This window comes from Acinetobacter sp. YH12132, from assembly GCF_013418645.1.
GTDB classification, from domain to species: Bacteria; Pseudomonadota; Gammaproteobacteria; order Pseudomonadales; family Moraxellaceae; genus Acinetobacter; species Acinetobacter indicus.
In genome coordinates this window covers 1-40,539 of the sequence record NZ_VPBR01000018.1, presented here as the reverse complement: position 1 = coordinate 40,539, position 40,539 = coordinate 1, and the positions used below count along the sequence as shown (strand labels likewise).

Sequence of the window (40,539 nt, the reverse complement as noted above, 5' to 3'; positions counted from 1 at the left end):
AATAATTCAAGTGAATTTGTTTGAAAGAAGAACTTTAAAAGCTTTATTTTCACCCGATAAAATACCCATAAAACAAGAGGAAGCTCAAATGAGCTTCCTCTTGTGAAAAATTGTGGGACAGCAATGGCCCGAAGGCGCCCCCAAACAAGCTTTGCATCAAGAGAGTGTTTTAGAAGCGATAACCGATTTTCATACCATATGCTAAAGCATAATTATTTTCGAATTGGCCTACAGGTTTGCCACCGGTTTGCGCAATTGCATCACCTAACCAGAGGTATTTAACACCGCCGGCAATAAAGTAGTTGGCAGCAGGGCTGTATTGAGCCCCTAGACCTAGGCTCCAATAACCTTCTGTTGGACCTAAAGTGGTGACAGGGTTGCCTGCACCAGAGTCATAACCTACAGAAGCAGAACCAGACCAATGACTATTAAACTTGCGACCCACGCCTACGGTTGCAGACCATTGATCATCTGAATAGTCAATAAGGTTATTGCCAGAAGCTGCATTTAAAAACTTTGGTGTGACCGCAAATTGATCCCAATGTGCCCAACGGATATTGGCAAAAGCTAAAGTGTTGGCTGCAACACCTGTTTGAAAATCAATGTTTACTGATTGCGGAGTTACAACTTCAGTGAGTGCATTTGGTCGTTGAATTGCACCAAACCCAAAAGTTTCTGTAGTATCAAGTTCATGTTTGATTTCTGAACGATAGGTAACTGCAGTTTTTAACGCGATTTCTGGAATTTGATAAGCAAAACCAGCAAGCCAACCGTATGCTTCATCTTCTTTTAAATTAATGTCGTAGCTGCCAAGTTTAGAAGCACCCCCGTACGCAAGTCCACGTAAAGATACTGTACCTTGTACGGTTTGATAAACAGGACCCGCGTAGAAATTCCAGTTTTCTGTAGGTTGGTAACCAATTAAAGCTGAAAGATTGTGTGTTTCTACTTCTACTTGGGTTGCTTCACCATTCGCGCCAAAAACTGGATTATTTGAAGGGTAGAGAGATTCGGCGCCAAATGGTTGGTCATATAAAAGACCTATAGAAATGTGTTCAGTTGCTTGTACTTTAATCGCAGCAGAAGGGAAATAATAATCTTCTGCCATATCGTTAACTTTCAATTGATTAGATTGAACTTTGGGATCTAAAACTGAAATACCTGCTTCTGCATAATTACCCGGTTGTAAAAATGCAGCAATAGATTGACCAGAACGGTCTAAGCCAGCAGCAAGCGCAGGTGTAAGTGGGAGAGTGCTAAGTAAAATAGCCGAATAAATTTTATTGAGCTTCATGGTCGTTCCCTGATGCTTTATGTAACAAAAAGTGCAGGAAAAGTAACATATTTGAAAAAAGAGTAAATGCTCAACTTCGCAGAATAAATGAACTGAATAAGTTATAAATAGCAGTTGATTAGAGTGAAAGTACTATTTTCAGGTCTTAAGTAAATGAATTTTATTAAATAATTTTTTAGGGTGGTATTTGGGTAAATATGTGTTTAATTGTTTTAAATTTGAACATTTAGTTAACACTTGTATAAAAAAGAGGAGTTTTAAGTGCAAAAAAAGCCACCTCGAAGGGTGGCTCTTTTGAAAAATATTGGAATTAGAAGCGGTAACCCATTTTTAGACCGTAGCCCCAAGCATCGTTATCTTCAAATTCTGCTACATATGAATCTGAGCCGAAGTCCGAAGCTACTTGCGCTTTAGCATCACCAAGCATGAAGTATTTTACGCCACCAGCAATAAAGTAGTTTGCTGCTGGGCTAAATTGTAAACCTAAACCTACGTTCCAATAACCTTCTGTTGGACCAAGGGTGGAAACAGGGTTACCTGCACCAGAGTCCCAACCTACAGAAACGTTACCTGCCCATTGTTCATTAAATTTACGGCCTACACCAACAGTTGCAGAAATTTGGTCATCGGTATAACCCACAATATCAAAGCCATTTGGATTATTTGGTGCAGCTCCTACTGCTCCTAAGACTTCAGAAACTGCCCCAAATTGTTCAGGACGAATCGTAAACTCTTTCCAGTTTACCCAGCGTACATTGGCAAAAGCTACAGTATTTGCCATTACACCTGTTTGGAAATCCAGGTTTACAGATTGAGGAGTAGTGATTTTTGTTGAAGAAACAACATCATAAACAGGATTTTGAGCTGCCATAGCAAGAATATTACTTTGACCATACTCATTAGTGCTTAAGTCATGGTCAATTTCTGAACGGTAGGTAAGAGAGGCTTTTAAAGCGATTTCAGGGATCTGGTATGCTAAACCAGCAAGCCAACCTACTGCAGAATCTTCTTTCATATCTGCATTATAGGCACCTAAAGCAAGATCACTGCCGTATGCAAGACCACGTAACTGCACATTACCTTTTGCTGTTTGATAAACTGGACCACCGTAAATATTGAAGTTCTCCGTTGGTTGGAAACCAAAGAGCATAGTTAAATTTTGAGTATCTACTTCAACCTGAGTACTTTCGGTTCCATTATGGAAAACCCCACCAGCTGTAGGATGAGAAAAGTCTCCTGTTGAATATGTAGCTGCAGCTCCAAATGGTTGGTCGTAAATTAAACCAAAAGAGAATTTTTCAGTAAGTTGTAGCTTAAGGGTAGCGCTAGGAAAGTAATAGTCATCCGCCATGTCACTTAAGCCTGTACCCTGATAGTCTGGAGCTAATGGAGCAGCGGCGCCAGCTGGTACCCAAGAGTCACTTACTTTACCTGTAACTTTTGGATCTAAAACAGAAAGACCTGCTTCAAAATAGTTGCCTGGTTGTAAAAAACCAGCGATAGATTGACCAGAACGATCTAAAGCTGCGGCAAAAGCACCGGTCATTGGTACTGTCGCCAAAATCATTGCTGCGCTAAGCGTTTTTAATTTCATTCTTCATTTTCCCTTGATGCACAAAGTTTTAACAAAATTTTCTGATGCTTGTTTGTTTGTTGACTCTGGAGAGATCAGTGTTTTATCACTGAAATCCTTTGTTACTCCATGTGACAAAAATAGCACAATTAAAATAAGAGTAAATGCTCTACATGAACTATTGAGTATAAAATCCAATGTCATTAGAGCTTAAACTCTAAATTAATCTTTTTTTGTTGTTGTTAGTTATTGATAAATAATAGAAAAATTATAAAAATAGATGTTTTTTCAATATTTTTAATTGATTGAAATTTGATCGATTTTGGTGGTTAAAAATTTGAGGCTTATTTATGTGAAACTATAATTTTTGAGATTTAATTCAAAATTTTAGAGACTCGCGTGCTCTTAAAAAATCAGGTGATTAGTGGGTTAAAAACAGAAGCAGCTATTTGGCTGCTCCTGATCTGTGTGATTTAAGCTGCATCTAGTCCTGTTGTGATTAGCTTAGCCCCTGTAGCAGCCTGAATTTGTGCAACAGTCACATCTTTGGCCAGTTCTACGAGCTTTAAGCCCTGTTCAGTCACATCAATCACGCCGAGATCACTAATAATCCGGTTGACGACGCCTTGACCGGTCAGGGGTAGACTACATTCGGAAAGTAGTTTTGGGCTGCCATCTTTGGCACAGTGTTCCATGAGCACCACGACTTTCTGTACCCCAACCACCAGATCCATGGCGCCGCCCATGCCTTTGACTTTTTTACCTGGAATCATCCAGTTAGCCAGATCGCCACGTTCCGACACCTCCATGGCACCTAAAATGGCAATATTGACATGCCCCCCACGAATCATAGCGAAGGACTCTGCGCTCGAGAAAAATGATGCACCCGCTTGTGCGGTTACAGTCTGTTTCCCGGCATTAATTAGATCGGGATCAACTGTGTCCTGAGTCGGAAACTCACCAATGCCCAGCAGGCCATTTTCAGACTGTAGCCAGACGTTGATATGTTCTGGAATATAGTTAGCAACCAGGGTGGGCAGGCCAATCCCTAAATTAACATAAAAGCCATCTTGCAGCTCAAGCGCAGCACGCTGGGCCATTTCATTTCGGGTCCATGCCATGGTTTAAGCCTCCGCCTTTAAGGTCATCTGTTCAATCCGCTTTTCGGGTGTGCTGTTCAGTACCACGCGGTTGATATAAATTCCAGGTAGATGAATCTCATCCGGGTCCAGCTCGCCGATTTCCACAATCTGCTCGACTTCCGCAATGCTAAATTTGCCGGCCATGGCACATTCAGGATTAAAGTTACGGGCAGTTTTGCGGAATATTAGATTTCCAGCTTTATCTGCCTTATAGGCTTTAATCAGGGCAACATCAGCCGTTAAGGCGTGTTCCAGAATATAGGATTTTCCTTCAAATTCACGAACTTCTTTGCCTTCGGCAATCAGCGTGCCGACCCCGGTTTGTGTATAAAATGCCGGAATCCCCGCGCCGCCAGCACGTAATTTTTCTGCCAGTGTGCCTTGAGGGGTTAGTTCCACTTCCAGTTCACCACTTAAATACTGGCGTTCAAATTCCTTATTTTCACCAACATAGGAGGAGACCATCTTTTTAATCTGTTTGGTCTGTAGCAGTTTGCCCAAACCAAAATCATCGACCCCAGCATTGTTGGAAATACAGGTCAGTCCAGTCACTCCGGTATTTTTTAGCGCTTCAATTAAGGCTTCAGGAATGCCACAGAGGCCAAAACCACCTACCGCGAGCGTTTGATGATCGGCCACCACATCGGCCAACGCCAGCTCAGCAGTTGCTACTACTTTATTCATCTGTTTTAACCTGCTTGTTTAGCTGTCGACTTTGGCACTGCCAGCGTTGTTGTCTAACTCGGAGGCATGCAGGAAATGGGTATGATGCGGCGCGCGTTTGGTTTTGCTCCATTGCTCCAGCATTTCATGCTTCATGTCTTCGGTAATCAGGGCGATTTTTTCTGGCGCAGCTTCATCATCGTAGGCCAGTTCCAGACGATGGCCATTCGGATCAAAAAAGTAAATTGAATGGAAAATGCCATGATTGGTCACGCCTAAAACCTCGACGCCATTGGCTTCCAGATGAGCTTTGGCTTCGAGCAGTGCAGCGCGGTCTTTGACTTTCAGGGCAATATGCTGCACCCATTTCGGGGTATTTTCATCGCGGCCCATTTCAGGCTGGGTCGGCAGTTCAAAAAAGGCCAGTACATTGCCATTGCCTGCATCGAGGAATAAATGCATGTATGGGTCAAAGGCTTTGGTCGACGGCACATAGTCTTCGGCAAAAGCCAGAATAAAGTCCATATTCAAGTTTTTTTTGTACCACTCGACGGTTTCTTTGGCATCTTTACAGCGATAGGCAACATGGTGAATTTTTTCAATTTGAATGGTCATGGTTCAATATCCTTATTGATGAATCTTAGGCGGCATCCGCTTGTGCTTCGGGGGCGGCCTGTTGAAATGCAGGCAGAGTGAGGCAATGGTTATAAATCGCGGCAATTTTTGGAAAATCGGTTAAATCGACATGAAAGCGCTGGGCGTTATAGACCTGTGGAATCAGGCAGCAGTCTGCAAAAGTGGGCTGATCGCCAAAACAGAAACGGCCATTGGAATCGGTCAATTGTGCCTCCAGACTCTGAAAGCCCAAAGTCACCCAATGCTGATACCATGCCGTTTTCTGTTCATCGCTGAGTTGTAGCGTTCCGCTTAAATATTGCAGCACGCGCAGGTTATTAATCGGATGAATATCGCAGGCAATGCTCTGGCAAAAGGCGCGGATTTTGGCGCGTTGCTGTAGATCGGCCAGTAACAGGGCTGGCTGCGGATATTTTTCTTGCAGATATTCCAGAATGCTCAGCGACTGGCTCAGCTGAAAATCATCCTCCACCCAGGCCGGAATCAGGCCGCTTGGGTTGATTTGACGATAGGCAGGCTGATGCTGTTCGCCGCCATTGTTTAGCAAATGTACCGGAATAATCTCAGCTTTTAGGCCCTTCAGGTTCAGCGCAATCCGCACCCGGTAAGCAGCTGAACTGCGAAAATAACTATACAGTTTCATGGGCAGCATCCTGCGCTTCATCTGTGGCAAAGTTAAATTGCACTGCAGGCAAGACGGTGCCGCTGACTTCACCAAAGCCAATACGCAGGCCATCTTTTTCACAGTAACCTTTCATGATCAGCGTGTCGCCATCTTCCAGGAAGCCGCGCTGTTGACCGTTGGCCAAAATTAACGGTTTGCTGGTGTTCCAGGTCAGTTCCAGCAAGGAGCCATAAGAATCCGGCGTTGGACCAGAAATGGTGCCGGAACCCATTAAATCGCCAACCTGAACATTACAGCCTGAAACGGTGTGATGGGTCAGCTGCTGTGCCATCGACCAGTACATATATTTAAAGTTGGTCTGGCAGATCACATCGCTCTGTTCCGATTGTGCGGCTTTGAGCTCAACCGACAAATGGATGTCATAGCTGTTATCGACCTGTTCTTCACGTAAATAGGCCAGGGGACGTGGCTCTTGCACCGGGGTACGGGTTTTAAACGGTTCCAGCGCCTCCATGGTCACAATCCATGGTGAAATGGATGAAGCAAAGGTCTTGGCATTAAACGGCCCTAAAGGCACATATTCCCATTGCTGGATATCACGTGCTGACCAGTCATTGAACAGCACCATGCCAAAAATATGCTCCCAAGCATTCTCAATCGAGATGGGTTCACCCAGTTTGTTGGGTTTGCCAACAATAAAGCCGGTTTCCAGTTCAAAATCGAGTTTACGGCAAGCCGAGAAAATTGGACGTTCGGCATTTGGTAACTTGATCTGGCCAGATGGGCGTACCACCGGTGTACCACTCACCACCACAGAACTGGCGCGGCCATTATAACCGACCGGTAATTCTGACCAGTTCGGTAATAGCGCATTTTTTGGATCGCGGAACATGCAGCCGACATTGGTGGCATGTTCTTTAGATGAATAGAAATCGGTATAGCCCGGAATATGTACCGGCAGATGCATATGCACTTCTGCCTGAGCGAAGAAAGCCTGTGCACGTAAACTGTCATTGTCACGTAATGTCGGGTTGTCGGCAGACAGCAGGCTTTGTAATTCCTGACGGATTTTGCGCCAGTTGTGTTGACCCGATTCAATAAATTTATTCAAGGTCGGCTGATTAAAATAACTTTCGCCGGCCTGAATGCTGAGAAAACCGTTCGCTTCCAGCATGGCCAAATCCACCACCCATTCACCTAAGGCTACACCAATACGGCGATGGCCCGTTGGGCTTTCGCTAAATACGCCATACGGCAGGTTCTGAATCGGGAAATCTGAATGTGCTGCAACGTCTACAAATGCTTGCTGAGTCATATGGGGTTCCTGCATATCTCGATGAAAACGGTCCAGTGTTTTCGATCTGGGGGAGTGATCTGGATCACTTGATTTTTGTCATAAATCTCATCATACTCATTTTTATTAATTACGCAATAGTTAATTAAATTACTAATATCGTAAAAATGTAAATAAAAGAATTCTGCAGAGATGCATTTATAAATCAGAACAGCACGCTAAAATGCTCGGTGTTTACAGGAGAGTAAAATTCTTATGTCAGAAAAGAATCAGGTGGGCGTGCAATCTTTAGAGGTGGGTTTAACCGTGCTGGATGCGCTGATGACCTATCGTCATCCGGTCATGCTCAAAGATTTATCTGAAAAACTGGCCATGCATCCGGCCAAGGTGCACCGTTATATGGTCAGTCTGGTACGTATGAATTATGCCAAGCAGCTGGAAGATGGTCGTTATGCACTGGGCGATCAGGCTTATCGTTTTGGTCTGAGCTGTATCCAGCGCAGTGACAGTCTGCAGGCGGCACAGGCACAGATTAATGAACTGCACCGGCATTTGGATTGTGGATTGCAGATTAGCAAATGGACGACGCAAGGCCCACTGATTGTACAGTGGCTGGAGCCGAATCAGCCAGTTTCGGTAATTACCCGTGTCGGTTCGATCATGCCGATGCTGAATTCGGCCACCGGCCGGGCTTATGCTGCGTTTATGCCGGAAGCATTGGTGCGACCTTTGCTGGAAAAAGAATGGCAGCAGCATCAGGCACAGCAGAAAGTGGTCTATCCGCAGAACTGGGATGAATTTTTAACTTTAAAACAGCAGATTCTAAGTGAAGGTGTGGCCACGGTCGCAGGCGATTTGCTGGCCGGAATTCATGCGATTTGTGTGCCGGTATTAAATCAGCACCATGAAATTGAATATGCGATTTCGGTGTTGGGCACTGCTTCGGATTTGCCGCTGGATATGCAGCATCCAAAAATCCAGTATTTAAGAGAGATGGCAGCACGTTTAAGCGCACAGTTACAGCCGATTTAAAATGGTGGGGGAATTCGCCAAGGCAGCTACGCGAGTTGCTTCATCTCGGTGAAGTGCTGAAGATAAAAAAGGAAGGAGATGCGCCTTCCTTTTTTATAGATACGATGGTGTGCCCTGCGGGACTCGAACCCACGCCGGTCGCTTAGGAGGCAACTGCTCTATCCAGTTAAGCTAAGGGCACAAAACGCCCTTAATTTAGCTGAAAAAAAGCTGAAAAAAAAGTTATTACCGAAGTAATAACTTTTTCTTTTGTCAGTAAAAATAACTTAGCTGTTTTTTTGTTTTAGCAATTTAAACAGACCCCACATCAGCACAATCCAGACCGGAATCATATACACCGATTCGCTAAAGCCTTGGGTCCACATAATGTACAGGATGGTGGCAATAAACAGCAGCACAATCACGTTACCCACAGGTGACCACAGTGCAGGGAAAGAGGTGGTTTGACCTGAGTTTTTCATGGCCTGAATAAACTTCAGGTGAGTCAGGGTAATCATGGCCCAGTTCAGTACCAAGGCACCGACCACAATATAAATCAGGTGGCTTAAAGCATCTTCCGGTACAAAGTAGTTCAACAATACACAGCCAAAAATCAGCAGGGCAGAGAACAGCACCGCAGGAATTGGCACGCCTTGCTTGTTCACTTTCAGGAATACTTTTGGCGCATTGCCTTGTTGGGCCAGACCGAACAGCATCCGGCTATTGGCATACATACCACTGTTATAAACCGACAGCGCCGCCGTTAAAATAATAAAGTTCAGCAGATGTGCCGCCCAGCCAATGCCTAACTGGCTAAAGATCATCACGAATGGGCTTTTATCCAGACCGCCCAGTTCCAGCTGATTCCATGGCACTAACGACAGTAAAATCGTCAATGAACCAACATAGAAAATCAGGATACGGAACACCACCTGATTGATGGCTTTGGGAATGGTCTTTTTCGGATCCTGCGCTTCTGCTGCTGCCATACCAATTAGCTCGATCCCGCCAAAGGCAAACATCAGGAAGGCCAGCATGAAGAATAAGCCTTCAAAGCCGTGCGGGAAGAATCCGCCATGGCTCCAGAGGTTGCTAAATGAAGCAGTCGAGTTGGCATCTGCGGTCAACAGGAGGTACAGACCAAAAATGATCATCGATACTACTGCGGCCACTTTAATAATTGCCAGCCAGAATTCTGATTCCCCATAAAATTTTACATTGCCGAGGTTGATCAGGGTAATGACAATAAAGAAAAACAGGACCGAGGACCAGGCCGGAATATGCGGCCACCAGTAGTTAATATATTTGGCGACAGCGGTGAGTTCGGTCATGGCGACCAGAATATATAAAATCCAGTAATTCCAGCCGGCCAGGAAGCCAGGGAATTTCCCCCAATAGCGATAAGCAAAATGGCTGAAAGAACCTGCAACCGGTTCATGAACAATCATTTCGCCCAGTTGGCGCATAATTAAAAATGCAATCAAACCCCCAATCGCATAGCCTAAAATAATAGAGGGACCTGCGGATTGGATGACTTGAGCGGAACCTAAGAATAAGCCAGTACCAATCGCGCCGCCCATGGCGATGAGTTGGATATGACGGTTCTTTAAGCCACGCTGAAGTTGAGAAGACTCGTTGTTCAAAGTGTTCAGCCCGACAATGTATAATAAGTGGCTCGATTGTAATAGATAGTTGCAAATTAGCCTAGTAGATCACCAGTCGCTTCAGAACAGCTCATAAAATCGAAAAATGGTCATTTTGTTGAAACAATAATTGAATCAAGATATTAATTTTATTGGCTATATTTTTTTAGGCTTGAAAATTTCAAGTCTACAGCCCAAGATTTGGGTAAATTTTATACTTAAGTCCAGTTCGCCTGATTTTTTAAGCAAAAGACGTTATCATTTAAAGCAAGCAAAAACCTTGCTTTGGATTATGTAATACAACGAAAAATCAAAGGATTAGATAAGAATGCGCTGCGCTCCACAAATTAAAATTGCAGCCACCTATATGCGTGGCGGTACCAGTAAAGGTGTCTTTTTCAAATTGGATGACTTACCAGTCGAAGCGCAAGTGCCTGGAAAAATTCGTGATCAGCTGCTGCTACGGGTCATTGGTAGCCCGGACCCTTATGGCAAGCAGATTGATGGCATGGGCGGTGCCACCTCCAGTACCAGTAAAACCGTGATTCTGGCCAAAAGCAGCCAGCCGGAGCATGATGTCGATTATCTATTTGGTCAGGTGGCAATTGATCAGCCTTTTGTGGACTGGAGTGGTAACTGTGGCAACCTGACTGCGGCGGTGGGGGCCTTTGCCATCAGTCAGGGTCTGGTCGATGTCGATAAAATTCCAGAAAACGGTCTGTGCACTGTGCGTATCTGGCAGAAAAATATTCAGAAAACCATTATCGCGCATGTGCCAATCACCGATGGCCAGGTGCAGGAAACCGGTGATTTTGAGCTGGATGGTGTGACTTTTCCGGCAGCAGAAGTACAAATTGAATTTTTAGATCCGGCCGATGATGGCGAAGAGGGCGGGGCCATGTTTCCGACTGGCAATGTGGTGGATACCTTTGTGGTACCAGATGTCGGGACTTTTCAGGCGACTTTTATTAATGCCGGTATTCCGACCATCTTTTTAAATGCCGATGAAATTGGCTATAGCGGTACCGAATTGCAGGATGACATTAATAGTAATCCGGAGGCGCTGGCGCGTTTTGAAAAAATTCGTGCCTATGGGGCCAAGCAGATGGGCCTGATTGATGATGTAGCAGAAGCGGAAAAACGTCAGCATACCCCGAAAATTGCTTTTGTTGCGCGTCCGCAGAGCTATACTGCATCAAGCGGTAAAAATATTCAGACCGAAGAGGTCGATTTGCTGGTGCGTGCCTTGTCGATGGGTAAACTGCACCATGCCATGATGGGCACTGCTGCGGTGGCCATTGGGACAGCCGCTGCTGTGCCGGGGACCTTGGTGAATCTGGCTGCTGGTGGTGGCGAGCGTGAAGCGGTGCGTTTTGGTCATCCTTCTGGGACTTTACGCGTCGGCGCGCAAGCGGTGCAGGAAAACGGTCAGTGGCAGGTGAAAAAAGCGGTGATGAGCCGTAGTGCGCGTGTGCTGATGGAGGGCTGGGTACGTGTACCGGCCGAGGTGCTGGAATAACGCTGACTTGATTTTGCCTGAATTAATGAATTCGCCTCTATGTTCAATAGGGGCGTTTTTTATGGATTGAGATCGAAAGCTGAAAAAAACTGAAATATCCGCTTGTCTGTAGTTAAGGCTTAAAAAAACTTAAATTAGAGGTACAATGCGGACAGGGGGTTGGCCAGTGACGGCTAACAATCTTATAGAACAACCAATTCGAGGCAAATGTGTCATCTCTCACTGACGTCCCTGTAACCGTGTTGACTGAAGCGCAACAACGTATCCAACAAGATTTATTGACGGCCTTAGACGCTTTTGCCATTCCTGAGCCTTTAAAAGGGGCGGTCTATCATGCGGTGATGCTGGGTGGAAAACGTGTGCGTCCAGCCTTGTGTTATGCCACAGCCGCCTTAAAACCGAATACCAATATGGCGGCAGTGCGCCGTGCAGCGGTGGCGATTGAGCTGATTCACTGCTATTCGCTGGCGCATGATGATTTGCCTTGTATGGACAATGATTTGCTGCGCCGTGGCCAGCCGACCTGTCATGCGGCTTTTGGTGAAGATACGGCACTGTTGGCCGGTGATATTTTGCAGTCAATGGCCTTTGAGGTATTGGGCAGCCGTTTGTTTGATCAGGGTGCGGCAGTAGATGCGACAATTGTGCTAAAGCAGATGCAGATTCTGGCGACCGCGTCTTCCAAGATGGTATGCGGACAGGTGCTGGATTTACAGGCCGAAGGCAAACAGGTTGATCAGGCTGCGTTAGAAACGATTCATCGCAATAAAACCGGTGCTTTAATTTCTGCTGCCATTATGATGGCCGCGGTAGCGATTTTTGAGGGTACCGATCGTGCGATTCCACAACTGCGCGAATATGGGCAGGTGATTGGTCTGGCCTTCCAGGTCCAGGATGATATTCTGGATATTATTTCTGATACTGAAGTGTTAGGCAAAACTGCCGGGAAGGATGAACAGGTGGAGAAATCGACCTATCCGGCATTGATGGGGCTGGAGCAGGCACAGGCTTATGCCACAGATTTGCATGATCAGGCTTTGCAGGCGCTAGACTATTTTGCTGAAGATGCCGCCGCATTAAGAGCCATTTCACAATTTTTATGGCAACGTAAAAGTTAATTAAAAAAGCGTGTTGTCAAAACACGCTTTTTTGTTTTATTCCTGGATTTTGGCATCCGGAGCAATCAGGGCTTTGCCTTTCTTAAGGCCTTCCAGTGCAGCCTGATTAAAGTCAAACAGTAGCTTATTGTCTTTGGCATCAATACTGTAGCGGCTAATCAGTTTCTGGTCACCGTCCAGGGTATCCACCATGTACTCATCAGCAATATTTAAAATACCATCGAGGTTAATACTGGCTGAGGCTTTGTCCTGACGGAACAGCTCGTAAATATCACGTAAATCGAAAATGGCATTGTTCGCGTCTGGATGTTTCTCAATATAATTTTCAATATGACGCATAATTAGCTGGGCAAAGAGAAAGTACTCAGGATGATGGGTAAATTTTAAGCTCATGTATGTACTCCTTATTATTGAAATTTATAGTTCTTCTTAGGAATACCATAAGCCTTCAGATTGATGAAGCCTTAAGCGCTTTAAATTGCAAAAATATACAAATCACGCCGGCATTCAGGCGCAGAATAAGATCATCATTTTAATTCGGTGTAAATGAAGCCGAATACGGCTGGCAGGATTGGCCATTGCAAATTTAGTGATCAATAGCAGCGACTCACGCAAAATTTTGGAAAAATTAATAAATAAACATATCTTGATTTAGTAAAGCGATTATGGCCTGTAGGGGCCAACAGAATGGTGCTCTGGCATTTGTTTCGCGGAAAAATCATCCGAAAGACTAAGGCTTATAAGCTAGCAAGTGAAATCATAAATCAGGTACAATTGGCGGGATTAATTTTGTGTTTGGTGTATTTGAAGGCCAATACATACATTCTTTGTTAATAAATAGGCCTGCCAGGAGTTATCCCCGCATGAGTGCCATTACTCCATACGAATGGGCAATTATTGCCTTCGTGATCGGCGTTACATTTTTATGCGTCTTTATGCTCACTGTCCCGTTACTCCTAGGGGGTAAATCATGGGGCCGTGCCAAGCAGGAGCAGTTTGAGTCAGGTGTTGTGAGTGCAGGTGGTGCACGCATTCGCTTGTCTGCCAAGTTCTATTTAGTTGCGATTTTCTTCGTTGTGTTCGACTTAGAAGCCCTCTATCTCTACGCATGGGCAGCTTCTGTTCGTGAAGTAGGCTGGGTTGGTTTTGCAACTGCTGCTGTATTTATTTTAGTTTTACTCGTTGGTTTGATTTACGAACTGTCAACCGGTGCACTGAACTGGGCTCCATCTGACAAACGTAAAGCTGCAGGGATTAAACCTAAAATCGGTTCACCAAATATGGATCTTGCAGAAATTACCCGCTTTAACTCAATTGAAGAGCTGGTAATCGACCCTACTGGTCAAATTCCTGCTCAATCTGCTGGTCATGTGAAAAAATCACAGGCTATATCATCTGATAAGGAGTAACTCGGGATGAAATATACCTTAACCCGTGCGAATCCGGATGCTGATCAATATCCACTTCAGGAGCGCCAGATCGTTACAGATCCGCTTGAAGAAGAAGTGAATAAAAATGTGTTCATGACTCGTTTAGAAGACTTGGCACATACAGCAGTAAACTGGGGGCGTAAGAACTCAGTTTGGCCGTTTAACTTTGGTACATCTTGCTGCTACGTAGAGTATGCAACGACTTTAACCGGCGTGCATGACTTGTCACGTTTTGGTGCCGAGGTTATTCGTGCTTCACCTCGTCAGGCCGACCTCATGATTGTCGCCGGTACCTGTTTCGTGAAAATGGCCCCAGTAATCCAGCGTTTGTACGAGCAAATGCTTGAGCCAAAATGGGTCATCTCAATGGGTGCATGTGCAAACTCAGGCGGTATGTACGATATTTATTCGGTTGTACAAGGTGTGGATAAAATCATTCCTGTCGATGTGTATATCCCAGGTTGCCCACCACGTCCTGAAGCCTTAATTCAGGCATTAATGTTGTTGCAAGACCAAATTCAATTAGAGCGCCGTCCGCTGTCTGCGGTGATTGGTGATGATCTTAAGCCAGTGTATAAGCCAAAGATGATGCCAGAACGTGACCGTAAGCAAGCACAGCGTATTGCGGTGAAAAACCTGCGCTCTATGGATGAAATTAAATAATTTAAGCGACAAAATCGTGGTGCACCCGTTATGGGTGTAGTTGTCGTTTAGGTTGACTGAATTTGTATTAAATAGGAAGCCAAGCCAATGGCTGAAACTGACATTGCTATGCCAGAATCAACAGCAGTTGATTCCCGCCCAGCATTTGCAATTGTAGAAGAGCTCAAAACCAAATTTGGTGAGAACTTCTATGTGCAAACGACTTTTGAAGATTTTCCAACGGTCTGGGTTGAGCGCGCACGCGTACAAGAAGTCTTGATGTTCTTGCGTACAGTGTCACGTCCATACGTGATGCTGTTTGACCTGTCTGCGGTAGATGAGCGTTTACGTACGCACCGCGACGGATTGCCTGCATCTGACTTTACCGTGTTCTATCACCTGTTGTCGTTAGAACGTAACAGCGATATCCGTGTCAAAGTTGCGCTAAATGAGAACGATCTGAATATTCCGACTGCGACCAATATCTGGCCAAATGCCAACTGGTACGAGCGTGAAGCTTACGATATGTTCGGCATTAACTTCGAAGGGCATCCAATGCTCCGTCGTATCTTGCTGCCAACCTATTGGGAAGGTCACCCGCTGCGCAAGGAATATTCTGCACGTGCCACTGAATATACCCCGTATATGCAGAACCAGGCCAAGCAGGATTTTGAACAGGAACACTTGCGTTTCGTACCGGAAGACTGGGGTCTGACCCGCGGTAACGAAGACGAAGACTTCATGTTCCTGAACTTGGGTCCTAACCACCCATCTGCGCACGGTGCGTTCCGTGTCATCTTGCAGCTGGATGGTGAAGAAGTAAAAGACTGTGTACCCGACATCGGCTATCACCACCGTGGTGTAGAGAAAATGGCTGAGCGTCAAACCTGGCACTCATTTATTCCGTATACCGACCGTGTCGACTACCTCGGTGGTTGTGCGCAAAACATGCCGTATGTGATGGGTGTGGAGCAGCTGGCCGGTATTCAGGTGCCAGAGCGTGCACAATGTATCCGTGTGATGATGTCGGAACTGTTCCGTATCAATAACCACTTGCTTTATATCGGTACAGCAATTCAGGATGCCGGCGGTATGACCCCAGTATTCTATATGTTCGCCGACCGTCAGAAGATTTATGACGCGATTGAAGCGATCACCGGTTACCGTATGCACCCAGCCTGGTTCCGTATTGGCGGTACCGCGCATGACCTTCCAAACAACTGGCAGCACCTGATCCGCGAGATTCTGGAGTGGATGCCAAAACGTCTGAAGGAATACCACACTGCAGCGCTGAAAAACTCGGTGTTTGAAGGCCGTACCCGCAATGTTGCTCAGTACGATGCAAAATCTGCATTGGCCTGGGGTGTGACAGGTACCGGTTTACGTGCAACAGGTATCGACTTTGACGTACGTAAATACCGTCCATACAGCGGCTATGAAAACTATGACTTCGAAGTGCCGGTGGAGTACGAAGGTGATGCCTATGCGCGTGTCATCGTTCACTACCGCGAAATCGAACAGTCTTTAAAAATCATCAAGCAGTGCTTGGATAACATGCCATCTGGTCCATATAAAGCGGATCATCCTCTGGCTGTTCCACCACCAAAAGACAAGACATTACAAGATATTGAAACCCTGATTACGCACTTCTTGAGCGTGTCTTGGGGGCCTGTCATGCCGGCAGGTGAAGCATCTGTAATGGCAGAAGTGGTGAAAGGGGCATCGAACTACTACTTGACTTCAGACAAGTCAACCATGAGTTATCGTACCCGTATCCGTACACCAACCTTCACGCACTTACAGCAAATTCCTTCGGTGATTAACGGCAGTCTGGTCTCTGACTTGATTATTTATTTAGCGACAATTGATGTCGTAATGGCTGACGTGGATCGCTAAGGGGTAAACGCATTATGATGATTTTGACTGATAAAAAGCCACGTGTGAATGTTGAAGGGATTTTAACTGCGGATGAAATCCACGAAATCGAACATCACATTGGTCACTATCCGTACCCACGTGCAGCATCTCTGGATGCGCTGAAGTGTGTACAACGCCGTAATGGCTGGATTGATGACGCACAGCTCAATGCGATTGCTCAACTGCTTTCAATCAGTGTTGCTGATTTAGAAGGGGTAGCAACGTTCTATAACCGTATTTACCGTCAACCGGTAGGTCGTCACGTTATTCTTTTGTGTGACTCTATCGCGTGCTTCTTGATGGGGGCGGAAACTTTGGCAGAAGCGTTCCAGCGCGAGCTTGGTATTCAGTTTGGTCAAACGACTGCAGATGGTCGTTTCACTTTGCTGCCAATCTGCTGTCTGGGCAACTGTGACAAAGGTCCAACGTTAATGATTGATGAAGATACTCACGGTCTGGTTGAAGTGACATCAATTAAACAGTTATTGGAGAAGTATGTATGAATACCGAACCAAAACCAATTTATGGCGACGGTAACCCAGAAACTCATCCATTAACTTGGCGTTTGAGTAAACAAGAGCATGTTCGTAATGCAGATGATTACGAAGCGCTTGATGGTTATGCCGGCTTCAAAAAAGCCATTAGCATGACACCGGCTGAAGTGCTGGATGTGGTGAAAGCTGCAACCGTTAAAGGTCGTGGTGGTGCAGGCTTCCCGGCGGGCATCAAATGGTCGCTGATGGCGCCAAATGACAATTCAGGTCCACGTTACCTGATCTGTAATGCTGACGAAATGGAACCGGGTACCTTCAAAGACCGTTTGTTGATGGAAAAACTTCCACATCAATTGATTGAAGGCATGCTGATTGCTGCTTATACGCTGGAAGCGACTCACGGTTATATCTTTATCCGTGGTGAGTACATCGAAGCTGCACAATACTTAAATGAAGCAATTGAGCAGATTCGTGCCAAAGGTTACCTGGGCGACAACATCCTAGGTTCTGGCTGGAACTTCGAGCTGTATGTGCACACCGGTGCTGGCCGTTATATCTGTGGTGAAGAAACCGCACTGATTAACTCGCTGGAAGGTCGCCGTGCCAATCCGCGTACCAAACCGCCATTTCCGCAAGTTGCAGGGGCGTGGGGTCGTCCTACGATTGTCAACAACGTAGAAACCTACAACAACTTGCCAGCTATTTTGTTACGTGGTCCTGAGTGGTACATCAACCTGTCTGCGGGTAAATCGAAAGATCCAGGTACGAAAATTTACGGTGCATCAGGTAAGGTGAAATTCCCGGGTCTTTGGGAACTGCCTTTTGGTACCACTGCACGTGAAGTGATTGAAGAACATGCCGGTGGTATGCGTGACGGCCTGAAGCTGAAAGCATGGTTACCGGGTGGTGCATCAACGGACTTCCTGGCTGCTGAGCACATTGACCTGCCGATGGATGCAGAAAGCATCATGAAAGCGGGTTCACGTTTAGGTACCTGTCTGCTGATGGTGGTCGATGAAACCCAATGTATGGTTTCAGCAACCCGTAACTTAGAAGAATTCTTTGCGCGTGAATCATGTGGCTGGTGTACACCTTGCCGTGATGGTTTACCGTGGGCGGTAAAAGCACTGAAAGCACTCGAAGATGGTACGGGTACGAAAGAAGACATCGATCACTTACAGGAACTGACCCGTAAGCTTTGGATTGGTAAAACTTTCTGTGCACACGCACCAGGTGCGATGGAACCGTTAATGGGCGCACTCAAATATTTCCGTGGCGAGTTTGAAGCGAAAGTGGTGAATGCCGCAGCTCAGACCAGCAACGTAGAACAAGCTTAAGGAATTCGACTATGGCTACAATTCATGTCGATGGAAAATCGTATGAAGTCAACGGCTCAGAAAACTTGCTGCAAGCTTGTTTAAGCCTTGGCATCGACATCCCATATTTTTGTTGGCATCCATCCTTAGGTTCTGTCGGTTCTTGCCGTCAATGTGCTGTGACGCAATACGCGAATCCTGAAGATACGCGTGGTCGTCTGGTCATGTCATGTATGACGCCTGCTGCTGACAATACCTACATCTCGATTGAAGACAAAGAAGCAAAAGATTTCCGAGCTTCTGTTGTTGAATTCTTGATGACCAACCACCCGCACGACTGTCCGGTCTGTGAAGAAGGTGGTCACTGTCATTTACAGGATATGACTGTAATGACGCAACACGACCGTCGTCGTTACCGTTTCACCAAGCGTACGCATTACAACCAGGAACTGGGTTCGTTTATTGCGCACGAGATGAACCGCTGTATCGCCTGTTACCGTTGTGTGCGTTACTACAAAGACTATGCTGGCGGTACCGACTTTGGCGTGTATGCCAACGCATCACGTGTGTACTTCGGTCGTCCAGAATCAGGGACTTTAGAATCTGAATTCTCGGGTAACCTGACTGAAGTCTGCCCAACAGGTGTATTCACCGACAAAACTCACTCTGCGCGCTACAACCGTAAGTGGGACATGCAGTATGCGCCTAGCGTATGCCAAGGCTGTTCTTCAGGCTGTAACATTTCTCCAGGTGAGCGTTATGGTGAACTGCGTCGTGTAGAAAACCGTTTCAATGGTGAAGTGAACCAGTACTTCCTGTGTGACAAAGGCCGTTTCGGTACCGGTTATGTGAACCGTGAAGATCGTCCGCGTCAGCCACAATTCCGTGATGGTCAAAATGTCACGACTGTGTCTGTCGATCAGGCATTAGACACCGTGATCGAGAATCTTCAAGGCAAAAAAGTGCTGGGTATTGGCTCACCACGTGCCTCGCTTGAATCGAACTTTGCACTGCGCGAACTGGTTGGTCAGGACAACTACTCAACCGGTATGTCGCAAAAAGAGCAAAGTCTGGTGGAACTGGCGGCATCAATCATGCAAACCGAAGGTGTTTACAACCCGGGCATGCGTGAAATTGAAAGCTATGACGCCGTGTTAATTCTGGGTGAAGATCTGACACAAACTGCACCACGTATGGCTTTATCTGTTCGTCAAGCAGCGAAAAACAAAGCCAAAGAAATGGCGGCAGAGCGTCGTACTCAAGAATGGCTGGCTGAACCGGTACAACGTATTGCGCAAGATGCAAAATCTCCGATTTACATTCTGGCTGCAACTCAAACCCGTCTTGCTGACGTGGCAACTGGTGAAGTGGTTGCATCTCCAAATGACATCGCGCGTTTAGGCTTTGCCATTGCTGCTGGCGTAAAAGGCGAAGTGATTACCGGTTTAGATGACGATGCCAAAGCATTTGCGCAAACCATCGCAGATACCTTAAAAGCGGCGAAGAAGCCTTTAATCATCTCTGGTACAAGCTTACAAGACGCTGCCATCATGGAAGCTGCTGCACAAGTGGCGCAGAATCTGGGTAATGCAGGCTTAACATTGACTGTTCCTGAAGTGAACTCAATGGGCTTGGCGATCTTTGGTGGTCAGAGCTTGGAGCAAGCCTTTGCACAAGACTATGACACTGTGATTGTGGTGGAAAATGACCTTTACCGTCGTTTACCAGCGGCTCAGGTCGATGCTGCACTTGCAGGTAAAGACATTATTGTGCTGGACCACTCTGAAACTGCGACTGTGGCGAAAGCAGACATCGTACTTTCAGCAGCAAGCTTCGCTGAAGGTGATGGTACTGTGGTATCGCAAGAAGGCCGTGCACAGCGTTTCTATCAAGTGTATGACCCAAGCTACTACAAGCCGGAACTGGCGATTAAAGAATCTTGGCGCTGGTTACATGCCCTTGAAACTGGCATGAAAGGTAAAGCGATTTCATGGACCTTGCTGGATGATGTGATCGAGTCTGTAGCGAAAAACGTACCGGCATTAGAAGGTATTTTAGACGTTGCACCAGATGCGGGCTTCCGTGTCCATGGTCTGAAAGTGGCACGTGAACCACGTCGTTACTCAGGCCGTACTGCCATTCGTGCACCGCTTTCGATTCACGAACCAAAACAGCCGACCGATGTCGATTCTGCATTAACTTTCTCGATGGAAGGTTATGTCGGTAATCAGACGCCATCTGCACTGGTGCCATTTGCGTGGTCTGCAGGCTGGAACTCGCCACAGGCCTGGAACAAATTCCAGGACAACGTGGGCGGTCACTTAAAAGGTGGTGATTCAGGCGTACGTTTATTCGACCGTTTACCAAAACGTCCAGCACGTAGCTTCGTAGCACCAAGCCCTGTATTGGCCAATCCGGACAGCTTCCGTTTGGTGCCAATGCATCATATTTTTGCGTCAGGTGAATTCACCATTAAAACACCAGCGATGGAATCACGTATTCCTGAAGCCATGTTTGCCGTGGGTGAACAGGATGCAAGCCGTTTGAACCTGAAAGATGGTCAGAAGATCACTGTGAAAGCAGGCGAGACTTCAATTGTTCTTCCAGTTCAAGTGATTGAATATTTACCTACAGGTTATATTGGTTACCCAATTGGTCTAGCACCGACGGTATCTCTTGCTGAGCCTGTGTCAGTCGCGGTAGGAGTATAATTCATGGAACAAGAATTAATGCGTCAAACACCGCTTTGGGCTGAGAACTGGCCAATTGCCTATTCAGTCATTCAAGCGATTGTGATCTTGCTGGTTGTGGTACTGGTTGCAGCATTAATGTCATTTATCGAGCGTCGTCTGCTCGGTTTATGGCAAGACCGTTATGGTCCGAACCGTGTAGGTCCGGGCGGTATGTTCCAGATTGTCGCCGACATGCTGAAAATCATGTTCAAAGAAGACTGGACACCAAAATTCGCTGACAAGCTGACTTTCCGTATGGCACCTGCAGTTGCAATGGCAACTGCGGTACTGTCGTTCATGGTTATTCCTGTATCACCGTATTTAGGTGTGGCAGACATGAGCATCGGCCTGCTGTTCTTTATGGCAATGGCGGGTATTGCAGTCTATGCGGTTCTGTTTGGTGGCTGGTCATCAAATAACAAATATGCATTGCTGGGTGGTCTACGTTCTGCAGCGCAAACCATTTCTTATGAAGTGTTCCTGGGTATTTCCCTGATGGGTGTGGTGGCAATTGCCGGCTCATTCAACATGCGTGAAATTGTAGAAGCACAGCAAGACGTCTGGTTTGTAATTCCTCAGTTCTTGGGCTTCTTGATTTTCGTGGTTGCAGGTGTTGCGGTAACGCACCGTCACCCGTTTGACCAACCAGAAGCAGAACAGGAATTGGCAGAAGGTTATCACGTCGAATACGGCGGTATGAAATGGGGGATGTTCTTCGTTGCGGAATACGTCAACGTGGTGCTGATCTCTGCGCTGATCGTGACGTTATTCTTCGGTGGCTGGTTAGCGCCATTCGGACTTGATTTCTTACCTCCAGCATTCTGGTTCATTATCAAAACAGCATTCTTTGTAATGATGTTCGTTCTGGCACGTGGTTCTTTAATGCGTCCACGTTATGACCAGGTAATGAACTTTGGCTGGAAAATTTGCTTGCCATTAGCGTTGGTGAACCTGCTGGTTACTGGCGCGGTTATCTTGTGGTAAGGGCAGGGAGAACAAAATGTATAAGTTTCTAGCTGGATTTGGGTCAATCGTGCGCTCGTTGTGGATGGTGTTCAGCCACGCAACCCGCAAACGTGACACCATTTTATATCCGGAAGTGCCAGCCGAAGAAATCGTACCACCGCGTTTCCGTGGTCGTATCGTGCTTACACGTGACCCAGATGGCGAAGAGCGCTGCGTTGCCTGTAACCTGTGTGCCGTTGCATGTCCAGTGGGTTGTATTTCACTGCAAAAAGCAGAGCAGGAAGATGGTCGTTGGTATCCGGAATTTTTCCGTATCAACTTCTCTCGCTGTATCTTCTGCGGTATGTGTGAAGAAGCCTGCCCGACAACCGCAATTCAGCTGACACCAGACTTTGAATTGGGTGAATATGTTCGTCAGGACCTGGTCTATGAAAAAGAACACTTGCTGATTTCAGGTCCGGGTAAATATCCTGACTATAACTTCTACCGTGTAACCGGTATGGCAGTTACAGGTAAAGACAAAGGTCAAGCACAAAAAGAAAGTGCACCTGTTGATGTACGGAGTCTATTACCATGATGTGGCCGTTTTATTTGATGGCACTCGTGGCCATTATCTCTACTGTTCGTGTTGTCACCAACACGAACCCAGTACATGCGTTACTGAGCTTGATCGTGTCATTACTTGCTGTTGCAGGGATGTTCATGATTGTGGGTGCACCGTTTGCCGGTGCCCTGGAAATTATTGTGTATGCCGGCGCGATCATGGTGTTATTCGTGTTCGTGGTGATGATGTTGAACTTGGGTCAGCAAACTGTTGAACAAGAGAGCAAATGGCTCAACTCAACTGCATGGGCATATCCAGCATTAATGAGCTTCTTGATGGGTCTGGTTCTGGTATGGATGCTTGCATCGGATTACTCCAGCACGCCAGCTGTCATGGGAACCGAAATTGTTGGTCCTAAAGAAGTCGGTCAAGCACTCTTTACTCACTATTTATTATTGGTTGAAGTTGCCGCGATGTTATTGCTAGCAGCCCTGGTTGCAGCATTCCACTTAGGTAAACGTGAACCAGGTGCAGAAGAGGAAAAACAATAATGGGCAACATCCCTTTAGAACATGGTTTGATCGTTGCAACCATTCTTTTTGCACTGGGTTTTTACGGTGTAATGGTGCGACGCAACCTGTTATTCATTTTAATGAGCCTTGAAATCATGATGAACGCAGCAGCACTTGCGTTCGTTCTGGCGGGTAGTGCCTGGGTACAACCAGATGGCCAGATCATGTTCATCTTGATTCTGACGCTGGCTGCGGCAGAGGCGTGTATCGGTCTTGCGATCGTCCTTCAGTTCTATCATCGCTTCCATCACCTGGATGTGGATGCTGCTAGTGAGATGCGCGGATGAGTTATTTATATTTAACAATTTTGTTCCCGCTAATCGGTTTTATTTTATTAGCGGCAGGGCGTCACAATCTTCCTGAGAAAGTTGCGGCGATTATCGGGGTAGGGGCAGTTGGTCTATCGGCATTATTTGCCCTGATTGCCGGCCTTGACTTTGTCAATAACGGTAAAGAACTTTACGTTCAGCATTTGTGGACGTGGTTTAGCGTGGGTGATTTTGCCCCAGGCATCAGTTTGCAGCTTGACGGCTTATCGTTGCTGATGATGGGCATGATTACCGGTGTTGGTTTCCTGATTCATATCTTCGCATCTTGGTATATGCGTGGTGAGGAAGACTTCGCACGTTTCTTCTCTTACTTCAACCTGTTCGTGGCCAGCATGTTACTGCTGGTACTGGGCGATAACCTAGCGTTATTGTTCCTGGGTTGGGAAGGTGTAGGTCTGTGTTCTTACCTGTTAATCGGTTATTACTACCAGAACCCGGCCAACGGTTTTGCTGCAATTAAAGCATTTACCGTAACGCGTGTGGGTGACGTATTCCTGCTGATTGCACTGTTCTTGCTGTACCAACAGTTCGGTACCCTGAATACACAGTACATCGTTGAGAATGCTGCTGCGGTTATGACCCAAAGCTCATCAATTACCATCTGGACTGCCTTAATGTTGTTCTTGGGTGCTGCTGGTAAATCTGCGCAAATCCCGTTACAAACCTGGTTGGCAGATGCGATGGCAGGTCCGACGCCAGTATCTGCGTTAATCCACGCGGCAACCATGGTGACTGCGGGTGTTTATCTATGCTGCCGTATGTTCAGCGTATTTGAACTTGCACCAGAAGTGATGATCTTCATTTCTATTACCGGTGCGGTAACCTTGCTGGTGGCTGGTTTTGCAGCGCTGGTTCAAACCGACATCAAACGTATTCTGGCTTACTCAACCATGAGTCAGCTCGGTTATATGTTTATGGCCGTAGGTGCTGAAGCGTACCAGGCGGGTCTGTTCCACATGCTGACTCACGCATTCTTCAAGGCATTATTATTCTTGTCTTCAGGTGCGGTGATTCTGGCTTACCATCATGAACAAAACATCTTCAAGATGGGTGGTCTGTTCTACAAGAACAAATTCCTGTTTGCATGTTTCGCGATTGGTGGCGGTGCCTTGGCAGCCATTCCATTCCTGACCATCGGCTTCTTCTCTAAAGATGCGATTCTGGCCGCGGTGTGGACACAAAGTCATTTAGCTGGCGTACCAGTCTTCAATACACTGTATTGGGTGGGTGTTGCAGGTGCGTTCTTAACGTCTATTTATACTTTCCGTTTAATCTGGGTAGTATTCTTCGGCAAAGAAAACACGCCTTATCATGAAATCAAAGGCATTACTTACTGGGCTCCACTGGCAATTCTGGCAGTGCTTTCAACGGGTCTGGCGATTGTGCTGAAAGCACCAGTGATGAGCATTCTGGATGCTGCACAAATTCCAGCCTTCATTATTCCTGAAGCGCTTGAAGCCGGTGCACATGGTGCTGAATACATCGCGATTGGGGTTGCTTTGGCAGGTCTTGCTGTTGGCGTGGTGCTGTTTGCGTTTGCTTACAATGCCGTAAAAGGCTTTGCTCAGACTTCTCTGGGTTCAGGTCTGGCCAATATCTGCCGTAATGCACTTGGTTTCGATGCGTTGTATAACATCGTATTCGTGAAGCCTTACCTGCTTATCGCTAAAATTTTAGGTCGCGATCCGATTGATGGCTTGTGGCTGGTGCTTCCTGCAATTGTTAAAGCAGGCAACAGCTTTACCAGTTCACGTCAAACCGGTTCATTGCGCGAATACGCCTCTAGTATGGCCCTCGGTGTTGTTGTTTTACTGCTGGTCGTGGTCGTGACTCAGGTCGTGGGGAAATAAGATGGAAGCTCCAAACAATATCATTTTACCCGCACTGATCCTCGTTCCGTTCATTGCAGGTTTTATTTGTTGGATCGTCGACAAGCTCGACGACAAACTGCCGCGCTATATTGCGCTGGTGGGTATGCTGGTAACGCTGGGTCTGACCCTGGCGTTATGGCAATCAGGTACGTATCAATATGAATTGGGTGCACAGGTTCCAAGCTGGGCTGCCCAATTCCAGTTGCCTTGGATTCAAACCCTGGGCATTAACATTCACTTGGCGGTAGATGGCTTATCATTACTCATGGTTGGCCTGACAGCGCTGCTGGGTATTTTGGCCGTCGGCTGTTCTTGGGGTGAAATCCAGAAGAACGTGGGCTTCTTCCACCTGAACCTGTTATGGTCTTTAGGTGGCGTAATTGGTGTATTCCTGGCGATTGACCTGTTCCTGTTCTTCTTCTTCTGGGAGATGATGCTGGTTCCAATCTACTTCCTGATTGCGCTTTGGGGGCATAAAGGGGCAGATGGTAAATCGCGTGTTTACGCAGCAACCAAGTTCTTCATCTATACACAGGTTGCAGGTCTGATCATGCTGATCGGTATCCTGGGGCTGGTGATTTACGGTTACATGCTGTCAGGTACCATCTCGTTCAACTACCACTATCTGTTAGCGGTGGCGAATACGCTTGATGCACAGTTACCGGCAGTGGCTTATGCCTTCATGATCTGTATGTTCATAGGCTTTGCGGTAAAACTTCCAGTTTTCCCGTTACACGGCTGGTTACCAGATGCCCACGCACAGGCACCAACAGCAGGTTCTGTTGACCTTGCAGGTATCTTGATTAAGACTGCAGCGTACGGTTTACTCCGTTTTGTGATTCCATTCTTCCCGGCGGCTTCTGCACAGTTTGCAGACATCGCGATTATTTTCGGTTTAATTGGTATTTTCTACGGCGCTTGGTGTGCCTTCCAGCAAACCGATATGAAACGCCTGTTGGCTTATACCTCTATTTCGCACATGGGCTTTGTGTTACTGGCGATTTACGCAGGTAATATCCTGACTTACCAAGGCTTAATGATCATGATGCTGGCACATGGCTTGTCATCTGCTGCATTGTTCATTATGTGTGGTCAGGTCTATGAACGTGTGCATACCCGTGACATGCGTCTGATGGGTGGTATTCGTGGTCAATTCCCGTATCTGGCCTTCTTCCTGATGTTCTTCGTGGCAGCATTGGTCGGTATCCCGGGTCTGGGTAACTTTATTGGTGAATTCCTGATTCTGATGGGTTCATTCAACCAGTTCCCTGTATTTACAATCATTGCTGCAGTGAGTCTGGTGTTTGCAGGTCTTTATGGTCTGATCCTGATTCACAAAGCATTATTTGGTACACCAAACGAAGAGCAAAAACAGCATTACAGCAATCCGTTAAAAGATCTGGATGCGCGTGAAATTGTGATTCTGTTAATTTGTGCCGTTGGTCTGTTATGGCTTGGTCTGTATCCACAAAGCTTCCTTGATATTTCCAATTCAAGCATGGCGTGGTTAGCAAACAGCTACATTCCAGTTCAAGAGCTAGTTGAAGTGACCGAACAGGTAAGCACTCAACTCGAAAATGTGGAGATCCAATAAGTCATGAACTTCACAATGTCATTTTCCGAGCTTATGCCATTAGCTCCTGTGATGATCGTGGCTTTAACTGCGATCGTCGTGATGATTCTCACCGCAATCAAGCGTAACCATAACCTGATTGCGACAGCATCTGTAGTGGGCTTAAACCTTGCTGCAGCGTATATTCTGCTCTCATTATTCGGTGGTGCTTTTGCACCAGCGAATGTCATGGGCATGTTTATGATTGATCAGTTCACACTGGTTTATCAGTTACTGATCCTGGTTGCTGCACTGGCTTGCTGTACCTTGTCACATGCTTATATTGAAAGCTATAAAGACAATCGTGAAGAGCTGTACATCCTGATGTTGTCCTCAGTTGCAGGCGCAATGCTCATGGTGGCAAGCTCGCACTATGCTTCATTCTTCATCAGCCTGGAATTGATGTCGATTCCGGTGTATGGCTTGTTAGCCTATACGCATCAGCGTTCGAAGTCTTTAGAAGCAGGGGTGAAATACCTGGTACTTTCAGCAACCGCATCTGCGATGTTGCTGATGGGTATGGCGTATATTTATGCCTACACCGGTTCACTGTCATTCTATGACTCTGTACAGGCGCTTATGCAGAACCTGCACCAGCCACTGGTCATTTTAGGTATTGCCTTAATTATCTTTGCGGTTGCATTCAAACTGTCTTTGGCACCATTCCACAAATGGACACCAGATGTGTATGCGGGTGCTCCAGCACCAATCGCGACCTTCCTGGCAACGGCTGCCAAAGTGGCGACCATTGGTTTGTTCGTACGTTACTTGCTGACTTCAGGTGCCATCCTGCAAGAATCAGTTATTACACTGCTGACCATTATTGCCGTACTGTCGATTGTGGTCGGTAACTTCCTGGCGGTACGCCAAGTGAACTTGAAGCGTGTCCTGGCATACTCTTCAATCGCACACTTCGGTTATCTGTTGATTGGTCTGATCAGTCTGACTTATGCCAGCTTGGGTAATGTGACTGTTTATGTGATTACCTATGTATTAACCACGATTGGTGCTTTCGGTGCCGTAGCGTTAATGTCGAGTCCATATAACAACACTTCAGAAGCAGAAAGTCTGGCTGAATACCGTGGTCTGTTCTGGCGTCGTCCAGTGCTGACTGCTGTATTAACCGTGATGATGCTGTCTCTGGCCGGTATTCCACTGACTGCAGGCTTTATTGGTAAGTTCCTGATTGTCATGGCTGCGGTAACAACCCAGCACTGGTTCCTGGCAGCGATGATTATTGTCGGTTCGGGTATTGGTCTGTATTACTATTTACGTGTGATGGTGGTGATGTATATGACTCCGCCAGAAACACCAAAAATGGATGCAGTCGATCACTGGGGTCAACGTGTTGGCGGGATCATGGTTCTGCTGGCTGCACTGGCGGTATTGGTGATTGGTGTTTATCCGGATCCAATTATCCAGATGGCGCTTGAAGCCGAGATTTTATCTCCAATTCACTTCATGCTGTCTCAGCAATAATCTTGAAAAAGAGAATTGTCTAGCAAAAAGCCCTCAATATTTGAGGGCTTTTTTGTTTTTATCAGGGTCAAAAAATGATTATAATAGACGGAATTTTATCTTAACCTTTTAGGTGTTCTCCCGTGGCTATCCATGAAATTCGTCATCCGCTCATTCGTCATAAACTCGGTTTACTGCGTCGTGCAGATATCAGCACTAAAAACTTCCGCGAGCTGGCGCAAGAAGTGACCATGCTGTTGACCTATGAGGCGACCAAAGATTTGCCAATGGTCGAGCATGAAATTGACGGCTGGAATGGTGCGGTCACGGTAGACCGTATTGCCGGTAAAAAAATTACTGTAGTGCCAATTTTACGTGCTGGTATTGGCATGCTGGATGGTTTCCTGAACCTGATTCCAAGTGCCAAAGTTTCTGTACTGGGCTTAGAACGTGATGAAGAAACGCTGGAAGCGCGTACCTACTATAAAAAACTGGTGCCAGATGTACAAAACCGTATTGCCATGATCATTGATCCAATGCTGGCCACCGGTTCATCTTTAGTGGCGGCGATTGATGTGTTAAAAGCCAGCGGCTGTAAAGATATTCGCGTGATGGTGCTGGTGGCTGCGCCAGAAGGCATTCAGCGTGTAGAGGAAGCGCACCCGGATGTGGTAATTTTCACTGCCTCTGTTGATCAGGGCCTGAATGAAAATGGCTATATCGTACCGGGCCTGGGTGATGCCGGTGACAAAATTTTCGGTTCCGTGCAAAAAGACTGATTTTGCTAGTGAACAGAGAAGGGGCTTTTATAGCCTCTTTTTTATATACTAAGCTTGAAGCGCAAAAGGGGGACAGGTCGATGAGCAACGAACAATATCAGGGTAAAGTTAAGCAATACAACGCAGACAAGGGTTACGGCTTTATTGCCTGTCCGGAAGGCGAAGTGTTTTTTCATATTTCCGATTTCCCGGCCGATGGGATAGAACCGAAGCGAAATGACCGGGTGAAATTTAATGTGGTCAAAAACGGCAACAAGTTTAAAGCAGTGAAAATTGAGCGGGTTGAAGACCAGTCGGCCAAAGCAAAAAAATCCAAAGTGGCCGCCCATAACCAGTCGATTACTTCTTCCCTGCTGTCCAATTTCCGACGTTAGTACTAAGGTAGAATTTATATATTCTGCTATAAGTCGAGTATAAGAATAGAAAAGAGGCTTTTTAGCTTCTTTTTTATTACAATTATTAAAAATATCAAAGATAAGAGCGCATTATGTTTCAAGAGGGGAAAATCAAAAGCTATCATGAAGATCGTGGTTTTGGTTTTATTCAGATAGAGAAAGAGTCAAAAGATTTATTTTTCCACATCAAAGATTTTCCCAATAAGAATGTTCCACCTAAAATCGGTGAAAATCTAAAATTTATAATTGTTGAAGATGCAGGAAAATTTAAAGCCGCGAATATTGTACGCTTAGACCTAAAAGTATCAGAGCCTGCTGAACAGAACAATCTACGATACAGAAATATCGAGGGTAAAGTTTCGTCAAGAGATAAAAAGAAGTCTTCATGGCTTAACTCAAAGATCATTACTGTATTAGGCTTAATCATTATTTTAGGATTAAGTATTTTGGTATATAAGAAATATCAAGAATATCAAGCTCAGAAACAGCAAAAACTTGAAGAACTGATGATTGCTCAGCAACAGATCGTAGCTGAGCAAAGAGCGGTACATGGCGAATTACCGGAACTTGGACTTAGTGAAAAAGGGAAAAAGAATTTAGAAAATGTCCAAGAGAATGTAGAGCAAGCGCTGCCGGTAAGTAGCAGCTCATCTGAACAATTTAAATGTGATGGCCGCGAGCATTGTAGTCAGATGAAGTCTTATGAGGAGGCTTTATTCTTTATTCGTAATTGCCCAAATACCAAAATGGATGGTGATGGCGACGGGATTCCATGTGAAAGCCAATTTCGATAAGGTATGAAAAAAGCGCCTGCAGGCGCTTTTTTTATGGATTAAATACAGTCTTATTTGCTGTCACAGAACTTCATAAAGGCTTTCAGACCTGGACCCTGGTATTTCTGACGATGCACCAGCATAAATAAAGGCCGCGCCAGTTGCCAGAATGGAGTGTCTAAAATCACCAGCTGGCCTTTTTCACGTAAAGGCTCAATCGCCAGTTTTGAAATACAGGACATGCCTAAGCCGCCGGCCACAATTTTCAGAATGGCTTCATTATGACCCAGGGTTAAACGGATTTTGGCATCTGGCACATCTTTTAAAATGGCGTTATCAAATACTTCACGGGTGCCTGAACCTTCTTCACGTAAAATCCATTCCACCTGTTTAAAGTCTTCTGCGGTTAAGGCACGGTCTAGCTGCGCCAGCGGATGATTCGGTGAACAGCAGACCGCCAGTTCATCATCACGCCAGTGGATACATTGCAGCTGCGGCAAATGACAGGAACCTTCAATCAGGGCTAAATCGAGCTGGAACTGGTTGACTGCTTCAATCATTTGACGGGTATTACCGACTTGCAGCTGTAAATGCGCCTGTGGCTGAATTTGCAGGAAGTTGGCCATTAAATCTGGCATCAGGTAATCGGAAATGGTCAGGGTCGCGCCCAGGCGCAAATCAATGCTTTGCAGCTCGCCTTTGGCGGCCTGTTCAAAGGCTTCACAGCGGCCTAGAATTTCAAGCGCCTGCGGGAGTAAAAAACGGCCCAGATCATTCAATTGCAGGCGTTTACCTAAACGGTCAAACAATGGTGCGCCTAAACCATCTTCCAGATCTGCTAAAGCCATACTCGCCGCACTTTGCGTCAGTTTGACGGCATCACTGGCCTTGGTTACTGTGCCTTCTTGAGCGACTGCTACAAAAACAGCCAATTGGCGTAAAGTCATGCGCATGAATATAGCCTTAACATTTAAAAAATATTAATAAATTATGCTGCCATGCTACCATGAGCGCAGTCTTTCATGCCACGTACAAATTATGTCAATTGAAAAATTTAGCCTAGAAACGGTGTTATCTGTACATCGCTGGACCGATACCTTGTTCAGCTTTACCATGACGCGTCCAGCCCACTTTAAATTTACTGCCGGGCAATTTGCGCGTATTGGCCTTAAAGTCGGCGATGAACTGGTGGTGCGGGCCTATTCAGTGGTGTCCTCACCTTTTGATGAAACCCTGGAATTCTTTTCAATTGTCGTACCCGATGGGGCCTTTACTTCCAATCTGCAACATCTGCAGGTTGGCGATGAGCTGTATCTGGAAAAAGTACCGTATGGCTTTTTAACCTTGGCGCGCTATCAGTTGCCTTTGCCACAAGACTTATGGCTTTTGGGTACCGGCACCGGACTGGCGCCATTCCTGTCGATGCTGCAAGATTTTGACACCTGGAATAAATACCAGCATATCCATCTGGTCTATAGTGTCCGGACTGCAGCGGAACTGGCCTATGTCGAGCGGATTGAAGAAATTGCGGCGACTTTTGGCGAAGGACATACAGGTTTTAAATTTGTGCCAATTATTACCCGTGATCCGAACGCACCTTTGCATGACCGTCTGCCGGTGTTAATCGCCAATGGCGAGCTGGAAAAAGCTGTGGGCCTGTCTTTTAATCCGGACAGCAGTCATGTGATGCTATGTGGTAACCCGCAAATGGTGGAAGATACCAAAGAAGCCCTAAAAGCGCGTGGCCTGAGCATGAATCGCCGTGGAGAAGGCAATATTGCAGTAGAAAACTACTGGTAAGCTTGAATTCTACAGGCTTACTTTGATGATTTGCTATTTTCAGCCCGGTTTATTTTCTCTAGTTCTGTGAGGATGTGATGCAAGTGTTCCAATCCATGCTTATGGCCAGCGTCGCGCTAGTGGCGGCAACTACGCTACAGGCAAATATCACAGGCACGGAAACAGAAGTGACGGTACAAGAAGATGTGCTGATCTATACTGGCCCGCATCAGCCAAGATGCCAATACCCGTGCAGCTGCCTTGTTGAAGCAGTTCCCGCAAGTACAGACCCTGAAAATCACCAGTCAAGGTGGTGAAATTGGTCTGGGAATGGATTTGGGTGATCTGGTCTATGCGCATCAGCTGAATGTAGAAGTCGGGCAATACTGTTTTTCTTCTTGCGCCAATTATGTGTTTCCGGCCGGAAAGATCAAATATCTGAACTGGCGCAGTCAGCTGGGCTGGCATGGCGGCGCCATGCAACCAATGCAGTTTGATGATGCAGACATGCGACAGGCCTATCAGCAGTATATTGGCCCGATGTGCGCCAGAGAAACCGCGTTTTTCCAGAAAATTCAGGTCCAGCAGGCATCGACTACAGCAGGGCAAGCGCCTGAATATGCGCGCTATCAAGATTGTATTGGCTGGCGCTATACACGCCAGAAAATGCAAAGTTTTGGAATAGATCAGGTGCGCTATAAACAGCTGATCTGGCTACCCAAATCCAGTTTTAAGCAGCAGTGTATTTTTACCATTCGCTAGCGGATTAAATGAAACGTATATTCTATTAAAAAACCTCATCTGTATGATTCAGATGAGGTTTTTTTGATGAAGTGTCAGCACCACTTGAATATGCTTAATGCACAAACATATCCATAAAATGACGGATTTCCTGAATCGCTGTTTCTGTATCAGTAGTCAGCCAGGTCGGTTCAAAAAAGCCGGCATAGTGTTCGACACGGTCTGCAGGGACCACCAGACGCACTGGACATTCTTCTTCCAGTAAGCGCCATGGAATAATCGGCACTTCATTATCGAGCCAGGCCGCGACATTACGCACATCAATCACCATGGCATTAATGCAGTCTGGAAACGGCATCACTGAAAACTCTTCAGTACGACGGCGGAAATATTCCAGATCGCCCCATTTCAGAAGAAAGCTCGGTTTACTGAACTCAATAATCCCGATTAAATGCTGATCACGCGTGTAGTGCAAAGCACATTGATGTGTGACGTCAGTGTCAAGATCAAGCGTTACACTTTGTTGACGATACGCCATAAAATTCTGGAGCATGAAAAAAAGAGTGACATATTATAGCGCATTTGTATGCGTTAAGGCAGCGCTTGTGGTGGGCGAGCTGAAGCAAATTGTTACCTGGCATTTTGCTGTATCAAGCAAGGAGGGGCTGATCAGCACTGGAGAATGCTCAGGCTGCTGAATTTTTTCTCTCATCTAGGCGATTCTATATTCCTTTTCATGTGCTTATTCTTCTAATTTTGCATCAGTTATTCATCTGCTTATTGCGACTAAAAAGTATACAAGTCCTGTCAGCTGCTAAATCCAGTTTACGTCAAAATTTTGAATAAAATGAAAGCAGTAAAAAACTTCATTTTTTGTAATTACATTTTTCACCATCTCACAATGCTTTGTCACACAACACAACAATGCTTCTTGTTAGTATAAAAATTCGACAAGCGAATAGAAAAGAAGTGAGGGAAACATGAGCCATGATTTTAACAAGCCACCTCATGTCACAAGCGCAGAAGAAGTACAAAAGAAAAAACGTATGCCAGTTTTTATCTTGATTGCTGTGGGTGTTTTTCTGCTGGCACTGGTGGTGTATATGTTTGCGGATCGTGATCCTAAACCGAGTGAGGCACCACCTGGGCATCCGAATGCCAATGTAGAACAGGCTACACCCAATAACAGTACGCCTGCAATGGCTGAAGAAGGTGTGGCGACCACAGGTGTGGATGGCGACATTGGCACCGCTGTAGATGGTGATTCAGCCACTGCCACTGATGGCGATACCGCTACGGCCACCGCTCAATAAGTCTGAAGATTGCATAAACCCTGACCGTCAGTTCAGGGTTTTTTACGATAGCCGTGCATTCTTACACGCTTGGTACTTCATAAAAACACGGTACTTAAAAATACAAAGTACTTAAACCTTTCATTTTTACCATGATCAAGATGCGCATCTTTTGCCATGAACAACGAATGTAGAAAGTCATAACAAGAGGGCAAGACATATGAATGATTATTTTGATGGAAACCCGAGAGGTGCAGGCTTCGATGCCATGTACTACTGGGAACAGTTTCATCCCATTTTATCGGCGATTGCCATACTTATTATTGGTTGGATTATTGCATTAATTGTCGGTGCAGCCATTAAAAAAGGCTTAGAAAAGCTGGGCACCAACCAGAAGCTGTCGCATGCCACCGGGCACCGTCCCAATGTAGAAAGTATTCTGTCCAGAGTTGCCTTCTGGATCATCATGATTATCGCGATTATCGCGGCGCTGAATGTGCTGAATCTGACCAGTGTCAGTGGGCCGTTTAGCAATATGATTCAAAGCTTCCTGGTCTTTATTCCCCAGTTGTTGGCAGCCATTGCGGTCGGTTTTATTGCCTGGATTGTCGCAACGCTGGTCAAAATGGGCCTGCAGCGCGTACTGAATCGTACCCAGCTGGATGAAAAGCTCAGTGCCGATGTCGGGGTTAGCCCGATTAGCCGCAATATCAGTGATATTGTGTACTGGTTAATCCTGTTACTGTTCTTGCCAATTGTGCTGTCGATTCTGGGCTTAAACGGCCTGTTGTATCCAGTACAAAACATGGTGACTGAAGCCATTTCTTATCTGCCGAATATCTTTATTGCCGGCGTGATTATTTTTGTCGGTTATATTCTGGCTAAAATTGTCCGTGGTATTGTCGAAGGTTTAATTGGCAGTCTGAATCTGCAACAGCAGGCGCAAAAAATTGGCCTGTTCAAGAACTCTAACTTGCCGAAGCTGGTCGGTTCTTTTGTTTTTGCCCTGATCATCATTACTGCATTAATCATTGCATTTGAAGCCTTGGGTATTGAGGCGATTTCTCAGCCGGCAACCGCTATGCTGCATGAAATCATGTATGCAATTCCGCATATTATTGCCGCCGGTTTAATCCTGATCATTGCCTATGTGGTGTCACGTTTCGTGGCCAATCTGGTGGTTGAAATTATTTCAGGTACGGGTGTCGATGAAATTCCGGCCAAACTGGGCGTACAACGTTTCCTCGGTACCACCAAAGTATCGACCATGGTTGGTTGTCTGATCGTGTTCTTTACCATGCTGTTTGCCGTGTCTGAAGCGGCTAACCGTCTTGGTTTCGAGCAGGTAAGTGGTCTGATTTCGATGTTCATTTACTTCGGTGCCAATATCCTGCTGGGCGCGGTCATTCTGGTGGTCGGTTTCTGGCTGGCGAATGTGGTGGCCAAAGTGGTCGAGCGTGGTGAATACAACAGTTCACGCTGGTTAGCGACGCTGGTACGCGTACTGATTATGGGTCTGGTCGTAGCAATGGGCTTACGTGCCATGGGCATTGCCGATTCTATTGTGAACCTGGCCTTCGGTTTAACCTTGGGTGCAGTTGCGGTGGCCTTTGCTCTGGCCTTTGGTCTGGGTGGCCGTCAACCGGCAGAACGTGTTTTAACCGATCTGATTGATAAAGCCAAACGCGAAGCCAAGCAGCCGAATCCGTTGAAACAGGAGCAGGACAGTGCGGCCAATAGCGGCTTTATGACCCCAGGAGTAAATCCAATGAACAAACAGGACCCGTCACAAGGGACAAATGCCCCAATGACCACGGATTTGTCGAATACCACACCGGCAACGCTGACCACTGCACCGCAGGAAGATGAAGCATCCGGTGCAGATCAGGTTACACCTGATACGCTGAAGGTGGATCCGGCGCATCCGGCCAGCAATAATCCGTTTGGTTCAACTGGTGAAAAAGAACCGGATGTCGATGCACATCAACCACGAAAAGATGACCCGAAATAACCTGTCATCTATCTACAAGGTCGATCAAACTGAGTGTTGATCGACCTCGTTTTTTGTTGAAAACTGGAGAAGCAAAATGACGAAAAAGAAAGCGCCTTCTAATCTTTTTGCACCCGTAGTGATTGCAGGGATTACCCTTGGCTTTTTGGCCAGCGCATATAAATTTATTTTTGCCAAAACTCAAAACCAAAATCAAAACCAACCCGCCCAGACCGCTGATGATTCGGGCGATACCGGGCAAGCTGCGACCAAAGTCGATGATGTTGTATAAATGAACAATTTTTTGCTATAGTGAAGCTTCATAAAAAAGGAATAAATATTTCATATATTTTAGATGCTTAGATTTAATCTGTATGAAATATTCAGGGAATAAAATCGACGAAAGTCTATTTGGGGAAGACCTTATGTTAAAAATTAGCTTAAAACAATCAGAACAGCCGGCAGTACTACCAAAGCATGTTCAGTGCGCCGTGGTGAAAATGCAGCAGACTATTTTACGTGTACAACGCCAGAATCATCTGTGCTTATTGCGCACAGATTATCTGGAATAATTCATCCACCAGTTTTATAAACCATCAGACATATTGGGCGGCGGCATGCGCTGACGCCCAGGCCCACTGGAAGTTATAACCACCTAAATGGCCCGTCACATCCAGCACCTCACCGACAAAATACAAGCCTTTCTGCTTTTTACTTTCCATGGTTTTGGAAGAAACTTCAGTGGTATCGACGCCACCTAAAGTCACCTCTGCGGTACGGTAGCCTTCGGTCCCTGACGGTTTGACTTCAAAGCTATGCAGGCGCGCTGCAATCTGCTCCAGTTTTTCATCACTCAGCTGCCCGATCGCGCTTTCCGCCTGTTCCGGCCAGATCAGCTGTTGCAGCTCTGCCACCACACTTTTCGGTAAATGTTCGGCCAGTAAGGTACGTAACAGCACTTTCGGCTGGCTGGATTTTTTGGCTTTAAAAAACTCGGCTAAATCCACGGCCGGCAGGAAGTCGATATGAAAACTTTGGCCGACATCCCAGTAATTGGACAGCTGCAGCGAACTTGGTCCGCTTAAACCGCGGTGAGTAAACAGCAAGGCTTCGGTAAAGCTGTTTAGCGCATTGGAAAGTGTCGCTTCTACAGCATTACCACTGAGGCGGGTGGTGACTTCTTTAAAACTGTCGGAAAAGGTAAACGGCACCAAGCCGGCACGGGTTGGATAGACATGATGGCCAAACTGCTTGGCAATTTCATAACCGATTCCGGACCCTCCCAGCGTCGGAATGGACAGGCCGCCACTGGCGATCACCACAGATTCTGCCTGAAAATAACCTAAAGTGGTTGCGACCTGAAAACCCAAATCATCTATGGCAGTCATGGCTTTGACTTCACAGCTGGTTTTAATCTCGACCAGACCGGTTTTGTCACACTCGGCCAGCAGCATATTCAGAATGTCTTTGGCGCCATTTAAGGTAAACAGCTGCCCATGTTTACGTTCTTCATAGTCAATGCCATATTCGCAGACCAGCCCGATAAAATCCCAATTGGTATAGCGGCTGAGCGCGGAAATCACAAAATGCGGATTATGTGAAATATAGTTGCTTGGCTCGACATAGAGGTTGGTGAAATTGCATTTACCACCGCCCGACATCAGGATTTTCTTGCCAACTTTATTGGCTTTTTCCAGCACCAATACTTTGCGTCCGCGCTGGGCAGCCATATAGGCGGTCATTAAACCAGACGCACCGGCACCCAAAACTAGAACATCGTATTGATTTGCTGTTGCCATGTTGCACCGAGAGAAAATGAAAGCGGACTATTATAGACTTTATCGTTTGATGATGCCGCATTTTCCAGATTGAAATGTGCGCAGAATATTTACTTTTCCTATAAAGCAGGAATGGTCTATCAATAAACCAAATCATCGTTAGCAAGGCCACATTTTACTGTTTTAAGGTGATTTTTTACGCGGCAAAGTCGTGTTTATTTGATCTGGTTTTATTTTAAAGTTGTTTTAAATCAATAGTTTAGTATTTATTAAAGGGGCATTGTTGTTCAGAATAAATAGCAATTTTTAGACATATTTTTTATGTCATGACTTTGTCTCTTGGGGAACACAATGAATAAAACATTATTAAGCCTGGCGGTAATTTTGAGTATGGCTCTCACTGGCTGCGGTGGCGGCGGTGGCAGTGACAGCAATACGGCAGCATCTTCAAATCCATCTGCACCGGCTCCTGTGACGCCAACTTCACCTGGTTCAACACCTGATACCACGCCTGTCACTGCCAGCTTGATCAATGACGTTCGCTTTGCAGATCTGGCCACCGAATTTAGTGCCCAGACTTTTGGTCTGGACAGCTGGAATCCGAAAGCGATGGTGGTGCATCAGGATATTTTGTATGTGGCCAATGACAGCGCCGAGGCAAGCATTTTGCGTTATGACCTGAAAGCCAAGCGAGTCTTGAGTTCGATCCATGCCCAGAATATTTCCGGCATAGGTCGGCCGTGGAATCGGTTGTTTGATTTAAGTGTACATAACGACCGCTTATATGCGGCTTCTTATTCGTCTAACCGGGTCGATGTCTTTGATTTAGGCTCAGGCGAACCACAATTTCTGATGTCGTTGGGAACCGGCAGTTGGTCGGGTGATCAGCACAATACCGTGGTGGTGCATCCCATGTCGGTGGCAGCGAATGATCAATATGTATTTGCCACAGATACGCATAGCCGGATTAATGTCTGGAAGCAAAGTGAGATCAGTAGCACCAATCATTTAAAAGCCAAAAAATATGCACGTTTGTCCTTGCCGAACTGTGGTTATAACTGTAGTGCGCGTTTGGAAGCTGTCGGTAATTTGCTGTATGCCAGTTTTAATAATGGCATGAGCTATGTATATGACCTGACTCATCTTGAAGAAGGCGCAACAAACGTGGCGGCGACACGACAGGAAAATGTGGGAACACGGGTATTTCATGCCGCGGATGACCAGCGTTTTTATGCAGCCCATACTTCAGGCCGGATCGACAGTTCAGCTTTACCAAATACGCAAAATCTACAGAATATTTTTCCAGCCGCAGAAGAAAGTTTTTATAAATATCGTACGGCAGGGGCGAGTACCGATCAGCAACTGGCCGGTGCCTTAGATATTCAGGTTAGTCAGGAACATTTATTCAGCCTGTTTAACGGCAAAATTGTCATGATGCCGCTTAAGCGATTGCAGCAGTTCCAGTCCAATACTGCTGCCACAGTCACGGCACTCAAGCAGCAGCAGGCCCAAAGCCGCAGTTATGTGCTGCAAGATGGGGAAAGCTGGGAAACCCTGACCAATGAAAACCTGCGCCATTTTTATATGGATAATATTTTATCGGCAAATTTACAGCATCTGGGGGCAAAATTACTCCAGCCTATGCGCGTGAATGGGTGATTATGATTACCAATTTTGCCTATCTGGTGAATAGCCCTGAGTTTAAACACATCTGGTTTAACCATAAAGCGGTCATGGGGCATGACTTCTTTGGCAACAAGGGCCAAGTGGTCGGAGATGGCGGTTACTTTACCGCAGCGGAGTATCAAAAATATTATGATGAGATTATGAACCGTGGCAAAGTGACGCTCGGGGTGACCACCGTGGGCGGCGGTTTAGGCGGACGAAATGTGCTGGGAGTCGATACCTGGCTGTTCTATGCGCATTATTTTAATACCAGTATTGGCATTGTGGGCCATGAGTTCGGCCATCACTGGGGCAGCCACGACAGCGCCTGGGCCAAAGGCGGCTACGGTTTACAGGAAATTAATCAGCAATTGCATCAATATTTACAGCGTAAACAGCGCTTGCCGTATATGGACCCAGAGCTGAATAAATTCCACTTAACGCCACGGGCTGAGCTCTATAACGGGGTCGCAGAAAATATGCGCCGACCACGTCCGGATTCACATGTGAATCATCTGGAGCGCTATTTTGCCGCCAATCCATTGCCAGAGACCAATCAGCCTTAAGTTTTGATTTTCCTTCCATCTAGCTGAACCGGTGTCCGCTGGATGGAAGCCCGATTGAGGACGTCACAACAGATGAACTTTGAATTTCACAGCACATACAGATCATCAACAAAACTTTCATCAGACTTTTTTATGATCTGTTTATATTAAGATGTCGAGCTTCAACTTGACGCAGTTGCACTTTGATTGGCTTAACAATAAATAGAAATGTCGGCTAGACATCTATATCTGGTGGCGAACTTTATAAAAAAGGCTCTGTACACGACAAATTTCACAGAACCCTTATCCTATCAGGATTCTGCTTTCTTAAAATTGCCAAAATTTCCTTAAACTCTTCTTTTTTCCCAAAACCAATTAAACGCTGAATCGCCATTTGAACA

39 protein-coding genes and 1 tRNA gene are annotated in these 40,539 nt (G+C 46.1%); 27 read left to right on the top strand and 13 right to left on the bottom strand.

The genetic code is table 11. The features are described from left to right. Nucleotides 1–169: 169 nt before the first annotated feature. The 7 genes from FTU67_RS12895 to fahA all read right to left on the bottom strand — a co-directional run bounded on the left by FTU67_RS12895 (nt 170) and on the right by fahA (nt 7,248). Nucleotides 170–1,294, bottom strand: a complete 1,125-nt coding sequence (locus FTU67_RS12895; RefSeq protein ID WP_180061858.1) for an OmpP1/FadL family transporter — start codon at nt 1,292–1,294, stop codon at nt 170–172. A gap of 310 nt (nt 1,295–1,604) precedes the next feature. Further along, nucleotides 1,605–2,888, bottom strand: coding sequence for an OmpP1/FadL family transporter (locus FTU67_RS12890; RefSeq protein ID WP_180061857.1), 1,284 nt, complete (start codon nt 2,886–2,888; stop codon nt 1,605–1,607). 452 nt (nt 2,889–3,340) lie between these two features. Continuing rightward, nucleotides 3,341–3,988 (bottom strand): 3-oxoacid CoA-transferase subunit B, encoded by a 648-nt coding sequence (locus tag FTU67_RS12885; RefSeq protein WP_160241080.1) that lies wholly within the window; start codon nt 3,986–3,988, stop codon nt 3,341–3,343. 3 nt (nt 3,989–3,991) lie between these two features. Further along, the gene (locus FTU67_RS12880) at nt 3,992–4,693 is read right to left on the bottom strand and encodes a CoA transferase subunit A (protein ID WP_180061856.1); all 702 of its coding nucleotides are present in this window, start codon (nt 4,691–4,693) and stop codon (nt 3,992–3,994) included. An 18-nt stretch (nt 4,694–4,711) separates the two neighbouring features. Next, complete coding sequence (locus FTU67_RS12875; RefSeq protein ID WP_005179677.1) at nt 4,712–5,287, bottom strand: VOC family protein; 576 nt, start codon at nt 5,285–5,287, stop codon at nt 4,712–4,714. A gap of 25 nt (nt 5,288–5,312) precedes the next feature. Continuing rightward, nucleotides 5,313–5,951 (bottom strand): maleylacetoacetate isomerase, encoded by a 639-nt coding sequence (gene maiA, locus FTU67_RS12870; protein WP_180061855.1) that lies wholly within the window; start codon nt 5,949–5,951, stop codon nt 5,313–5,315. Continuing rightward, entirely contained in the window at nt 5,938–7,248 is a 1,311-nt protein-coding gene (gene fahA / locus FTU67_RS12865) for a fumarylacetoacetase (protein ID WP_104484662.1), read from the bottom strand. Before fahA ends, maiA begins: the two co-directional genes overlap by 14 nt. Nucleotides 7,249–7,482: 234 nt before the next feature. On the opposite strand from fahA, the gene FTU67_RS12860 reads away from it, so the two are divergent. After that, nucleotides 7,483–8,259, top strand: a complete 777-nt coding sequence (locus tag FTU67_RS12860) for an IclR family transcriptional regulator (RefSeq protein WP_005179671.1) — start codon at nt 7,483–7,485, stop codon at nt 8,257–8,259. A 105-nt stretch (nt 8,260–8,364) separates the two neighbouring features. On the opposite strand, the gene FTU67_RS12855 is transcribed toward FTU67_RS12860, so the two are convergent. Further along, nucleotides 8,365–8,440, bottom strand: a tRNA-Arg gene (locus tag FTU67_RS12855). A gap of 85 nt (nt 8,441–8,525) precedes the next feature. After that, nucleotides 8,526–9,881: an amino acid permease gene (locus tag FTU67_RS12850; protein WP_034597873.1), complete on the bottom strand. Its 1,356-nt coding sequence runs from the start codon at nt 9,879–9,881 to the stop codon at nt 8,526–8,528. A gap of 328 nt (nt 9,882–10,209) precedes the next feature. Here FTU67_RS12850 and prpF point away from each other — a divergent pair, with 328 nt between their 5' ends. Continuing rightward, nucleotides 10,210–11,400 (top strand): 2-methylaconitate cis-trans isomerase PrpF, encoded by a 1,191-nt coding sequence (gene prpF, locus FTU67_RS12845; protein WP_180061854.1) that lies wholly within the window; start codon nt 10,210–10,212, stop codon nt 11,398–11,400. A 209-nt stretch (nt 11,401–11,609) separates the two neighbouring features. Continuing rightward, nucleotides 11,610–12,518: a farnesyl diphosphate synthase gene (locus FTU67_RS12840; RefSeq protein ID WP_005179661.1), complete on the top strand. Its 909-nt coding sequence runs from the start codon at nt 11,610–11,612 to the stop codon at nt 12,516–12,518. Nucleotides 12,519–12,554: 36 nt separating this feature from the next. Here FTU67_RS12840 and FTU67_RS12835 read toward each other — a convergent pair whose 3' ends face one another. Beyond that, a complete protein-coding gene (locus tag FTU67_RS12835) occupies nt 12,555–12,911 on the bottom strand; it encodes a hypothetical protein (protein ID WP_180061853.1) in 357 nt (118 codons plus the stop codon). A gap of 470 nt (nt 12,912–13,381) precedes the next feature. On the opposite strand from FTU67_RS12835, the gene ndhC reads away from it, so the two are divergent. The 16 genes from ndhC to FTU67_RS12755 all read left to right on the top strand — a co-directional run bounded on the left by ndhC (nt 13,382) and on the right by FTU67_RS12755 (nt 30,369). Then, a complete protein-coding gene (gene ndhC, locus FTU67_RS12830) occupies nt 13,382–13,927 on the top strand; it encodes an NADH-quinone oxidoreductase subunit A (RefSeq protein WP_005179655.1) in 546 nt (181 codons plus the stop codon). Between the two features lie 6 nt (nt 13,928–13,933). After that, nucleotides 13,934–14,611 (top strand): NADH-quinone oxidoreductase subunit B family protein, encoded by a 678-nt coding sequence (locus FTU67_RS12825; protein WP_005179652.1) that lies wholly within the window; start codon nt 13,934–13,936, stop codon nt 14,609–14,611. 87 nt (nt 14,612–14,698) lie between these two features. Beyond that, nucleotides 14,699–16,486 carry an NADH-quinone oxidoreductase subunit C/D gene (gene nuoC, locus FTU67_RS12820; protein WP_005179647.1) on the top strand — a complete coding sequence of 596 codons (1,788 nt, stop codon included), beginning with the start codon at nt 14,699–14,701 and terminating at the stop codon, nt 16,484–16,486. Nucleotides 16,487–16,500: 14 nt separating this feature from the next. Then, complete coding sequence (gene nuoE, locus FTU67_RS12815) at nt 16,501–17,010, top strand: NADH-quinone oxidoreductase subunit NuoE (protein WP_005179645.1); 510 nt, start codon at nt 16,501–16,503, stop codon at nt 17,008–17,010. Continuing rightward, nucleotides 17,007–18,338 carry an NADH-quinone oxidoreductase subunit NuoF gene (gene nuoF, locus FTU67_RS12810; protein WP_005179643.1) on the top strand — a complete coding sequence of 444 codons (1,332 nt, stop codon included), beginning with the start codon at nt 17,007–17,009 and terminating at the stop codon, nt 18,336–18,338. The genes nuoE and nuoF overlap by 4 nt, the downstream gene beginning before the upstream one ends. Nucleotides 18,339–18,349: 11 nt before the next feature. Further along, nucleotides 18,350–21,028, top strand: coding sequence for an NADH-quinone oxidoreductase subunit NuoG (nuoG, locus tag FTU67_RS12805; protein WP_005179641.1), 2,679 nt, complete (start codon nt 18,350–18,352; stop codon nt 21,026–21,028). A gap of 3 nt (nt 21,029–21,031) precedes the next feature. Further along, a complete protein-coding gene (gene nuoH / locus FTU67_RS12800; RefSeq protein ID WP_005179637.1) occupies nt 21,032–22,033 on the top strand; it encodes an NADH-quinone oxidoreductase subunit NuoH in 1,002 nt (333 codons plus the stop codon). Between the two features lie 16 nt (nt 22,034–22,049). Beyond that, nucleotides 22,050–22,592: an NADH-quinone oxidoreductase subunit NuoI gene (nuoI, locus tag FTU67_RS12795; RefSeq protein WP_005179629.1), complete on the top strand. Its 543-nt coding sequence runs from the start codon at nt 22,050–22,052 to the stop codon at nt 22,590–22,592. Then, nucleotides 22,592–23,110 carry an NADH-quinone oxidoreductase subunit J gene (nuoJ, locus tag FTU67_RS12790; RefSeq protein WP_171503195.1) on the top strand — a complete coding sequence of 173 codons (519 nt, stop codon included), beginning with the start codon at nt 22,592–22,594 and terminating at the stop codon, nt 23,108–23,110. Before nuoI ends, nuoJ begins: the two co-directional genes overlap by 1 nt. Then, nucleotides 23,110–23,418 carry an NADH-quinone oxidoreductase subunit NuoK gene (nuoK, locus tag FTU67_RS12785; protein WP_005179622.1) on the top strand — a complete coding sequence of 103 codons (309 nt, stop codon included), beginning with the start codon at nt 23,110–23,112 and terminating at the stop codon, nt 23,416–23,418. Before nuoJ ends, nuoK begins: the two co-directional genes overlap by 1 nt. Beyond that, nucleotides 23,415–25,310 carry an NADH-quinone oxidoreductase subunit L gene (gene nuoL / locus FTU67_RS12780; protein WP_180061852.1) on the top strand — a complete coding sequence of 632 codons (1,896 nt, stop codon included), beginning with the start codon at nt 23,415–23,417 and terminating at the stop codon, nt 25,308–25,310. The genes nuoK and nuoL overlap by 4 nt, the downstream gene beginning before the upstream one ends. Before the next feature lies 1 nt (nt 25,311). Continuing rightward, entirely contained in the window at nt 25,312–26,925 is a 1,614-nt protein-coding gene (gene nuoM / locus FTU67_RS12775; protein WP_104491474.1) for an NADH-quinone oxidoreductase subunit M, read from the top strand. A 3-nt stretch (nt 26,926–26,928) separates the two neighbouring features. Then, a complete protein-coding gene (gene nuoN / locus FTU67_RS12770) occupies nt 26,929–28,422 on the top strand; it encodes an NADH-quinone oxidoreductase subunit NuoN (protein ID WP_005179615.1) in 1,494 nt (497 codons plus the stop codon). A gap of 122 nt (nt 28,423–28,544) precedes the next feature. Then, on the top strand, nt 28,545–29,180 hold the full coding sequence (gene upp / locus FTU67_RS12765) for a uracil phosphoribosyltransferase (RefSeq protein WP_005179614.1): 636 nt from the start codon (nt 28,545–28,547) through the stop codon (nt 29,178–29,180). Between the two features lie 80 nt (nt 29,181–29,260). Beyond that, nucleotides 29,261–29,554 (top strand): cold-shock protein, encoded by a 294-nt coding sequence (locus FTU67_RS12760; protein ID WP_005179613.1) that lies wholly within the window; start codon nt 29,261–29,263, stop codon nt 29,552–29,554. Nucleotides 29,555–29,667: 113 nt separating this feature from the next. Continuing rightward, nucleotides 29,668–30,369: a cold shock domain-containing protein gene (locus FTU67_RS12755; protein ID WP_016659365.1), complete on the top strand. Its 702-nt coding sequence runs from the start codon at nt 29,668–29,670 to the stop codon at nt 30,367–30,369. A 50-nt stretch (nt 30,370–30,419) separates the two neighbouring features. Here the strand turns inward: FTU67_RS12755 and gigC are convergent, their stop codons facing one another. Then, nucleotides 30,420–31,301: a LysR family transcriptional regulator GigC gene (gene gigC, locus FTU67_RS12750; RefSeq protein WP_005179612.1), complete on the bottom strand. Its 882-nt coding sequence runs from the start codon at nt 31,299–31,301 to the stop codon at nt 30,420–30,422. A gap of 85 nt (nt 31,302–31,386) precedes the next feature. Here gigC and FTU67_RS12745 point away from each other — a divergent pair, with 85 nt between their 5' ends. After that, nucleotides 31,387–32,148, top strand: a complete 762-nt coding sequence (locus FTU67_RS12745; RefSeq protein WP_034597870.1) for a ferredoxin--NADP reductase — start codon at nt 31,387–31,389, stop codon at nt 32,146–32,148. A 240-nt stretch (nt 32,149–32,388) separates the two neighbouring features. Next, the gene (locus FTU67_RS12740) at nt 32,389–32,889 is read left to right on the top strand and encodes a hypothetical protein (RefSeq protein ID WP_180061851.1); all 501 of its coding nucleotides are present in this window, start codon (nt 32,389–32,391) and stop codon (nt 32,887–32,889) included. 94 nt (nt 32,890–32,983) lie between these two features. On the opposite strand, the gene FTU67_RS12735 is transcribed toward FTU67_RS12740, so the two are convergent. After that, a complete protein-coding gene (locus FTU67_RS12735) occupies nt 32,984–33,406 on the bottom strand; it encodes a hypothetical protein (protein WP_034598216.1) in 423 nt (140 codons plus the stop codon). A 442-nt stretch (nt 33,407–33,848) separates the two neighbouring features. Between FTU67_RS12735 and FTU67_RS12730 the strand changes: the two genes are divergently transcribed. The 4 genes from FTU67_RS12730 (at nt 33,849) to FTU67_RS12715 (ending at nt 36,722) form a co-directional block, all read left to right on the top strand. Next, nucleotides 33,849–34,181 carry a hypothetical protein gene (locus tag FTU67_RS12730; protein ID WP_005179600.1) on the top strand — a complete coding sequence of 111 codons (333 nt, stop codon included), beginning with the start codon at nt 33,849–33,851 and terminating at the stop codon, nt 34,179–34,181. A 199-nt stretch (nt 34,182–34,380) separates the two neighbouring features. Beyond that, nucleotides 34,381–36,171, top strand: coding sequence for a mechanosensitive ion channel (locus FTU67_RS12725; protein ID WP_171432213.1), 1,791 nt, complete (start codon nt 34,381–34,383; stop codon nt 36,169–36,171). A 76-nt stretch (nt 36,172–36,247) separates the two neighbouring features. Continuing rightward, the gene (locus FTU67_RS12720; protein WP_168399079.1) at nt 36,248–36,442 is read left to right on the top strand and encodes a hypothetical protein; all 195 of its coding nucleotides are present in this window, start codon (nt 36,248–36,250) and stop codon (nt 36,440–36,442) included. Nucleotides 36,443–36,575: 133 nt separating this feature from the next. Next, nucleotides 36,576–36,722, top strand: a complete 147-nt coding sequence (locus FTU67_RS12715; RefSeq protein WP_005179593.1) for a hypothetical protein — start codon at nt 36,576–36,578, stop codon at nt 36,720–36,722. A gap of 24 nt (nt 36,723–36,746) precedes the next feature. Here the strand turns inward: FTU67_RS12715 and FTU67_RS12710 are convergent, their stop codons facing one another. Continuing rightward, nucleotides 36,747–37,949 carry an NAD(P)/FAD-dependent oxidoreductase gene (locus FTU67_RS12710; protein WP_016659360.1) on the bottom strand — a complete coding sequence of 401 codons (1,203 nt, stop codon included), beginning with the start codon at nt 37,947–37,949 and terminating at the stop codon, nt 36,747–36,749. Between the two features lie 330 nt (nt 37,950–38,279). On the opposite strand from FTU67_RS12710, the gene FTU67_RS12705 reads away from it, so the two are divergent. Beyond that, the gene (locus FTU67_RS12705; protein ID WP_180061850.1) at nt 38,280–39,587 is read left to right on the top strand and encodes a YncE family protein; all 1,308 of its coding nucleotides are present in this window, start codon (nt 38,280–38,282) and stop codon (nt 39,585–39,587) included. A gap of 2 nt (nt 39,588–39,589) precedes the next feature. Then, nucleotides 39,590–40,159, top strand: coding sequence for a hypothetical protein (locus FTU67_RS12700; protein ID WP_104484250.1), 570 nt, complete (start codon nt 39,590–39,592; stop codon nt 40,157–40,159). Nucleotides 40,160–40,539: the final 380 nt, after the last annotated feature.

Coding starts and splice junctions, on each gene's coding strand:
- FTU67_RS12705 (WP_180061850.1), top strand. CDS start 38,280: ATGAATAAAACATTATTAAGCCTGGCGGTAATTTTGAGTATGGCTCTC.
- FTU67_RS12890 (WP_180061857.1), bottom strand. CDS start 2,888: ATGAAATTAAAAACGCTTAGCGCAGCAATGATTTTGGCGACAGTACCA.
- FTU67_RS12885 (WP_160241080.1), bottom strand. CDS start 3,988: ATGGCATGGACCCGAAATGAAATGGCCCAGCGTGCTGCGCTTGAGCTG.
- FTU67_RS12755 (WP_016659365.1), top strand. CDS start 29,668: ATGTTTCAAGAGGGGAAAATCAAAAGCTATCATGAAGATCGTGGTTTT.
- FTU67_RS12760 (WP_005179613.1), top strand. CDS start 29,261: ATGAGCAACGAACAATATCAGGGTAAAGTTAAGCAATACAACGCAGAC.
- nuoN (WP_005179615.1), top strand. CDS start 26,929: ATGAACTTCACAATGTCATTTTCCGAGCTTATGCCATTAGCTCCTGTG.
- FTU67_RS12700 (WP_104484250.1), top strand. CDS start 39,590: ATGATTACCAATTTTGCCTATCTGGTGAATAGCCCTGAGTTTAAACAC.
- fahA (WP_104484662.1), bottom strand. CDS start 7,248: ATGACTCAGCAAGCATTTGTAGACGTTGCAGCACATTCAGATTTCCCG.
- nuoM (WP_104491474.1), top strand. CDS start 25,312: ATGGAAGCTCCAAACAATATCATTTTACCCGCACTGATCCTCGTTCCG.
- FTU67_RS12710 (WP_016659360.1), bottom strand. CDS start 37,949: ATGGCAACAGCAAATCAATACGATGTTCTAGTTTTGGGTGCCGGTGCG.
- FTU67_RS12825 (WP_005179652.1), top strand. CDS start 13,934: ATGAAATATACCTTAACCCGTGCGAATCCGGATGCTGATCAATATCCA.
- nuoL (WP_180061852.1), top strand. CDS start 23,415: ATGAGTTATTTATATTTAACAATTTTGTTCCCGCTAATCGGTTTTATT.
- FTU67_RS12720 (WP_168399079.1), top strand. CDS start 36,248: ATGACGAAAAAGAAAGCGCCTTCTAATCTTTTTGCACCCGTAGTGATT.
- maiA (WP_180061855.1), bottom strand. CDS start 5,951: ATGAAACTGTATAGTTATTTTCGCAGTTCAGCTGCTTACCGGGTGCGG.
- nuoH (WP_005179637.1), top strand. CDS start 21,032: ATGGAACAAGAATTAATGCGTCAAACACCGCTTTGGGCTGAGAACTGG.
- FTU67_RS12730 (WP_005179600.1), top strand. CDS start 33,849: ATGAGCCATGATTTTAACAAGCCACCTCATGTCACAAGCGCAGAAGAA.
- FTU67_RS12860 (WP_005179671.1), top strand. CDS start 7,483: ATGTCAGAAAAGAATCAGGTGGGCGTGCAATCTTTAGAGGTGGGTTTA.
- nuoF (WP_005179643.1), top strand. CDS start 17,007: ATGAATACCGAACCAAAACCAATTTATGGCGACGGTAACCCAGAAACT.
- nuoG (WP_005179641.1), top strand. CDS start 18,350: ATGGCTACAATTCATGTCGATGGAAAATCGTATGAAGTCAACGGCTCA.
- ndhC (WP_005179655.1), top strand. CDS start 13,382: ATGAGTGCCATTACTCCATACGAATGGGCAATTATTGCCTTCGTGATC.
- FTU67_RS12715 (WP_005179593.1), top strand. CDS start 36,576: ATGTTAAAAATTAGCTTAAAACAATCAGAACAGCCGGCAGTACTACCA.
- nuoC (WP_005179647.1), top strand. CDS start 14,699: ATGGCTGAAACTGACATTGCTATGCCAGAATCAACAGCAGTTGATTCC.
- FTU67_RS12875 (WP_005179677.1), bottom strand. CDS start 5,287: ATGACCATTCAAATTGAAAAAATTCACCATGTTGCCTATCGCTGTAAA.
- FTU67_RS12725 (WP_171432213.1), top strand. CDS start 34,381: ATGAATGATTATTTTGATGGAAACCCGAGAGGTGCAGGCTTCGATGCC.
- nuoK (WP_005179622.1), top strand. CDS start 23,110: ATGGGCAACATCCCTTTAGAACATGGTTTGATCGTTGCAACCATTCTT.
- FTU67_RS12835 (WP_180061853.1), bottom strand. CDS start 12,911: ATGAGCTTAAAATTTACCCATCATCCTGAGTACTTTCTCTTTGCCCAG.
- nuoI (WP_005179629.1), top strand. CDS start 22,050: ATGTATAAGTTTCTAGCTGGATTTGGGTCAATCGTGCGCTCGTTGTGG.
- FTU67_RS12745 (WP_034597870.1), top strand. CDS start 31,387: ATGTCAATTGAAAAATTTAGCCTAGAAACGGTGTTATCTGTACATCGC.
- nuoE (WP_005179645.1), top strand. CDS start 16,501: ATGATGATTTTGACTGATAAAAAGCCACGTGTGAATGTTGAAGGGATT.
- FTU67_RS12895 (WP_180061858.1), bottom strand. CDS start 1,294: ATGAAGCTCAATAAAATTTATTCGGCTATTTTACTTAGCACTCTCCCA.
- FTU67_RS12735 (WP_034598216.1), bottom strand. CDS start 33,406: ATGGCGTATCGTCAACAAAGTGTAACGCTTGATCTTGACACTGACGTC.
- gigC (WP_005179612.1), bottom strand. CDS start 31,301: ATGCGCATGACTTTACGCCAATTGGCTGTTTTTGTAGCAGTCGCTCAA.
- FTU67_RS12880 (WP_180061856.1), bottom strand. CDS start 4,693: ATGAATAAAGTAGTAGCAACTGCTGAGCTGGCGTTGGCCGATGTGGTG.
- nuoJ (WP_171503195.1), top strand. CDS start 22,592: ATGTGGCCGTTTTATTTGATGGCACTCGTGGCCATTATCTCTACTGTT.
- prpF (WP_180061854.1), top strand. CDS start 10,210: ATGCGCTGCGCTCCACAAATTAAAATTGCAGCCACCTATATGCGTGGC.